Source organism: Chryseobacterium sp. LJ668, assembly GCF_019613955.1.
Taxonomy (GTDB): domain Bacteria; phylum Bacteroidota; class Bacteroidia; order Flavobacteriales; family Weeksellaceae; genus Chryseobacterium.
Map to the genome: position 1 here is coordinate 3193087 of NZ_CP080443.1, position 57671 is coordinate 3250757.

Below are 57671 nucleotides of genomic sequence, written 5' to 3' on the forward strand. Positions count from 1 at the left end.
TCCCTTTAAATGATTGATATGCGAATGTACACCTCCGTTGGAAACCAGCCCGATAAAATGTACGTTTTTTTTCTCAGTTTTAGCGTATGCAAAAGCTTCCTGAATAACCTCATCATGGCCTAAAGTGCCACTTTCTACCGCCATATTCAGTTTTACCAAATTTTGGTAAACAACTCTTCCCGCTCCCAAATTCATATGACCCACTTCAGAATTTCCCATCTGTCCCAATGGAAGACCTACCGCAAGACCACTTGCTTCTAAAGTAGTATTCGGAAACCTCTGAAAACAGCTGTCTATAAATGGTGTTTTTGCCTGATCAAGTGCGGAAACTTCAGGATTTTGACCCAAACCCCATCCGTCAAGTATTGCCAGTATTGCTTTTTTTGACATTCTTAATTTATTTTTACAAACAAATTTATTGATTTTAAAGTGAATTGAAGAATTTGACTGACCTAATTTTATTAAAGAACTTCGGCTCTGCCAAACAAATATTTTATTAATTTTGCCATATGGATTTACGTGATCAACTCAAAAACCTTTTTCCTGAGCATGAAGAGCAGGATTTTCAGATGCCTGAAGCAGAATTTAAGCAGAGAGAACCTTTGGTGTGTAAGTTTGAAAAGAAAGGCAGAAACGGAAAACCCGTAACTATTGTAGAAGGTTGGGAAGGCAGTGAGGAAGATTTGAAAAGAATCTCAAAAAAAATAAAAACCACATTGGGAATTGGTGGTTCTGAAAAAGATGGAACTATTATCATCCAAGGTGATAACCGTGATAAAATCATGGCGATTCTGAAAGATATGGGTTTTAAAACAAAAAGAGTCGGTGGATAATTTAAAAATAAATCTGCGTCTGAGGCATTAATGCTTTCAACTTTTGAATGGTGGATTTTTCCATCGGATTTCCAGTTAAAATTAATGTTTTAAGATTTTTAAGCTTTTCAAATTCTATTGGAAGATTCTTCAAACGGTTATTAGCCAAATTCAGGCTTACAATACTTTTTAATCCTTTTATTTTAGGCGAAATTTCTTTAAGATTATTATCACTTGCATTCAGAAATTCAAGATTTTTAGATTTAAAAAGAAATTCGGGAAGCTGTACAATTGAGTTTTGCTGAAGTTCAAGGTATTTTATCTCTCCAGGAAACTGTACATCGGCTAAGTCATTAATCTGATTGGCAGAAAGGTTTAAAAACTTTAGATTTTTAATTTTGTCGAGATCTTTTGATATAAAACTGATCTGGTTGTTCTGAAGATTGATTTCTTCCAAAGCAGGAATTTCTAATAAAGCTTCAGGAAAAACATTGAGATTATTGGCTTCAAAATGAACAATTTTTAGCTTCTGAAGCTTTGCTAAGTTAGAATTTATTTTTGTCAAACTGTTGAGACCTATCGAAAAAGTAGTCAGCTTTTCCAACTCGCCAATCTCATCCGGAATACATTTTATACCGTTTGAATTGATATTTAAATATTCGAGTTCTTTTAAACTGAAAATTTCTTTATCCATTTTTTCTAATTTATTTCCCATTATATTCAGGAAAAAAAGAGAATCCATTTTTACAATATCAGGCGGAATATTGAACATTCCCTTTTCTCTGAAACTTATGCTGTATATTGTTTTACCACTTTTCAGCGCCTCATCTATATCGGTATATGTAGGATATTTCAGAGGATCAATCTGGGCTTTTGTGTGAGTAAGAGCCAAAAATGCAAGAATAAAGATTAATTTTTTCATATAAAATAAAAAGCCGCCGGCAAAGAAACTGCCGGCAGCTGAGAAAGAAATTAAGTAATTACTTTTTGAGAATTTTCACGGTTTTTTGGAATCCTTCAGCTTCAATATTCAGCATCAAAACTCTTGAAACTTGAAGTTGAGCGGTGAAATCTAATTCTAAAACAGAATTATTTCCTGTAAATTTCTTGGTATAAACAATTTTACCATCCATGCTGTACGCAGTCACTTCCAGGTTTTTCAATGCTTTTGGAGAATTGATTTTTACCAGTCCTGAAGTTGGGTTAGGAGAAACTGTAACTTCTGTTTGTGCAATAGCTTCGGTAGTTCCTAAGGTGGTATTTGTTCCTAAAAATTGCTTTAAAGCAATCACCATGGTTGCAGATTTGCCTTTGTAATTGATTACATTACCAGTAGCATCAATGTCGGTATCTATCGACGCATCAGGATGCTGGACTGAGAAAAATCCGAATTTGTGATCTGGCGTAAACGTAAGACCGGTAGGCTCAGAACCAGCAGGCATTGATGCAAACAATCTTACTTTAGGATTTGCTTCTGTATGATCCGGAGCAATAACCCAGATGTAGTTTTTACCGCCATCCTGAAGTACCCAAAGATTTCCTAATTCGTCAAATGTAAGGTTATCATTACCATCGCCCCATGTTTCTGTTTTAGTTCCTTGTGCTGTATTGAAAGAATATTGAGTTGTCAGGCCCCCTGCGAAAACTTCTACCTGAGAAGCTGTTGTTCCGTTATCCTGCAGTCTGTATATTTTGTTTAACCCTTTTGCAGTAAAGTATACTTTCCCGTCAAGTGGACTGATTTCTACATCTTCAACACCGTTGAACGCCGTTCCGCCTAAAGACAATGCAAGAGCCTGCGTGTTATTTTGGTCTGCCTGTAATTTATTAGGAACCTGTACCCATGTTCCGGTAGTACCGGTAGGATTTCCGTTAGATAAAGGCTGGTCTAAATGCAATACATATAAATTCCCCGATGTAAGATTATTTGGGGTATCCATTACATATTTGTATACCAGATTGGTACCGCCATCTTCACCATAGTAAGCGATTGTTCCGGCATTATTTACTACCACATTTTCGTGGTTCATAATACCCATCTGCCAAAGCTTATCTTTTGTTCCGCCAGGATTGTGAGAAAGTACCTGAGCCGTTGCAGGATCAATTTCTACCAACCAGCCATAATCTTTGAAACCATCTGCATTGCTATCACCAAGAGCAACTTGCTCTTCTGCTGTAACAATTGTTCCCCAAGGTGTAACGCCGCCGGAACAGTTTCTGATGGTCTGAACCAAACTCGTTGCAGAAAAACTAACTCCTCTTGATTTCGTTAATGCCCAAAGTTTAGTAGTAGCGTTATAATTGATTTCTGCCATGGTCACTCCACCAGGATTGGTTTCATGATTTACAGACAGATAACCATTTGTGCTGCTTGCGCTTTTTGGTACATACCCTGTAAAATCATTTTGCCCGCCAACAAAACCACCACCTTCTGTATATGCATCACCTTCTTTTAGGATCATCTGAAATGCGTGCTCAGTAGGAATAATTAATTTTGCAGTCTGTGAGGTAGGAACGATAGAAGTAAAACAGCTGATGTGAGTTCCTGTACAAGTAGTTGGATTAATTACAGTAGTGTTTTTAAGATAGGCATCAATCGTTAAATCTGAGCTCGTTGCACTTCTATTGTGTAATTCGATAGAAATTCTGTTAACTCCCTGTACAAATTTGTTCTTAGGAATAGAGAAAATATTGATCGCTGTTTCTGCTGCTCCATCTATTATAGTTGTTGAGAAATCACCGTGATTAACTGTACCTGCAGGCATGTTGTCTCTTATCACTTCTTCCCCATTCAGATATACGATAATACCGTCATCTCTTCTTACACCAAATTCCATGGTATTGGTAAGATCAGCTAAGTTTACGGTAAAATCTTTTGTAAGGTAAGCAGTATCTACACCAGCAACAAAAGATGTAGTTACCGGATCGCCATATCCTAACGGTCCGTTTCCTGATGGCCATGCCGATGTATCATAATTGGCATTTTTCCATGTGCTGACAAGCGCTACGTCATTGTCATTATATCTCCAAGATGATCCCTGACCAAAAATTATAGTCTGGGCCTGAAATGCCTGGCTTGTAATAAGAGCAAGCGCTGCAACTGTAAGTAGTTTTCTTTTCACTTTTTTAATACTTTATTTTTTCAATGCAAAGCTACCTGATTGGCCGGGAGAGTCTATTAATAGGGTTTTAATTAAATCATCTCAAATATTAATTAATCTCAAACCTAATGTTACGGGGATTAAATTAGTGTTAAGTAAATTTTGTTAGGATGATAGATTTAAACTGAAATCTACTTGACTTTCGTTTTACTGATATCGGTTAAGGAGTTTAAGAACGCAATGATCTGTTTGATTTCATTTTCTGTAAGATTCAGCTTATCTGCAGGCAGCGTCTGGTTATTAATTTTCAATCCTAAACCTTCTGCCCCGCCTTCATTATAAAAATCTAAAACTTCTTCAAGAGTGTTGAAAGCTCCGTTGTGAAAGTAAGGTTTAGTTAAAGCAATATTTCTAACCGTCATGGTTTTAAAAGAATTCTCATATATCCATGAATCTTCCTTTTTTACATTGCTTTTTATTCTTCCCTGATCAGAATCTATTTCTACAGGAAGAGTTTTGATCGGTTTTTTAGTAACCCCCAAAACTTCAGATTCATTTTCATTAAAAAACGGCGGAACCAATCCTGAAAAATGGGGAGCAAAATGACAGGTCGCACAGTTGGCTTTTCCCATGAAAAGATTAAATCCTTTTTTTGCATCCTGAGAAATATCTTTTTCGTTTCTCATAAACTTGTCAAAATCACTATCAAAAGAATATAATGAGGCTACGTACGAACTTAATGCTTTAGAAAAATTTTGTTTATCAATATTCCCATTTTTAAAGGCTTTGCGGAATGCTTTTTTATATTCAGACTTTATTTTCAGTTTTTTAATAATACTTTCATAGCTTGTATTAAATTCCTGATCGTTGTAGATCACATGCTCTGCCTGCTGTTCCAGATAAAAAGCACGCATATCGTAGAAAAATCTCTTAGCAAAAACTGCATTATATAATGAAGGAGAATTTCTTAAAACGGTTTTTCCTTCTGCATTGCTTAAAGATTTAGTTTTAAGATCGGTAAAAGCATTTTCCGGGAGATGGCAAGATGCACAGCTCATTTTCCCATTGTCGCTGAGATTTTGGTCATAGAAAATTTCTTTTCCCAAAGCTTTCAGATCGTCACTATCTTCGGAACTTTTTAAAATTGTATAAAAATAGGGATCCAGAAAATCACTGCTGAAAAAGTTTTTGTTGGCAACATTCCAGCCTGAAAATTCTTTCAGATCCTCTGTATTCCCATCCCAATTTCCTAACTCTTCGTATAGTGGCTGAAGGCATTTTTTATAAAATTCAATTCTGTCAAAAGTTTCAAAATCCTTGTTTTTTGAGAGATAAGAAATACTTTCAGATAATAATTGAACTGCTTTTTGTGTACTGTAATTTTTAAAATATAAATCTTCCTGAATATATTTTTTCATTCCTGTCAAAGCAAAGGCAGCTTCTTGAGAGATATTTAAAGATCCGGGCGTATCAAAACCCGTCAATCCTAATGTATAGATCCTGATCAACTCGATTCTTAGAGGAAGCGTTTTATTATTTCCTTTACTCAAGCCGTTTTTTACTGAACTCAAATAAAAATTGTTGTAATTGTTGTACAGATAATCTGTGATCTCAATGATTTTCTTTTTTTGTTCAGCAATATTATCAGAAAAAATCAATTCATCCAAAACCTGTAAACCTTCCGGCGGAAGTGTGTAAGCAGCAGTTCCGGCAGCTTCGATCCTGAATAATGGTGCAGCATTGAGATGTGTTTTAGAAAACTCGGGATAGTGATAGGCAATGTAAAATTCTATTTCTTTATATGAATTTCTGGTATCTCTTAAAGATTTCTGAAGTTGTTCTGCATTTATTTTATCTTCATCAAAAAGATAAACATCTGATTTTAATTTTTCAAGATGCGTTTTAAAATTTAGCAAACCTTCAGTAATAAAGGTTTTTTCCGTCGCTGAACCCTTATCTGGCGAATTGAATGACACTGAAGCGATGCCTATAAATAAAACAAGTAAAAGTAATGGATAAGATTTCGCAAAATTTTTCATGTGCAAAACTATCATCTTGACATTACCGCAGTTTTAACGAAAAATTAAATAATGTTTATATTTTGCTTCATTTAATTTTCTTTAATTTTAAATCCTTGGAAAAAAATCAGATTTACAAATAACTAAACTATATAAAGATCTATGCTAAATAAACTTGCAGCGTCAGAGCTGGTACTGAATGAAGACGGAAGCGTCTATCACTTGAACCTGTTACCGGAAGATATTGCTGATAAAATAATCCTTGTCGGAGATCCTGACCGTGTACCAAAAGTTTCAAAATATTTTGATAAGGTAGAAATCAAGAAAAATAAAAGAGAATTTTATACCCACACAGGAATCTTGCGAGGCGAACGAATTTCTGTCATGTCTACCGGCATCGGAACCGAGAATATCGATATTGTAATGAATGAACTTGACGCTTTGGTGAATATAGATCTTAAGAAAAAAGAATTTATGACCGAACACAAATCTCTGCAACTTTACAGAATGGGAACCTGCGGAAGCGTAAATCCCGACGTGCAGGTTGATAACATGCTTGTAACGGAGAATGTGGTAGGGCTAGACGGTCTTATGAATTTTTATCAGGATTATGAGTTTGAAAATGATTTTTCCAAAAATTTTTTAGAAAAATTCCCGTACGAGAAAATAAAACCTATGCTCTACTTCTCTGAATGGTCAGAAGAATTAGGGGAAATATTTATAGATGCCAAATATAAAGGCAACACCGCTACTTTTCCGGGATTTTATGCGCCTCAGGGAAGAGAACTCCGTTTAAAAGCTTTAGATGATAAATTTCTTGAAACTTTAAATGATTTGGGAATCACCAATTTTGAAATGGAAACTTCTGCTATTTATGCTTTCTCTAAACTTTTAGGACACCAAGCAATAACCGTTAATAATGTAATTGCCAACAGAAGACGCGGTGAATTTTCTACTAATCATCATCAGTCGGAGAAGAATTTGATTGAATGGGTTTTGGAGAGAGTGATCAAGTAATCCTCTATTAAAACTTTAAGAAAAGTTTAACAATGCATTTTTTCTTTAGGAATAGTTCTTGTTTATTCAATCATATCTAACACTTAAATACTTAATATTATGGACAATCAAGATTATAACAAAGCAGAAAAAGCAGTTGACAATACTGAAAATTCATTAAGAAATACAGCAAATGATGCAAAATGGAAAGTGAGTGATTTAGCCGATAGAGCAAGAGATTATATCAATGAAAAACGAGATAATGATCAGGAAGCTACACAGGAAGACTGGCTAGACAGGGTGAAAGCAAATGCTTCCGATACTTGGGAAGACATTAAAGACGGAGCGAGCGATGCATGGGAAAAAACGAAAGATGCAGCCGAAGACGTAAAAGCAGAATGGAAGAAGAAAACGAACTAGAAAATTCAGTCTTTTATATATATTCAAAGAAAATGGAGCCTTTTTATAAAGGCTCCGTTTTTTATTATGTTCTAAACACAAATTATTGCTACATTTGTAAATATTAAACATTAAAAAATTATGTCATACGGTTTACTTAAAGGGAAGAAAGGAATTATTTTTGGAGCCCTTAATGAACAATCTATCGCATGGAAAGTTGCTGAAAGATGCCATGAAGAAGGCGCTGAATTTATATTATCAAACGCTCCTATTGCTTTGAGAATGGGAGAATTGAACGGATTAGCAGAAAAAACAGGTTCTGAGGTGATTGGTGCAGATGCAACTTCTACTGAAGATCTTAATAAACTTTTTGATGCTGCTGTAGCTAAGTTCGGGAAAATAGATTTTATTCTTCACTCTATAGGCATGTCCGTAAATGTAAGAAAAGGGAAACACTATACTGAAATGAATTATGACTGGGCAGAGAAAGGCTGGGATATTTCAGCAGTATCTTTCCATAAAGTAATGCGTACGGCCTGGGAAAAAAACTGTATGAATGAATGGGGAAGCATTTTGGCTTTAACCTACATTGCAGCACAAAGAACATTCCCAGATTACAACGACATGTCTGACAACAAGGCATATTTAGAAAGTATTGCAAGAACTTTCGGTTACTACTGGGGTGAGAGAAAGGTACGTGTAAACACGGTTTCTCAGTCTCCTACTGTAACTACTGCAGGAAGCGGAGTAAAAGGTTTTGGAGGTTTCTTAGGATATGCTGAAGATATGTCTCCACTAGGAAATGCATCAGCTCTTGAATGCGCAGATTACTGTGTAACATTATTCTCGGATCTTACGAAAAAAGTAACGATGCAGAATTTATTCCACGATGGAGGATTCAGCAATACTGGAGTTACTCAGAAAGTAATTGAAAAATATGATTTTTAAGAGGAACTCAACATCTCTGATCAAATAATAAAAAGCCAAGGTATTTACTTTGGCTTTTTTGTGTCTACATTTTCATACTTAAAAATCTATTTTTCGTAAGAAAAACAAATCGGCGGCACCTTCGGTGCCGCCGATTCTTAATAATAAAAATGTTAATATGAAGTCTATAAAATTACGGTCTGTATAGAATGTGCAGGCGCTGATAATTTCGCTGACATCCCTTCGATCCAAAGATTGGTATCGATATCGTTGTCTGAATCATTCATGATGACGGTTACCAGTTGTCCGTTCTCATTCATAAAAGTTGTTGAGGTTAAAGCCGCTCTGTTGGATGAGGTCCCTATTCTTCGCGCATTAGGTTTAATGTATTTTGAAACATGGCCTACATAATAATATTCGTAGGTATAATGCACCTCCCCGGTTTTTGTGTTGGCAATAATGGGTGCAAAACAGAAATTTCCAACATGGTTTGGTCCACCGGTTTCATCAAGAAGAACATTCCAATCTGTCCATAAAGCGGTTCCTTTGTTGAAATCGTTGATCATATTTCTTCCATACAATTCGCCTAAACTTACATCGTAAATTTTAGTAAGATCAAACTGTTCTTTACAACCTTCGGTAAAGGCCAAAAACTTTTCAGGAAAAGCTCTTTGCGTTTCCAATAAATTGTCGAACAACTGAGTTTTGTTATTCCATGTTTCATACCAGTGATAACCGATTCCTGAAGCATATTTTGAAGTTTCGGGATCGCTTAAAGTTGTTGTGGCTCTTTGATAAATCAAATCACGGTTGTGATCCCAAATCATTACTTTTTTATCTTTAAAACCGTTTTTCCAAAGAGTCGGCCCTAAATTCTTTTTAAGGAACTCCCCTTCTTCTTCAGCAGTATAGATGCAAGATTCCCAACTTTGTGTTGCCATAGGTTCATTTTGAATGGTCAAACCCCAAATATTAATTCCCCTTTTTTCGTATTCTTTGATAAATTTAATATAATAATCTGCCCAGGTTTGATAATACTGATTTTCCAATCTTCCACCTTTCAATAGATTTTTATTTGATTTCATCCAAGCCGGCGGACTCCAAGGTGAAAAGTAAAACGTAAAATCGTTTCCAATGGCTTTCTGAGCTTCTTTAATCATTGGAATTTTATACTTTTCATCATGTGCAATGTTGAAAGATTTCAGTGAGTTATCGTTTTCTGTTACGTAAGTATAAGAATCGCTTGAGAAATCACAAGAATTCATGTTGGTACGAACAACTGTATATCCCAAACCATTTTTCCCGTAGTAGGCTTCAATAATTTCTTTCTGCTTATTTTTTGGAAGTTTATAAAAAGTTTCAGCTGATGCATCTGTAATTGCGCCACCAATACCGATTAATTTTTGATATTTAAAATCGGGATCAACAAAAACACAGGCATCTGTTTCCTTCGGCTGATCCATTTTTTCGAATTTTACCGTGCCTTTTTCAACCATTTTCTCGTTGGTTTTTGCATGGGTAAAAATAATTTTTGCTGTTTTCCCTGCATTTTTTTTCCAGTAATTCTGTGCGTTTGCATTGAATGCAATTCCGATTACAAAACAACTTACAATTAGCTTTTTCATTTATTCTTCTTCTTTTTTCTATTTATATTTAAACCACCCCGTCTGAATTTTTCTCGAAAATTTATCCACCCCTCCAAAGGAGGGGAATTTTAGTTGTGGTTATTATTTATTTTCATACACCCTTACATAATCGATGTAGTATTTCTGAGGAAAGATGGTGTCATCAATCCCTTCTTTTCCGCCCCAGAATCCACCGACGGCGAGATTTAAAATGATGAAATACGGCTGATCAAAAGGCCACGCTTCATACGTTTTTTCTTTATTTTCATAAGTGAAAAACTTTTGATCATCGATGTAAACATCAATTTTTTCAGGTGTCCAATCTGCTTTATACACATGGAATTTTTCACTTGCATCTTTCACAATCAACGTATCCGTTTTCTGTGTTCCGATAATGTGATTATACTTTTTTGTGTGAACCGAAGCATGAACAAATCCCTGATTAAAACCAACATGCTCCATAATATCCAATTCTCCGTCTTCCGGCCATTCTTTCATATTTTCGCTCATCATCCAGATTGCAGGCCATGTTCCCCGGCCTTTCGGAAGCTTTGCTCTGACTTCAATCGTTCCATATTGAAAAGAAAATTTTCCTTTCGTTAAAAGTCTTGCAGACGTATATTTATTCTTTTCCCAGTTTTCTTTTTTGGCTTCAATAACAAGATTTCCATCTTCAACTCTTGCATTTTCTAAACGGTTTTTGGTGTAATATTGAGCTTCATTATTTCCGTAACCATCACCGCCGACATCGTAATTCCATTTTGTAGCATCGGGTAATCCTTTTCCGTTAAACTCATCATTCCAAATTAATTTTCTAATGGAATCGGGCTTTTTTGAAGCGCAATTTGAAGCAGAAAAAAGAAAAGTTCCGCTGATGATTATATTGAAAATATGTTGAAGTTTTATTCTCATGATTCCAGGATTAAAGTTTGATTTTGTCATTCTGACGAAGGAAGAATCTCTAGTATAATTTGAAATAGATTCTTCAATCCGCTTCGCTATGTTCAGAATGACAAACGCTAGTACTGAATGCTATATAATTATTTTCAAAGCTTGTCATTCTGAGGACGAAGAATCTCTTTAATAACAACTGTTTTAGATCCTTCATTACATTTCATTCAGAATGATAATTGTACAAATACCAGCCTTCACTGCCAAAAGCGGGTTTCATCCCGCTCTCAGTTTTTGTAAACTAATATTTATTTTGACCAGTTGATCCTTTTTGTCTGAACATTTTGAGAATCGGTTCCGACCATAATGTCGAATTCTCCGGCTTCCCAATCGTAATTCAATTCATCATCATAGAATTTTAAATTTTCGGGAGTCAATGTAAAGTTGACCGTTTTACTTTCTCCTTTTTTGATGAACACTTTTTGGAAGCCTTTCAATTCTTTCACAGGTCTTACCACTTTTCCGAATAGATCTCTGATGTATAACTGCACCACTTCTTCCCCATCATATTTTCCGGTGTTGGAAACATTTACACTGATATTCAACGTCTGATTTCCTTTAAGATTTGTCGAACTTAAATTCATATCAGAATATTTAAACTGAGTATAGCTTAAACCATATCCAAACGGAAATTTCGGATCATTATCGAGATCGATGTAAGCTGAAACGTAATTTCTATCTGTATTATTTTTCGCAGGTCTTCCTGTGTTGTAATGATTGTAATACACTGGAATCTGTCCTTCCGTTCTAGGAAAAGTCATTGGAAGTTTTCCACCCGGATTTACTGTTCCGAAAAGTACGTCTGCAATAGAATTTCCCGCTTCCGTTCCCAGCCACCAAGTGTAAACAATAGTAGGAATATTATCTGCCGCCCAGTCAAAAACTAAAGGTCTTCCTGCATTGATCATTAAAACGATCGGTTTTCCTGTTTTTGCGATTTCTTTTAATAAATCTTCCTGAACTCCAGTGAAATGTAGATTACTCCTGCTTTTTGCCTCACCGCTCATGGCCGAACCTTCACCTAAAGTCATGATCACCACATCTGCTTTTTTAGCCGTTTCTACCGCTTCTGCAAACATCGATTTGTCCTGATCATCAATATTGGCACCTTTTGCGTATAATAAAGTTGAATTTTTATCTAATTGATTTTTAATTCCGTCAAACTGCGTGATGATTCTTTCATTATCATCTTTAAAGGCAATCGACCAGAAACCATGATTCGCGGAAGTTTCTTTTCCGAACGGTCCGATCAATGCAATCGTTTTCGTCGATTTTGAAAGCGGAAGAATATTCTTTTGATTCTTCAATAAAACAATACTTTTTGAACCAAATTCTCTTCCGAATTTTCTATTTTCGAGATTGTTTAATTGTTCTTTCTGTCTTTTTTCATTGCTAAATCTGTAAGGATCATCGAATAATCCCATCTCGAATTTTTTAACCAAAATTCTTCTTGCAGCATCATCGATCAACTTTGGATCAACCTTTCCTTCCTGAACCAATTTTGGAAGTTCAATCATGTAAGCACGGCTTTCCATATCCATGTCGCTTCCTGCGATAATTGCTTTTTCAGCTGCTTCTTTATTGTCTTTTGCATACCCGTGAGGAACCATTTCGCCAATACTTCCCCAATCTGAAACCACAAAACCTTGATAGTTCCATTTACCTTTTAATAGATCTCTTAAAATATATTTGTTTGCTGTTGCCGGTATTCCGTTGATATCATTAAATGAATTCATAAAAGTGGCAACTCCTGCTTCTGCAGCAGCTTTGAAAGGTGGCAGATAGGTTTCATTCAATTGTCTTACGCTCATATCGACAGAATTGTAATCTCTTCCGCCAACTCCCGCTCCGTATGCTGCAAAATGTTTTGCACAAGCCATAATTGCATCAAGATTTCCCAAACCTTTTCCTTGAAAACCTTTGATTCTCGCCAAACCAATTAAAGTTCCCAAATAAGTATCTTCTCCGGAGCCTTCCATCACTCTGCCCCATCTCGGATCTCTTGCGACATCGACCATTGGTGCAAATGTCCAGTGAATTCCATAAGCTGATGCTTCCGTAGCCGCAATTCTTTCTGATTTTTCAATTAATTTTAAATCCCAGCTTGCCGCCTGACCCAAATTCACGGGAAATGTTGTTCTGTACCCGTGAATCACGTCCTGACCGAACAATAAAGGAATTTTTAACCTTGATTTTAAAGCTAATTCCTGAAATTTTCTGGTTTCCTCCGCACCGGCTACATTCAGCATTGAACCTACTTTTCCTTTTTTAATTTCATCTAAAACAGTGGCAGAATTTGAATTTTGCGGACCTGTTGAGTACTCAAAACCACTGTATTGCACAAGCTGTCCTACTTTTTCTTCTAGTGTCATTTTAGACAACAGTTCAGTAACTTTCTGATCAGTTGTCTTTTGACCGAATGCTGTAAATCCGAATGCTGTAAAAAGTAATAAGAGAAAAATTTTTTTCATGTAAAGTGTATATTTTTCCGATGTTGTATACAATATCATAATTGCTAATATTCTGTTGAATAGAAATATTAACGATTTGTGATTATTTAAAAAATATAGGTCGCTGTTGAGTTTCCTGAAATAGTGACCGGTGCTGTTTTTTGATTATACTTAATATTAAAAGCTTTATTCCCTGCATTACCATTCTGTACAATTAAAACAGTTTTGCCCGTCGGAGTTTTGAAGGCTACCGTTGAGAGATTATCTGCTTCTGTAGAAGCAATTCTTTGAGAATTGACAGGAACAAATTTGGAGGCATGCGCAATAATATAATATGCGACATTCTTTTCGTAGTTTGAAGCGCTATTAACTGTTACCGCCCCCTTACATTGCGTACAACCACCTGTTGTATGAGGCCCGAATGAGGCGTCATTGGCTACATTCCATTCTAATGCTGTTTTACTCCAGTTTCTCATGGATCCAATGATCACATTTTTCACATGCCAGTCTAAATCTCCGGAGAAAGTTCCTACAGAACTTGTCCATTGTTCTGTAAAATAGATATTTTTATTAGGAAATAAATTATGAACATTACCTAAAGCGGAAATATCTCCTGCGTAAAGGTGAAAAGCAGATCCGTCCACATAAGGATTTGCGGCTGTATCATTTAAAATACTTATAGGATAGACAATATTATCACAATTATGATCGTACGCAATAATTTTTGTACTCAGATTGGCAGCCTGAAAAGCTGGTCCCAAGTAAGTTTTGATAAAAGTTGCCTGATTCGCAGCAGTCATATACATACTGGGATTATTTCCCGGATGTAACGGCTCATTTTGCGGAGTGATCGCATCGATTCTAATACCCTGTAACTGCATTGCCTGAATATATTTTACAAAATACTGTGCGTAAGTACCGTAATATTCTGTTTTTAAACTTCCTCCGATGCTGTTTCCGTTGTCTTTCATCCAGACAGGGGCTGTCCACGGTGTGGCTAAAATCTTGATATTCGGATTAATAACCAGAATATCTTTTAACATCTGAACTAAAGCTTGATCTTTCATTAAACTGAATTGTGAAAGTGTAGGATCCGTTTGCCCGGAAAGTACATCATTATAGGTGAAAACCTCACTGTTCAGATCTGAAGCTCCAATGCTGATTCTAAGATAACTTATGCCAATGCCTGAACTGCTGAAAAGATCATTCAGTAATTCCTGTTTTTTGGAAGCAGAAAGCTGATTAATCACGGCAACACTTCCGCCCGTTAAAGTATATCCGAAACCGTCTACAGTCTGATAAACCTGTGATCCGTCAACATCAATAGTTGTTCCTGTTGCTGAAGAAGATGTGAAATAAGCTGCGCTTTGCTGTTGAAGTTTTATGGATTGGTCACCTTTGGTTAACCATACTTCAACCGGATCTCCGGAAATGTTTCCTCCGCCGGTAGCCGGATTTTCGTTAGCAGCAATATCAGAAGAAGCGCTGCTACATGCAAAAAAAGAAAGAAGTGCTACACCGCAAAGTGCAGCACCTCTAAAGAAACTATATGAATATTGTAATGTCATATTAATTGTTATATGGAAAAATTATTGCATTCTTCTGAATTCTACTTTGTCAATGCTTAAACTATTAACAGTTCCTCCTCCGCATTTAATTTCTAAATATACTGTCCCTGTTGTTGTTGCGGTGTAAACCCCTCCATTTTTAGAACCATTACATCCTATTGATGACACTTTTCCTTTAAATTTACTAGTTCCACAACCATCCCACGTATTAATATTTCTATAAACCGTTCCGCCGATATCCTGCCCATTTACAGGAGCTGTATTCAGAATATATACTTCAAACCAAGTATTTATCAGAGGAGTATCGGATGACGCTACTAAATCGATTGAATATTTTTGTCCTGCCACGACATTCACAGCCTGGTAAATTCCTTGCTGATTACTTCCGTTTGCTACAATAGTAGCTTTACCGTTGGCAATAACCCACTGTGCGCCAGACGTACTGATGTTGTGTATTGTCCATTTGGCAGCTTCAGCAGGAGTATCAAATCTTCCGCCCTGTATCATATTTCCAGAGATAGGATCAGATGTAGGAACAACAACCGTTTCGCTTGCAGTACCACCTACAACACCGCCAATACCAATTGCTTGATGCTGAATAATATAAGTACCAGCATCAGGAAGAAAAAGATTTTGTTCACCTTTTCCGTTATTGAAACCGTCATCATCAATATTCCAGCTTGAATTAAGATAATTACTATAGTTCCTTTTTAGTAGATAATGGTTTTCTGAAGTTTTGGTAATTTTAAATGAGGCATCTATTGGTCCTTGATCAATACCATTTCCTTCAACCGTATCTGGTGTACAGCTTGCCAACAGGAAAAGTGAAGAAGCCAGTACAAAACTTCTGTTGATATATTTATTTATCATAATTTTTGATGTTTAATTAGTAACCAGGATTTTGTTTAAGTATAGTTCCTGTAAGTTCCGCAAGAGGTATCGGCATAATTTCATTTTTCCCTGCTACAAAACCTTTAGAAGCCAATTTTGCAGAAGCTTCTCCCCATCTTACCAAATCAAAAAACCGATGTCCCTCACCAGCAAGCTCTCTTCTTCTTTCATCTTTTACCGCTTGAAGGGAAACGGGTACAGATGCCAATCCTACTCTTGCTCTCACGGCATCTAATAGAGCCTGAGCTCTAGCGCCAGATCCATTTAGAGCTTCTGCCTCCATTAAATAAGTATCTGCTAATCTTATCACCATATAATTCTGACGATAATTAAGTTCGGTAACTCCTAAAGTTGATTTTTTATCTGAAGTAGGCATGAATTTATTAAGAAAATAACCTGTATCCTTATAAGCCGGTGCATAACTTGCTTTATTCTGCGCTTTTAATGTATTCATATTCAAAACAGTAGAATTCACACGAGGATCATTTTGGATAAAATTGAACAGATCTGTGGTAATGGTATTAAAAGCCCAACCTGAAACAACATCAGGCGCGTTATTTGCAGGATTTGTTTGAATAACTCTTGTATAAGATCTTGGCGCCGTCATTACGCAAATAGAATTTCCTTCATCTTTGCCTTGTCCCCAAAAGCCCCAATCAGATTTCCCTTGATCACTGTGGGATGCTTCAATAATAGATTCTGATGTAAATTCATAAGGATCTGCAGTTCCACCCAGTGCTACTCCTGCTTTCCAAAGATCATCATAGCTTGCCAACAGTTTATATCCATATTGACTGGTTCCTCCTGGGGTTCCGTTTACATCTGCAAATTGTGCAGCAGCTTGGGCTTTTTTATTTTGATATAAATACACTTTGCCTAAAAGAGCTTTTGCCGCTCCTTGCGTTAATCTACCGTTTTGCTCTCCGCTTACCGTCATAGGAAGATTTGGCAAAGCTTCGTTCAGATCATTTTCTATTTGAGCATAAACTTGTGCAGGTGCAACTTGCGGAACATTATAAAAATCGTCTGTTGCTTCAAAAGGTTTTAAAATAAGAGGAATATTTCCGAAAACCCTCAGTAAATCAAAATAATACATTGCCCGAAGAGTTTTTGCTTCCGCAATGAAGCGTTGCTTTAAATTTTCATCCATTGATGCCTTCGGAGCATTTTGGATAAGATCATTTGCTCTTGCAATACCCTGATAATAATCTTTCCAGTAACTTACAGGCATTGTAGTTGAGTTAATCTGAAAACTTGATGCTCCTTGAATACCTGCTCCGTCTGTAGCACTACCACCTCCTGCATAGAAATCGTCTGAAGCCGCATTGAAAAAAGTTACCATATTTTCAAAACCACCTGCATATTTTCTCATCACGTCATACGTGCCCACAAGACCAAAAAAACATTCCTGCTCATTTCTGAAAAAGTTATCTCCGGCAAATGCACCTTTGTATTCTTTTTCTTCCAAAGTGTCGTTATTACAAGCTACATTAAGAGTAGACACGCTCACTAAAAATGAAGCTGCTATTGATATTTTTAAAAATTTATTTTTCATTGTACTAAAAATTAGAAAGTTATATTAGCTCCCAGTATAAAAGTTCTTGCCTGCGGATAAAATGCTCTGTCTATTCCAAAAGAGTCTCCAGCTGCAATTTCCGGATCGTACCCGGTATATTTTGTAAAAGTAACTAGGTTTTCGGCAGTTACATAAAAGCGTAGTTTGTTAACTCCAAAGTTTTGGGTAACATCCTGAGGAAGTGTATAGCCTAACTGAATTAATTTAATTCTGAAATAGTCTCCTTTTTGCAGATACCAGTCAGATAGTCTTGAGTAATTTTTGTTTGCATCTGCTCGTGTTAATCTAGGATTTTCATTAGTAGAGCCTTCTCCCGTCCACCTGTCTAAGATTTTTGTTTGATAATTAGCATCTAACATATCCAATCTTCTTAAACCCTGAAAGATTTTGTTTCCTCCTGCACCCTGTCCGAATACCATAAAATCCCAGTTTTTATAGCTTAGATTTAAAGTAGCTCCAAAATTATATTTAGGAATCGAACTTCCCAAATTCACTTTATCCAAATCACTAATTACACCATCGCCGTTAGAATCTGCCCAGATAAAATCTCCAGGTTTTGCGTCTGTTTGAAGCACTTGTCCATTAGAATTTACATAGGCATCAATCTGTGCCTGATTTTGAAAAACACCCAAAGTTTTAAAGCCATAGAAAGAATTATAGGCATCACCTACCACAATTCTCTGGATCGATCCCATAGATTGGAAACCTGCTCCATCCAGAAATTTTGTTCCCTGTTCAAGTGATAAAACTTCATTTTTATTGTAAGCGAAATTAGTATTTACAGAAACTGTAAAATCATTCCAATTCTTTTTGTAACCTAATTCTACTTCCAACCCTTTATTACTCATGTCTCCAATATTGGCTATATACGATCCGGTCACGCCTACATACCCTGGAATCTGAACAGGTCTTAGAATACCTGATGTTTTTTTGTCATAAACATCAACAGTTAAAGTAAAATTTTTGAAAAGGCGTAGATCTGCAGCAATATTGGTTTGGGTGGTAGTTTCCCATTTTAGATCCTTATTTTCCAGACCTCGTTGCAGATATCCAATTAGTACGCCTCCAGATCCGCTGGTATAATTAGCGTCGGAAACATAGAATTTTGAAAATTTATAAGCCTCAATACCATCATTTCCTAAAGTTCCGTAACCTCCACGAAATTTTAAACTATTGATAACATTATTTTCCGGCCAGAAGTTTTCTTTATCCACATTCCATCCTAAAGAGAATGAAGGGAATACACCCCAATGATGGTTTGCCCCAAACAATGATGAACCATCATATCTTAATGTACCGGTAAACAAATATTTATTTTTATAGTCGTAAATCAAACGTCCAAAGTAAGAAGCTTTGTTCCATTCCTGATTATCCCATGCTGAGGAAGTTTGGTTGACCAAAGGAACATCAAAGTTAAAGGATGCATCTTCATAACTGCTAATCGGGAGACCTTTATGGGTGACGCTTTGTCCATTTCCAATATTATAATCATAATAACCTGTTCCCAAAAGCACATTCAGACTGTGATCTCCAAATTTATTTTGGTAATTCAATGTGTTTTCAAAACTCCATTCAAATTTGGTTTGAGTAGTGCGGCTCAAACTGTTTAGAAGTAAATTGCTGTACGTAGCACTTAGATAGAAAAGTGGAGTGAAATTCTGGCTTCCCCAATATGCTTTTTTACCGTTTAATGAAGACTTAAAAGTAAAATGATTTAAAAATTTCACTTCTGCAAAAACATTAGCAATAAAATCGTCTGACCAGTTAGTGTTTCCTAATTGTGTATATCTAAAAGCTCTTGGGTTAGACATTTCCTGGTTTACATAAGGCGAAATTCCGTATGGATTTCCATTTTCATCTCTTACAATATGTTCATTGGTATATAAGGCAGAATTTACCTGTGACCAATCTGTTACGACAACAGGAGTAATGGGATCCAAATTCACTGCAGAACTTAGAGGACCGCCAAACTCACCATTAGCATTAATCCCCTGATTTTTTTGATTGGTATACGCAAAAGTTTGACCCAAAGTTAGCCAGTCTGTTACTTTATGAGTTGAGTTCAAACGTCCTGTTAATCTTTTATAATAAGAAATATCGCTCATTACGATACCGGTCTGGTCGTAATATCCAAATGACGCAAAATAAGTAGATTTTTCGTTTCCACCTTGTATACTGATCTCATGGTTCTGTCTTGCTCCAGTGCCGAAAATTTCATTCTGCCAATCAGTACCTTTTCCAAAAGACGCCGGATTTTGGAATCTCACAGGTTGTCCATCATTTGCAAAACCTTCATTGATTACTGTCGCATATTGTGTAGCATCTAGAAGATCTATTTTCCTTGCAGCGTTACTTACTCCGAAGAAACCATTGTATGATAAACTAAGTTTTCCTTTTTTACCTTTTTTAGTGGTTACCAAGATAACCCCTCTTGCAGCAGAAACTCCATAGATGGCAGAAGAAGCACCATCTTTCAGCACTTCAATACTTTCAATATCACTCTGACTTAGCCAACCGATACCGTCAACTACAATACCATCCACTACCCAAAGCGGATCGTTATTTGAAGAATAACTGGTAACACCTCTCACTCGAATAGTTGCAGATGCTCCAGGTTGTCCGGAATTTGAAATCACATTGACCCCTGCAGCCCTACCTTGTAACACCTGTTCCGGTTTACCAGCAGGAATATTTTCAATATCACTTGCCTTTATGCTTGATATTGCACCCGTCACATTACTCTTCTTCTGAGTACCATAACCAATCATCACTACTTCTTCAATTTTCTGTTCTTTTTGGATTGTGTCAGTAGTGGTGTTTTGGGCATTGAATTGTGCAGTAAAATACAGTACGGCAATTGCCCCTAAACTTCTTGATATTTTTACATTCATATACAGTTAGTTTTTTAATTCTCAAATTGAGACAATAAAAATAAATTTTTTTTTAAATAATTAACATCTAATTCACATTTATTTTAATTTTTCCACTATTTTTGGGGCTTCAAAGGCCTAAATTTTATGTTAAAAGTCTTAAAAAATCATTAAAATGCCCGAAATTCCTTCCCGAAAATGAGCCTCAAGCAACCGAATATCACTCTTCCTTTACGATTGACCTTTTTTATTTTTTCAATGGTTTTAAACTGTATGGGCATTGTCATTTTACAGCTTTCACAGGAAAATATCGGGTATGATAAGCTGGGGTTTTTAGAATCATTTAAAGATTTGCCCATTGCTTTTATTTCTTTATTCGCAGTAAATTTCATCAGTAAAATTGGGACTAAAAGATCCATCATTTTAGCACTAAGTATCGTTGGGATATGCTCATTACTTCTTCCTTTTGTTCAGGTATTCTGGTTTTATAAGCTTTGGTTTGCGATTATAGGAACCTGTTTTGCGATTGGGAAAATCTGCGTTTACGGGATCATAAGAAACAACATTACAGAAGAAAAATCTTTGGCAAAAACCATGAATACGGTAGAAGCTTCTTTCATGATTGGAATTTTTGTTGTGAATGTAGGTTTTGGATGGTTGATTGCAGGCGAATATTCAGAATACTGGAAATTTGGCTTTGTTTTCATCTCACTTGTTTCTCTGATAACCATTTATTTATTTTCAAAAATAAAAATCCTAGAGGCAGATAAAAATCTGAAAACCAATACCATATCCAACCTGATATCATTCAAGCAAACTTCAATTATCTTATTTTTTGCGGTTATATTTTTCATTGTTTTCACAGAACAGAGTTTTAATTCTTGGCTTCCGGCATTTTATAAAAATCATTTAAAAGTCAATTCCTTTTTCTCAATTCAGGCATCATCTACGCTTGCGTTATTTTCATATCTTGGTCGAATTATTACTGCAAACATTATTCAGCGTTTTTCTTTAATAAAATATTTTATCTTCTGTCTGATCTGTATTATTTCTCTGCTTAGTCTTATCTTTTGTATTCAGTATTTCGGTTCAGATAATTCAGGGATTCTACTTTATCTTTTCCCTATTATTGGTTTTTTTCTCTCACCACTCTATCCGCTTATCAATTCAAAAATGATTGCTCAGATCAATAATCAAAAAATAAATACATTTACATCAATGATTGTTATATTCTCGTCACTGGGAAGTTCGGTAAGTTCGATACTCATGTCTGTACTCTTTGAAAATAAGATGTTAACATTTTACTCTCTATATATTCTAGGCGCTGTTGTAATTCTATTTTGCCTGAGTTTATTTTATTTTAGACAAGATCACATCAAAAATTAAAAAATAATTTTATTTTTACTGCTATGAAAACGTATGGTTCAAAAAACATAGAAACACTGAAACAGCTTATTGAGGAAAAACATTTTATCCCCAATATCTCCGTTGACTGTACTATTTTTGGTTTTCATGATAACATTCTGAAGGTTTTGCTTTTAAAATACCATGATCTTGATCTTTGGTCACTTCCCGGAGGTTTCGTTTTTCTGGATGAAGATCTTCGTGAAGCTGCAGACAGGGTTTTGTATGAAAGAACCCACCTGAAAGGGCTTTTCCTGGAACAATTTCATACTTTTGGCAGATTAGACCGTACGGTAAATAATGTTCATAAAACGTTAATCAATAACAAAGGCCTTGACGTCCCGAAGGATCACTGGATTTTACAACGATTTATTACCGTTGGTTACTGCAGTCTCATTGATTTTTCTTTGGCAAATACTTTTCCGGATGCGTTTAATGAAACTTGTGCATGGTTTGAAGTTAGCAAGCTTCCGAAAATGGCTTTTGATCACGATAGGATCATATCAGACGGTCACGAATATTTACGCAAAAACATTGATACTCAAGTTGCAGCAAGCAATCTTCTGCCTGAAAAATTCACGATGAAAGATCTTCAGTCTTTATACGAAACAATTCTAGGTGAAAAATTCAGAAGAAATAATTTTCAGCGTAAAATACTGAGCATGAACTCATTGGAAAGGCTCGAAAAGCTATATGACGGATCTGCAAATAAGGCACCATATCTCTACAAATTCATAAAAGATTAGTTTAAATATTTTTCTTAAAAAGTTTTCTCAGACAGTGTGAAAAGTATTATTTTTAGGAAAATTTAAATTACATGTCATATTATCCTCTCACCAGCATCCCGGATTATTTTGGAATCGATGCTTTACTTACCGAAGAACATAAGCTTATCCGCCAATCAGTAAGAGACTGGGTTGAAAGTTTTGTGATGCCAAATATCGATCAGGCAGCTCAGGATCACACAGATTTGCCCGGTTTGATGAAAGAATTAGGGAAAATCGGGGCTTTGGGACCTTACATTCCTGAAGAATATGGCGGTTCTGGTCTTGATCAGATTTCTTACGGTCTGATTATGCTTGAATTGGAAAGAGGAGATTCGGCAGTGCGTTCAGCAGCTTCTGTACAAAGTTCATTAGTGATGTTTCCAATCAACGAATTCGGTTCTGAAGAACAGAAAAGAAAATATTTACCCAAATTAGCTTCCGGTGAAATGATTGGTTCTTTCGGATTGACCGAGCCTAATCATGGTTCAGATCCTAGTTCTATGGAATCTCAGTTTAAGGATATGGGAGACCATTATCTTTTGAATGGTGCCAAAATGTGGATCACTAACTCTCCTCTTTGTGATATAGCGGTTATTTGGGCTAAAAATGAAGAGGGTAAAGTGCAGGGATTGATCATAGAAAGAGGAATGGAAGGATTTACTACACCCGAAACCCACAATAAATGGAGCTTAAGAGCTTCAAAAACAGGTGAGCTTGTTTTTAACAATGTAAAAGTTCCCAAAGAAAATCTACTTCCGGGAGTTACAGGGTTAAAGGGACCTTTATCATGTTTAAATTCAGCAAGATACGGCATTTCTTGGGGCGTTATCGGAGCTGCGATTGATTGTTATTGTACGGCCGTTCAATATTCTAAAGAAAGAAAACAGTTTGGAAAACCTATCGGAGCATTCCAGCTTCAGCAAAAAAAATTAGCAGAGTTTCTTACTGAAATTACAAAGGCTCAATTGCTTTGCTACCAATTGGGAACATTGAAAAATGATCATAAAGCAACCCCTGCGCAAATTTCTATGGCAAAAAGAAATAATGTAAAAATGGCCATTGATATTGCAAGAGAATCGCGTCAGATTCTAGGCGGGATGGGAATCATGGGTGAATTCCCGATGATGAGACACGCTGCCAATCTAGAATCGGTGATTACTTATGAGGGAACACATGACGTTCACTTACTCATTACAGGTCTAGATATTACAGGTTTTAACGCTTTTTAAAAATATGAAAGTCCGGTTTTTACCGGACTTTTTTAATAATAATTGTACATTTTAATTTTTTCAGTAAAATCAATATCGGGATCTAGAATTTCCAGGATAAGACTTTTAACCGATTGCATGGCATCATCAAGGTTTCCTTCAGCAAATTCAAGCGATGCAACTCCTTTTTTAGCATCCGCAAAACTCCAGATTCCTGTCTCAACCGGGAAGCCCCAAAATTCCGGGAGACTTTGCACAACATACTGATAGATACAAAGCTGTAAAGCCTGTTTACGATCTTCCTTATGGAAATAATGATCTCTATTTTCAGCGTCAATTTTTACAGCTAAATTTTTGATTTTGGCTGTCTTATAATCAATAATTCTTATCGTTCCGTTTAAGCGATCAATCCTATCGATGAATCCAAAAAAGGAAACTTTATCTTTAGTGTTTTCGTTGAGATAAAAATCAATATTTTCAAATCTTCTTTCAATGTCTACTATTTCCAAAGAATTGCCCTTTTTGATCAATTCTAAATCGTAATTCAGAATGTTTATGATTACTTTTTTGGCGATAGCTTTATGAATGAAATTCATTCCCTTATTATAAAATTCAGGCTGATGTTTTAGCTTTTCAATAGCTATATTTATATATTCATCTATCCGTTGAATTGATTTTTCTAAATCATTTAATTTTAACATTTTACCTATTAAAACCTCATAAATTTCTTGAAGTGTGTAATGCACAAGATTTCCGTAGTTTCTTATCGAAAGTTCTTCTTCAATTTCATCCGTCTCTGAGGTATTTAAAATTTTGGATAAATAAAAATCTATAGGATTATAGAGGTAACTTGTCAAATGTGATGCAGAAACTTTTTCTTTCCACTTGTGCAACTGTTCGATCACAATTGGTGTCTTTTTAATTTCAATCGGTTGACTTGAAATAGGCTCAGAAGTATTTTCTACAATCAAATGTTCAATATCATGATTGCTCTCCATCTCAATTTGTGTAATGAAACGGCTTTTTTCGCCAGTATTTACTCCGGAACTTAATGCATTAAACAACAAATGAACATTTTCCGCATCCTGAATTAATCTATAGAAATGATAGGCATAAATACTGTCGTTTTCGAGAAATGTGTGCAGATCAAAATGTTTTCTGATATCAAAAGGAATGTAAGTATTCTGTGAATTTCCTAGAGGTAATTTTCCTTCATTAACGGAAAGCAGAATCACATTTTCAAAATTGAGAAGCCGCGTTTCCAAAAGCCCCATCACCTGTAGACCTTTAAGCGGCTCACCCTGAAAATCTATACTCTCGGAATTGATATGCTGGTTGATCAAAACCTCCAAAGTATCCATCTTTATTTCAAAGCCATAAGGAGAAATCTGGTTTTTTATAATCCTAAATGCATTCTCGAAGTGCGATACATTTTCGTACTGTATATCATCTAGTTCCATCCATTTAATTCGCTGGCAGAAATTAATCAGCAGATCTAAAAAATGATATCCGGAATCAGCTTTCTCAAGCAGATTAAAATAAGATAAATCACAAAGTAATTCTGAAAATAGGCGGAAAGAAATGTAGACAATATTTCGTTCCTCAATTTTAGATTTAAACTCATTGATTACTCTTTCATCATCATCACTTTTAGGCAATTCTTCTAAAATTGGAAAAACATCACGGTAATAATAGGAAGATTTATTTTTTTCTAATTGTTTCTGTAGATAAAAAAGCTGTTTTACTGCATTTGAAAATGAAAGATTTTTCAAAGGAAAACCCATGGTAATATTCAGGTTTTCAACGTGATGCATCACATCCAGGGTTGCAGGCAGTAGATTTTCATCAAGCAAGACTACAGCCGTATTTGTAAACGTCTTGTTATCAATATCTTTAAAGAGATCAGGAAGAACTTTTGTCTGCGTTACATTCCCTGAAACTTCATAGATTTTTATATTTTTTGACCGGCTAAAATCGTCTTCAATCCAGTTAAAAACCCTACTTTCATTGAATTCTTTCCACAATTTATGATTTCGGAGAAATTTTCCGGCTTCCTGCCTTTCATCATCAAAATAATACTGATCACCCTGGAAAAAACACTGCGCTTTGTCCCATTGCAAAAGATTTCTGACCAATTTTTCTTCTACAGGAGTAAAAGCATTAAAGCCACAAAAGACAAAATTTCCCTGAGTGGTTTTAGCAAAATCTACGATTTTAGCTTTTGCAGCTTCATGAATCATTCCTGGAGTTGCCCATTTTTTATCTTTCAACTTCTGTTTTAGAACCGGCAGAAAAACATTCATATTTTTCCAGAAATTCAAAAACTTTTTTCGCGGCACATCTCCGTCATCTCCTAAATCCTGCGCCCAGTCTTTGATACGCTCTTCATCAAACATATATTGCAAAACCGCAGTATCACTTTCAGAAAATTTCAGAATATCATCCCAATCTTTTTGCAGCGTTGGGAACCATTTTAAAAATTCGGCAAAATCATCTTTAGGGCTTAGGTTCAACGTTTTATAGACATCAAAAGCAAAAAGCCATAACGCAATCCCCTGAATTGTCTGCTGGTCGACAATATTAACAATCAGTTCTTCAATCGTAAAAAAATTCGGAAGAAATCCCGAGTAGTTGTTTTCTTCTAATATCTGTCTGATAAAAACAATTGGCCTTTTACCCGGTAAAACGATATTAAACTGTGACAAATCTGAATTTTGTAACAGCAGTTCATCTATAATTTTATTGAGAAACTTCAAAGTTTTTGGTAATTTTTTAGTTGTTCAAGCTCAGAGCTAATTAAGATGTCGTACTCGGCCTGTTTTTCTTTATTCATACCATGTTCTGTCACCCCATCATACAGTGCCTGAAAATTTTTGTAATCTTTGACAATACGATTATAAAGAGTTTGAAAAAATTTATCGTAATCGCTTGTGGTTTTTATTTTTTCTATAATCTCCTTTCGGATTTTTCTTGCATAAATTTCTGCAATATCAAAATGTTTCTGTTCGTGGTTCAAAACGTAATCATTGATTCGTTTATCATCTTTCCAGGATTTGTCTTCGTTGAAAACGGTTTCAATATTTACTTTTGCTGAGCCTTTTGGATTTGAAGATTTCACCACAGAATATACCCAGCCACAATGGGTGTAAGCCACAATATCTTTTCCGTATTGATTATTGATTTTGCTTTTAAAGTTGTTCCAAACCAATTTTTTTTCCGGTCTCCACTCTATTCGTTGACTCCATGCTGTGCCGTAAATCAAAAATAAAGCTAAAAATATACTTTTCATTATTCAACTACAATTGTTTTGGTAATCCAGGTATTGTCACCTGTCCAGAATTTAAAAGTATAAGTTCCTGTTTGCTGCGGACTAAAATTGATCTGATTGGCTGAAATGTGATTGGTCTGAGAACACGAACCGTCTGTCTGATATTTGTAAGCAGTCACATTTCTGGAAAAATTACCGGTATGTACATAATCATATCCGTAAAATCCCTGACATTGAGAAGCATACGTAGAATACGTCCTGATACCTTGCACAGTCATTACAGCCATGGTATCATTTACAATTCGAACGCTGTCAATTTTTATTTTTTCTGCAGACTCTATGGTCTCATAATCGTCATCTTCCTTACAAGAAACTAATGAAAACCCTATAAAGATTATTGATAAGGCTGCATTACACAATGTTTTCATCTTATATAAAATTATAATTATTAAACGAAAATTATCAAAAAATATTCTTTACAAGTTCTAATTTACGAATTAAAATTACCTTTTGATAAATAAACTACTTTTTTTGTGTCAAAGAATTCTTCGTCAAAATAATTTTTAAGATTAAAAAGTTCACATCTCAATCCAGCCAATTCTTCAGCTAAATCTCCTCCTTTTAAATACAAAACGCCATTGTGTTTTGGGTTAAACTGTTCTTTTTCAAACTTCCCTTTAAGCCATCGTAAAAATTCAGGCATCTGCGTTACCGCACGGCTTACTACAAAATGAAATTTCTCTTTTACTTTTTCAGCTCTTCCGTGAATTGCGGTAACGTTTGTTAAGCCCACACCTTCTGCCACAGCATTGACAACCGTAATTTTTTTTCCTATAGAATCAATTAATGTAAACTTTGTTTCAGGAAACAAGATTGCCAAGGGAATTCCTGGGAAACCACCACCAGTTCCGATGTCCAGAACTTTTGTTCCTGGAGCAAATTCCATGATTTTCGCAACACCTAGAGAATGCAGAATATGCTTTTCATAAAGCGATTCCATGTCTTTTCGGGAAATGACATTGATTTTCTCATTCCACTCACCATACAGACTTTCTAATTTTGAGAACTGCTCGATTTGCTTTTCGGAAAGTTCCGGGAAATATTTCTGAATTAACGTTACTGACATAAGATTGATATAAAAAGCAAAAATAAGTTTTATTTCATATTCAGATTATGTTTTTTAAACATATTACATATAATTTGCGGTATTCCAGAAGCTTAATTTTTCTAAAATATATTGATCACATTATATTAACATTAAGTTTTTATATATATTTGTTAAAACGACAAAAAGATACATGAATAAACTTTCAGATAGGGTAAACAGACTAGGTTACTCTCAGACTTTCGTAATGTCAAACAAGGCCAGAGAAATGAAAGCCAGCGGAATAGACGTCATTTCTTTAACATTAGGTGAACCGGATTTCGATGTTCCCGACAATATAAAACAGGCAGCTTTTGATGCCATTAATGAAAATTACAGCCATTATTCTCCTGTTCCGGGATTTTTGGAACTTCGTCAGGCTATTTCAGATAAATTAAAAAGAGACAATCAATTAGATTATAAACCAACACAGATTTGTGTGTCAAATGGTGCCAAACAGGCAATTATCAATGTTTTGGCGGCCATTATCAATGATGGAGATGAAGTGATTCTTCCGACACCTTTTTGGGTAAGCTATGATGAGATGGTAAAAATGATGGGCGGAAACTCTATCATGCTTTCTACTTCTTATGTAACTGATTTTAAAATCACTGCTGAGCAATTGGATGAAGCGATCAATGAAAAAACTAAAGCTATCCTTTTCAGTTCGCCATGCAATCCTTCCGGTGGGTACTACACTTTTGATGAGTTAAAATCTTTGGCAAAAGTGATTGCAAAATATCCTCATGTGACCGTAATTTCAGACGAAATTTACGAATACATTAATTATGAAACAAAAACTACGTCTATTGCTCAGTTTCCTGAAATTTATGAGCAGACTGCAGTAATCAACGGTATGTCAAAAGCGTTTGCAATGACGGGCTGGAGAATCGGTTATTCGGCATGTCCGGAATGGTTGGCTAAAGCATGCGAAAAAGTTCAGGGACAAATGACAAGCGGGGCCAATACGATGGCTCAAAGAGCTTCAATTGTTGCTTTACAGACCGACCCTTCAGAATATAAATACATGATTGATGCTTTTGAGCAGAGAAGAAACGTCATGTTTGATTTGATGAAAGAAATTCCTGGTTTTAAAGTTCTTTTACCAAAAGCGGCATTCTATTTCTTTCCGGATATCTCGTATTACATCGGGAAAACACTGAACGGAACTGAAATAAAAGACGCGGATGATTTTGCTATGTTTCTGTTAGAAGAAGCTCATGTTGGCTGCGTCGGAGGTGTATCTTTCGGAAGCCCGGAATGTATACGATTTTCTTATGCTGCTTCTGAAGAAGATTTGATAGAAGCGATGAGAAGAATAAAAGAATTACTGGCAAAAGTGTAAAATAAAAGTTCTTCCTCAGGAAGAACTTTTTTAATTTCGTTTAAAGAGAACCTCCTTCTACAGGTGTTTCTGGTACGATAATATAGCATTCTTCATTAATCGCGACACAAACATCAGCTTCAGGACAATAATACCTTCCAGGAGGACATTTTGAAGTAACTGCTGATCCTTTAATTGTTTTCAGTTCTTTTCTTGAAAGAGTTTTTAAATTTTTCATAATAACTATTGGATTGGTTATAAACTTTTTAGTTCTACATTTTCAAAGTTAACAATAATATTTTATTATTTGAAATCTAATTTTTTTTATCTCATTTTGGATAAATAATCAAAAACAATTATAGATTTTATTTATTGATAATCAATTTTTCAATAGACGAAATTATTATATATTTGCACCATTAAATTATAAATCAAAAATTAGAAAATTATGTCTTTAGTAGGTAAAAAATTTCCAAACGTAACGATTGATGCAATGTCTGAGATGGGTGATGATCTTAGAATCAACATCTTTGAAGAAACTACAAAAAACCAGCAGAAAGTAATCTTGTTCTGGTATCCAAAAGATTTTACTTTTGTTTGCCCGACTGAGCTTCACGCTTTCCAGGAAGCTTTAGGTGAGTTCGAAAAAAGAAACACGAAAGTAATCGGTGCTTCTTGCGATACCAACGAAGTACACTTTGCGTGGTTAAATGTTTCAAAAGACAATGGTGGTATTGAAGGAGTTACTTATCCGCTTTTAGCTGATACTCACAGACAATTGGCCAATTTATTAGATATCGTAGATCAGGATCTTGAATTTGACGAAGAAGGAAATGAGTATTTCACAGGTTCAAACGTTACTTACAGAGCAACTTATCTGATCGACGAAACCGGAAAAGTATTCCACGAGTCGGTAAATGATATGCCTTTGGGAAGAAACGTAAAAGAATATTTGAGATTGATCGATGCTTACACGCACGTTCAGAAGCACGGTGAGGTTTGTCCTGCAAACTGGGAAGAAGGAAAAGATGCAATGAAGGCTGACAGAACTTCTACTGCTGAGTATCTAGCAAAAAACTAATATAATGTGTTAATTTGAAAATGAGATAATTTGAAAATTAGTCGCATGATTATTTAAATATTATCTCATTTTCCATTATTACCATTTTCAAATTAATAAATTCTCAAATTTTCAAATTGAAATTATGTATACAGAATTAACAGAAGATATGCTTCAGAATATTGTAAGCGACAATGAAAAAGTAGTAGTGCAATACGGCGCAACATGGTGTGGAAACTGTAGAATTATGAAGCCAAAATTCAAAAAATTAGCTTCAGAGAACGATGACATTCCATTTTTATATGTAGATGCAGAAAAGCTTCCTGAAAGCAGAAAATTGGCAAAGGTTGATAATTTACCAACGTTTGCGATTTTTAAAAATGGTGAATTGGTGAATCAGGTTCAGTCTAATCAAGCAGAAAGTTTAATTAATTTATTTAATGAATTGTAACTATGAAGCTACCCGTAATCAGACAATTTTATCAAAATCAAACTCCTGAAAATCTTGAAAAAACTTTAGAAGTTTTGGAAAGTTTCAGCGAATTCAGAGGAACTAGCGAAGAAGATTTAAATGTTGCCGGAGAATTGATTACCAATATCTGCGGAGCATTAGAAGTTCATGCCAACATACAAAACGGAATGAGCGAAAAGGATGCTTTAAACTCATTTGCACAAAAGGTATTAGGATCAATTGATAAATAAAACCTTAAATTTTATAAAGATTTAAGACTTTGTTTTATAAACAAAAATCCCGATGAAATAACATCGGGATTTTTAATTTTATACAATGAATGAATGATAACTTGAAATCCGTCATTAATTTTAGCTTCTTCTGCTCATCAATATTCTTAAAATATACCAGAACAACAGCATAATTGAAGCAAAAAGCTGTAGAGAGGCACCGACATATTGATTGGTCGCAAAGGTATCTTTCAGTTTGCTGGTCTGATATAAAATAGTTGCAGAAGCCAGAATCACCATTCCTACTGAGAACCAAAGTCCGAGATTGAAACCGAAAATCATTCCGGCAACAATTAATCCAATAGCGATAAAACCTCCGATTGTAATGATATTTCTTAAAAATGAAAAATCTCTTTTAGAAGTAAAAGCGACTGCAGAAATTCCTGCAAACATGGCAATCGTAAGCGTTGCTGCTTGAAAAATCACATTGTAATCAGAATTAGCTATGGCAATGTAAATCAGAGGAAGAAAAATAACGGCTTCCAATAAAATATAAAACCCTAATCCAAAATACTGAGTCGATTTACTCTGAGACATAGACCATTTTGATGCTAAAAAAGAAGCTAACCAAAAAACACCTAATACTAACAACCAAGTGTATTTTTGAGCGAACATCAAACCGATTACTTCTGGCGGTACAACATTCAGTAAAACTGTTTCAACTCGTACAAAAGCCAGAATTGCCAACGCAACGTGTAAATAGGTTTTCTTGTAAAAATTTGCCTTTTCAACGTCTGTTGAATGCGCAACTAAAACATCTGTCATCATAATTTTTTCTAATATTTGAATTTTATTTAATCTGTTTGTATGGTTTTATGCCCATAATTTTTCCGTTTTCTTCAAAAACAGCGGTAATAATTTCTTTCGGATCAGGCTTTGCCTGATCGTCTGCATATTTATATTGAATCATAGGAAAATTTTCTCCGGTCATAAACGACTTATAGCCGGTTTTATAAATCACTATTTTTCTCGTAAAATTGATATCTTTTGAAAGGTTTTCATAAACTTTATCAGTTACCATCGATTTTGTTTTTTCAGACATCAGACTTTCCATTGTTTTTTTGTCAGATGCTTTCAATGCGGTCATAAACTGCTCAAACTTCCCGTTAAACAATTCCTTCTGTTTCTTATCAAGCTCAAATTTCTGCTCAGTCGTTCGGTTGTCTTTTATAACTTCTGCTTTTTTTATCTTCTGCGAAAACCCAAATTGAATCGCTAAAAAAGAAAAGATGATGGCTATTTTTTTCATTAAATATTTTTTCGTTTACAGGTAAATTTAGTAATAAAAATCAAGAGACTGGTTAAATTTTAAAATTCTCATGATTTGAAAGATGGCTCAAGTTTTTCTTTACTAAAATAAATCTATTAATCAGCCAAATCAGCGGGAGAAAATAAATTTAAATAACCTCCAAAAACTTCATTGTATCCACATTATCAGCATACGTGTCAAGTCCCGGATTTTGAGCTTCCCCAAAATGAATCGTATCAATCCCCAGATTATCTTTACCAACGACACATTGAATATTTTCATCATTTTCGTGAATGAAATTTTTCACATCATCCAAAGAAGCATATCTGCTGAAATGAATCACAGAAAGCGGACTGAAAAGCTTTTCGTCCTCTTTCAGCATGACAAAATTATTATCCCAGAATTGATCCTGATTCAAAAGATAAACCGCACGATTATAATCGTAATTATTGGCGTATTTATTATGATTTACAATTTCTTTAAAATCAATAAAACTTTCAAAAATTCTGTCAATCACAAAGTCTTCAGGAATAAAAAGTCTGGTAACATTTCTGCAACCCAAACCAAAATACTGGAAAATATCCTGAGCCAGAAGTTTTAATTCTTCTTCTGTTTCATCACCTTTAATAACAGCAACTGAAGTTCTGTTTTTTCGGATGATACTTAAATGATTTTTAAAATAATATTCAAGATATCTTGCGGTATTGTTGCTTCCGGTAGCGATTACAGCATCAAAATCTGTTAGTCTTTCAACAAACTCATATTCAATCTCGTTCTCAGAAAATTCTTTCCATTTTTTTAATAAAAAAGGAGTCATCTGTTTGTCTTTAGAAGATAATTTGATCAAAGGAATGTGATTGCTCAAAACCACCGAAATCACATCATGCCATCCTACCAAAGGTATGTTCCCGGCAAGAATCAATCCTACTCTTTTTGTAGTTTTTGAGGGTGAATAATTGCTGAGCCAGGATTTTAAATTTTCCTCTGTCAATAGTTCCGACCATTGCTTCAAAGCAAATTTTTGATTTTCTACAGTGAACCATGGGTTTTCGATTTCAGATTTTTTAATGACGGATCCCAATTCAGAATCATTTTCATTAAGATCCTCAGGATTTTCTGCTAAATAGCTCTTAATATAATCACTTAATTTAATAAGTCCTAAAACTTGTTTTTCGATATTCATAATTACTGTAAAAGTGGGGAATATTTTGTAATTTTGTGCAAATTTAAAAAAAATTAGCGATGGCTATTAAAATAACTGATGAATGCATTAATTGCGGCGCCTGTGAACCAGAATGTCCGAATAATGCAATATATGAAGGAGCAGTTGACTGGAAAGCTTCTGAAGGTACCGAGTTAAAAGGTACTGTAACATTACCATCGGGGTTAACGGTTGATGCAGATGCGCCGCAAGAACCTGTGAATGATGATGTTTATTTCATTGTTACAGACAAATGCACAGAATGTAAAGGCTTTCATGAAGAGCCACAGTGTGCAGCAGTTTGCCCCGTAGACTGCTGTGTTCCGGATGAAGATCATGTAGAGTCTGAAGAAACATTGCTAAATAAAAAAGCATTCTTACACGGTGAATAATATACGCCGTCTCATCTTTCTTGAGACGGTTTTTTTATCTTTATATTTTTATAATTGATCACAAATAGCAGATTTAGAAATCAGCAAAATCTCACAAAACAAAAAGTAAAATTATGAGCAAAAAGCACAATTTCAGCGCAGGACCATGTATCTTACCTCAAGAAGTGTTCGAAAAATCGGCAGCAGCGATTTTAGATTTTAACGGCATCGGTTTATCTCTTCTCGAAATTTCGCACAGAAGCAAAGATTTTGTTGCAGTAATGGACGAAGCTCGTGCCATCGTAAAAAGGTTGATGAATCTCGGAGATGATTATGAAGTTTTGTATTTGGGAGGCGGTGCCAGTCTTCAGTTTGCAATGGTTCCTTACAATCTGATGAAAGTCGGGGGTAAAGCGGCCTATACAGATACGGGCACTTGGGCTGCAGGAGCTATAAAAGAAGCAAAAAAGATAGGAACAGTAGATGTCGTGGGTTCTTCAAAAGAAAAAAACTATTCGTTTATTCCTAAAGATTATAAGGTGGGATCAGAATATGATTATTTCCACTGTACATCAAACAATACAATTTTTGGAACCCAGATGAAATCTTTCCCTGAAGTAGATACTTTGATGGTTTGTGACATGAGTTCTGATATTTTCTCAAGACAATTAGATTTTTCTAAATTTGATTTAATCTACGCCGGAGCCCAAAAAAATATGGGACCTGCAGGTGTAACATTAGTAGTAATCAAAAAAGAAATTTTAGGTAAAACAGGAAGAGAAAACATGTTCTCGATCTTAGACTATTCTCAGCATATTGATAAAGAATCTATGTACAATACTCCACCGGTTTTCCCTGTGTATGCATCTTTACTGACGCTGCAACATTTAGAAAACAATGGCGGAATTGCAGCTGCAGAAGCAAGAAATGAAGCAAAAGCAAAACTTTTGTATAACGAAATTGATACTAATCCATTATTTGAAACCTTCTGCGTTGAAGAAGACCGCTCTTTGATGAATGTTTCATTTAAATTAGTCGATGAAAGCAAAAAAGAAGAATTTGACGCTGCATGGAAAGCTGCCGGGATCAGCGGATTGAATGGCCACAGAAGTTTAGGGGGTTACAGAGCCAGCATGTACAACGCTTTACCTATTGAAAGCGTGCAGGTTTTAATAGACGTGATGAAGTCAATAAAATAACTTAAATTAGGCAACGCAAAAATTGAAAGATGACAAGATTAAATTTATTAAGCAAATCATCGATTTTTTAATAATTAAATCTTAGAATCCTTAAATTAAAAAATATATGAAAGTCTTAGCTAACGACGGAATTTCAAAAGCTGGTGAACTGGCTCTAAAAGAAGCTGGTATCGAAGTGCTCGACAACAGGGTCGCGCAGGAACACGTTATCAATTTTATCAATGATAATAACGTTGATGTTCTTTTGGTAAGAAGTGCCACAAAAGTAAGACAAGATTTAATTGATGCTTGCCCGAGTCTGAAAATTGTAGGACGTGGAGGCATCGGCATGGACAATATTGATGTAGAATACGCGATAGAAAAAGGTTTGTACGTCATCAATACACCCAATGCATCTTCTAGATCTGTCGCTGAATTGGTTTTTGCCCATTTCTTTTCGCTGGCAAGATTTCTTCATGAATCTAATAGGATGATGCCTCTGGAGGGAGATACCCATTTTAATGCGATGAAAAAGTCATTCAGCAATGCGTATGAACTTTCCGGGAAAACATTGGGCGTTATAGGATTTGGGGGCATTGGTCAGGAAGTCGTAAAAATCGGAATTTCTCTTGGAATGAATGTAAAAGTTCTTACAAGGAAACCGAAAACAAAAACACTTAGTTTGAGTTTTTTTGACGGACAAACTGTTGACTTTGAGATCACTTCTATGAATGATATGGAATCTTTTCTTAAAGATACAGATTTCATCAGCATTAATACACCGAAGACAAAAGAATATATCATCGATACAGAACAGTTTGACATGATGAAAGAAGGTGTATTTATTGTAAATACGGCTAGAGGCGGGGTCATTAATGAAGTAACCCTACTCGATTATATTGACTACGGCAGAGTGGCGGGTGCGGCATTAGACGTATTTGAAAGCGAGCCTGCTCCTGAACTTATTTTATTAATGAACCCAAATCTGTCTCTTACACCACATCTTGGCGGAAATACCATTGATGCTCAGGAAAAAATAGGGGTAGAGCTTGCCGAACAGATTATTGAGATTAAAAAGAAACTATAATTATATATGCCAGTTTTTAAACCTTTCCGTGGAATAAGACCTCATAAAGACTATGAGGCTACATTTCCTACTCATCCTTTAGATAATTTCACCCAGGCTGAAATCACTGAAAAAGCGCAAAAAGAAAAAACTTACATCAATATGATAAAACCATATGTGGTAAGTAAATCTAAAGATGTCGACCGGAATTTAAGGAAGATACGCACTACTTTTGAAGAACTGATAGAAGATAAAACACTTATCCAAGACAGCTCGTCATACTATCTTTATGAGCAGATCTATCCTAATAAACAGGTTTTCAGAGGGCTTTTGGGTTTGGCAAATATAGAAGATTTCTGGGCGGGAAAAATAAAAAGGCATGAAAGTACAATTCCTCATAGAAAAGAGAAATTGGCTCACTATCTTGATAAAGTGAATCTGCAGGCAGAACCCGTTTTGTTAACCTATCCATCAAATTCAAAAATTGAATTGTTGATGAATCATGAGGAAAAAAACGTTCCTATTTTCAATCATATAGACTCGGTTGGGATCAGACATAAAATCTGGAGAATAGACAATCGTTTAAAACTGCAGCAGTTCAAGGAAGTTATTGATCAGATTGATGCATTCTACATTGCAGATGGGCACCACAGAATTGGTTCTACGGCGCTCCATGCCCAACGTTTGAAAGAGAAAAACAAAAAGCACAATGGCACAGAACCTTATAATTTTGTTTACAGTTTTATCGTTTCCAACCAATCGATCAAAATTCACGATTACAACAGAATTGTAAGCAGTATCGGAGATCTTACCACAGAAGAATTTCTTAAAAGATTAGAAAAATACTTTTTAATTCATGAAAAAGAAGAGATCCCTTACTATCCTTCTCAGAAATTCCACATTTCTATGTACATCGATGGAAAGTTTTATTCTCTTCACGTGAAACACGATCTTCGTTCACAAGAGATGTCTTTAGATAATCTTGACCACCATCTTTTAGATAAATATATTATTAAAGATATTCTTAAAATTGAAGATTCAGACAGTTCGGATCAGATTTCTTATGTTAAAGGACGATCAAATATTGAAGGTATCAAGCTTTTAAAAGAAAAAATAGACAGTGGTGAAGGCAGAGTTGGCTTCGGAATTTACCCGGTAAGTTTTAATGATATGATTAAAATATCTGATTTAAAGCTACGAATGCCTCCGAAATGTACGTTTATCGAACCAAAACTGGTCACTGCATTGCTGATGTACGACATGAAATAATTGGCTTCCGGAGTTTGGCTTTTGGCTGATGATTATACAGTAAAAGCGAAAATCAAAATATAATATTTCCTCAGATTTATTTCTCTAAAAAATAAATCTGAGGATTTTTTTAAAATTAAAATCAATATTTAAAATAAATCTTCATGGTCTTTGCTAAGGGAAATCGAAGATTCGACGAAGTCAACGGCTTTGCGAACCTAAAAACGGTTAGTTGTCAAAAATCTTTGCACCCTTTGCGTTAAAAAGCATTAGTAAAAAGTATTATCTAACAGAATTACTGAATTTTTCTTTATTTTTATACACCAAAAGAAAAAGGTCAGTATAATGAAAAAATTCCTGCTCATCATATTTCCGCTCTTTTTGAGTGGATTTTTATTTGCTCAAAAGAAGCCTGTCAAAAAGCCGAAGCCAATTCCGAAATTCAATTATATTGATGAGTTTAAAAAGATTTCAGATGAAATATTGACCAATGGAACTGCTTATGATAATCTTGGTGAATTGACCAAAGGTGTCGGACCACGATTCAGCGCAACTCCCGGTTATGCAAAAGCAACCGAATGGGCTGAGAAAAACCTGAAAGAGGCCGGTGCTGGAAATATCTGGAAGCAGGAAGTGAGAGTTCCGGTCTGGATCAGAGGCAAAGAATCTTTACAGATCAAAGCAGGAAATGGCGAATGGAAAAGCATCCGCATGCTTTCTTTTGGAAATTCTGAAGGAACTGGCGGAAAAGATATGATTTATGATATTCTTTTAGTCAATGATATTCAGGAGCTAGTGAACCTTTCAGGCGCCCAGGTAAAAGATAAAATCATTTTCGTCAACTATCCTATTGATCAGAAAATCGTCAGCACCGTAGATTCTTATCTTATTGCTGCAAAATCAAAATTACTGTCTGCTTCTGTAATCGGTAAAAAAGGTGCACGAGGATTAATTATAAGATCATTGACAACGGCTTCAGACGACATCCCGCATGCCAAACAGATTTATTATGAGCCGGATGACAAAGTGAAAATTCCGGCAGTTACCATCGGAGTTAAATCTGCGGATGAACTGGAAAAACTTCTGAAAAAACAAACCGTAAAAGCAAAACTCAATATGACCGCCGAATCTAAAGGCGAGGCCATCAGTCATAATATCATCGGTGAAATTCCGGGTAAAAAGGATGCTAAAGTTATTGTTTTAGGAGCTCAGCTCGATTCTTGGGATTTTGCTGAAGGCGCTCATGACGATGGCTCCGGAGTTGTACAGTGCTTGGAGGTTTTAAGAACATTCAAAGCGCTGGGTTACGACAACAACCATACGATAAGAGTAGTATTATATGCCAACAGTGAGAATGGTGGGCAAGGCAGGGAAGCCTACGCTGCACAAGTTAAAAAGAAAGAAGAAAAACATATTATCGCTTTAGGCTCAGATTCCGGAGGGTATTCTCCGAGAGGGTTTTCTCTCGATATGTCGCCCCAGAGACGTCGTCTGATTTTCCCCTGGAAAGAGTATTTTTTACCTTATGGTGTATATGATTTCGATCAGACGTACGCAATTCAGGATATAGCACCCTTAAAAAAACTCGATATTCCTTTAATAGAAATGGTAGTCGACACCCAAAGATATTTCGACTATCATCATTCAGAAAAAGATACTTTTGATAAAGTGAACAAAAGAGAATTACTGCTAGGAGCGGTTGTGATGACGCAGATGGTTTTTATGATTGATAAAAATTGGTAGTATGGAAAAGATAACAGTAGCCATTGCAGTATTTTTAGGTTTAAATACATTTGCTCAATCCAAGGAAGATTCCACCCAGTTTAACAAAATTTCAACCGAGATTCTAAATAAAGGAAAGGCATACACCGAACTAAGAGATCTCACCAAAAACATCGGTCACCGTTTAAGCGGGTCTGAAGCATATGAAAAATCGGTTCAGTGGGCGGCGCAAAAATTGCGTGATGCCGGAGCAGATAAAGTGTGGCTTCAGGAAGTGATGATTCCGGTTTGGGAAAGAGGAAAAGAATCACTGCACATCCAGGCCGGCAACGGAAAATGGATGAAGCTTAAGATGCTTTCTCTCGGAAATTCTGAAGGTACAGGAGGCAAAGATCTTGCGGGAGAGATTATCATGGTAAAATCTTTCGCAGAATATGAAAAAATTCCTGCAGAAAAAATAAAAGATAAGATTGTTTTCTTCAACTATCCTTTCAGTCAGTCGTATATCGAAACTTTCAAAGGATATAGTGATGCATCTGCATACCGTTCAACTGCTGCTTCTCTGACTGCACAAAAAGGCGGAAGATTTGCCATCGTAAGATCGCTGTCATCAGCGTTTGATGACGTTCCGCATACCGGAGCGATGAGATACAAAGACAATGTGGCAAAAATTCCTGCGGTCGCCATCGGAACTATAACAGCTGACGAACTCGAGAACCTTTTAAAATCACAGAAAGTCACAGCAAAGCTTAATTCCAACTGTGGGATGAAGGGCGAAAAACTCTCTCACTCTGTCATCGGTGAAATCGCCGGAAAGAAAGATCAGAGTGTCATCGTTGTGGGTGGACATCTTGATTCATGGGACGTTGGCGAAGGCGCACATGACGACGGCGCAGGAATCGTTCAAAGCATTGAGGTTTTGAGGACATTTAAAAATTTAGGCATTAAAAATAACCATAACATTCGCGTGGTGTGCTTTGCCAACGAAGAAAACGGAGTAAAGGGTGGACAACAGTACGGGAAGAAAGTAAAGGAAAAAGGCGAAAAACATCTTTTTGCTTTAGAGTCTGATGCCGGGGGATTTTCACCGAGAGGTATTGCGCTGGAAATGGATGATGCTAAAAGAAATCAGATCAAAAGCTGGTCGACATTGTTTTTACAGTATGGAGCGTATGATTTTGAAGGCAGATATTCAGGGACAGATGTGTATCCGCTAAAAGATATGGGAATACCAACCGCTGAACTGGCACCTGATTCTCAACGGTATTTTGACATTCACCATACCGAAGAAGATACTTTCGAAAAGGTGAACCGCAGAGAATTGCTGTTGGGCGCAACAGTGATGACGCAGATGATTTATATGATTGATAAGAATTGGTAAGTACAATTTCAGCTGTATGAAAGTGTTATATTTTTTTATCTTTATTATGTCTGTGTTAAATTTTGATGCTCAGGAAAAGGTGTATGGAGATTATAAAAATGAGTTTGGTGAACGATTAATACTGAAAACCAATCATACTTTTGAGTATTACTGGAATTTTGATCTTGCATCAAGTTGGAATGTAGGAACTTGGGAAATTAAAAATAAAAGATATATTTACTTAACTATTAACGAAGTACAAGATACTTTAAAATCTGGAAATAAAGTTGAGATGGTTTTATCTCCGGACAAAATTTCTAATGAGATAGATATTAATCATTATGGATTGAGTTTAATTTCAGGTGGCGGACAAAATAGGAGTTTGCCTCCAAAAAAACTTTTAGTGAAAAATAAGAAATTATTTACTTTTTCTAAATCAGGCAAAATTCAAAACAAAAAAATAAAATCAGTTATCAACGCGAAAGTAAATTCAAAACCCTGGTTTAAGAAATAATCTTGAATACTAAAAAACTTTCTTCCTATTCTATTAAATTTACCGAATTGATGGGATTTTAATTATTCAAATATTCCTTCCTATCAACCGTAAAATCTAAAATCTTACCCTCACGTTTCACTTTTACTTTAATCTGATTTGCTCCCTTCTCTACCCTGTTTAACAAGTAATTACATGAAGATGCTTTATCTAAGTTTTCAAAGCTGGCGTTGTTGATACTTAAAATTTCATCGTCGATTTTGATAGGATTAGAAGTCCCCTGAAACACCAAAACAACTTTGGCTTTCAAATCAATAAAGCGGTATGCAAAACCAAATGACTCCAGCTTTGGAGGTATGTTTGCTAAACGGTGCAGATATACTTTGTTATTCTGCCAGTCTATGATAAACTTAAACTTTTTCAGGAACTCATTTCCCACAAGACCAGAGTTTCCTGTCATTATGATTTCGTTTTCAAATTTTTGTCCTGCAAGCATTACCTCATTTGCTCTAAAGTGATAAGATGATAATGGTTTTCCTGTTCCGTAAGCGCCAACAGAATTTACCCCGTAAGTCTCAACAGATTGTACTTTTCCATTTTGAGGATCGTAATTGTTTTCAGAAATCTTGATGCCGCCTGTAAAACCGGTGTCGAAGGTCAGATTCATTTTTTTATCTAAAATCTGAGATTCTATCATCGGTGTTTTCTGGGGCTTCGGCTTAAAATTGAAGACTGTTTCATATTCGTTTGTTGAAAATTCTTTGAGATCTTTTGCTGCTTCCAGAAGATTTTCAGAATAATTGATCCTCCAAAAAAGTTTCGCCATCTGATTAGCCCCGATGATGCCGTCAATCTTTAAACATCCGAATTCGGGACCTTCAAGATCGAGCACTACGGCACCGATGTTTTTGAAAACAATCTGGTCGACGATCATCTCAGGAAGTTCCGTAAAAATTTGTTGCTGTTTGTTTTTCTGTGAATCTCCTACTTTGCTTGTATGCTTTTTCTTAAGATTCAGTTCGTTGTAAACTGCAGAAGAAATCACCGTGGGTGCACCGGTATCAAACAGAAACTGATACGGTTTTCCATTGATGAATACATTGACTAATGGTAGTTCGTTAGCAAAAGTCAAATTGATCTTTTCAACAGGATTTATCAATACTACTTCCCCACTTTCAAAAAATCTTTTTCCCTGCGCAGAAACTGATGTGATGTAACATATCAAAAATATAAAAAGACTTTTCTTCATGTATTAATTTTGTACTAAAATAGGTATTTTTTCACCTTTAAAGCTAACAAATAATAAATTCAATTCATATTAATCGTATCCTCAAATCTATATTTTATCCAAAATCTTCTTCGGCAAAATTTTGGTAAGCTGAGATTTATTTTCCTTTTCTGCAAAAACAATCTTCCATGATTTTTTATCTTTTGAAATGGCGCAGACTTTCATCGGTGCATTGATGAGATAAGAACCTTCACTTGCATTATATTTTACATTGGCTTTGCCATATTTTGAAGTAAGCATTTCACCGATTTTCTTCTTCATGTTCTCATCCATGGAACCCACGCTTCCTTTCAACGTAAGGTAATAATTGGCAATCGAAAAGTATTCACCGCTGATCAGCTCCGGCTTTTCAATGTTCCCGAATTTCATGTTCTGAACTTCGATCTTCATAAACGGATTGTTGTACGTCATATTCAGCAACTGGGTCATCTGATCTTTTGGCATCACCGTAAAAAATTTGGGATAGATGCAGTTCACTGCCTGATCGATTTTTTTAGATTTAATGCTGTTGACAAAGTAACTGACAGATTTTTTAATCGCAAGACCTTCGGGAGTTGCATTTGCCTGTGCAAAAGAAAAAACAGAAAATACGATAACAAGAAGTGTGAAAAATTTTGTTTTCATAAGTTTAATTTTAATAAAAGATGATAAATATCGATGCTCAAATGACGGCTTCAAATATATGTAAATTTTGGAGTTTAATAATTGATAAAATCTTATCCTGCATTTTGATTTAATCCGCTATCTATCCGATTTATATCTGTAATTTTGCACCCAAGTATTTCTAACAGAATGAAAACATTATTACATTATCTTAAACCTCATAAATGGCTTCTGATCTTATCATTGGTCTTAGCAACAATCAATCAGGTATTTTCTTTATTCGGTCCTGCAATCACAGGAAATATACTCGATCAATTAGTAACGCACCCCAACTTTTTTGATAAAGAAAAAATGATGTCCAGGTCGCTGGATGAATATTTATACGGAACTGATCTGTACCACGGAGCATTTTATTTCCTTGGTTTATTGATAGGAACCGCAATGGTCAGCAGAATTGCCAAAGCTTTTCAGGATTATGTGGTGAATGTAATCACCCAAAAATTCGGGGCCAATATTTTTACCGACGGACTGCAACATTCAATGGCACTTCCTTATCAGGAATTTGAAGACCAAAGAAGTGGCGAAACGCTTTCTATTTTAACGAAAGTAAGAGAAGATTCTGTGAAATTCATTACCAATTTCATCAATATATTTTTCGGAATTCTGGTAAGTATTATTTTCGTGTCTGTGTATGCCATTCGTCTGCACTGGTCGATTATGCCGGTATATGTGGTGGGAATTTTCCTGATTGCATTCATCACCAATTTATTAAGCAAAAGAATTAAAAATATTCAAAAAACAATCGTTACAGAAACAACAGGTTTGGCAGGAAGCACCACAGAAAGTCTTCGCAATATCGAGATCGTAAAAAGTTTAGGTTTAACGAAGCAGGAGGTAAAACGCCTGAATAATAATACTTATAAAATTTTAGGGCTCGAACTTAAAAAGGTAAAAAGTATCCGTTCACTGAGTTTCATTCAGGGAACAATGGTGAATTTTCTTCAACAGATGATTACATTGACACTTTTATACCTGATTTTCAAGAACATTGTAACTCCTGGGCAATATCTTTCATTAATGTTTTACGGGTTCTTTATTTTTGGTCCCATGCAGGAAATCGGAAACATCATTATCTCGTATCGTGAAGCTGAAGCATCACTACATAATTTTGACACGTTGATGAAAAAGCCGGCCGAAGAAAAACCCAATAATCCAAAACAAATTGGTTCAGTTGAAAAATTAGGATTTAATCATGTTTCTTTTAAGCATCAAAGTGCTTCTTACAAAGCACTGAACGATATTTCTTTTGAAGTGAAAAACGGGGAGACAATTGCTTTTGTAGGACCGAGTGGTTCAGGGAAAAGTACACTAGTAAAATTACTTGTAGGATTGTATCGACCAAAAGAAGGTGATATTTTTTATAATAACATCAACGGAAATGAATTCGATTTTGACGAACTGAGAAATCAAATCGGCTTTGTGACCCAAGATACCCAGCTTTTTGCAGGAACCATCAAAGAAAATCTACTGTTTGTTAATCCAGATGCGACAGATGAAGACCTGCAATTGGCCTTAAAAAAATCCAGCGCCACAACATTGATCGAAAGAGCTGAAAAAGGAATTGACACCGTGATTGGTGAAGGTGGACTGAAACTAAGCGGCGGCGAAAAGCAAAGAATAGCCATTGCCCGAGCTTTATTAAGAAAACCTAATCTGTTGATTTTTGATGAAGCAACCTCTGCATTAGACAGCATCACCGAAGAGGAAATCACTTCTACCATTAAAGAAATTTCTGAAGAAAAAGAACAGATCACCGTACTGATTGCTCACCGGTTAAGTACGATCATGCATGCAGACCGAATTTATGTTCTGGAGCGCGGTAAAGTGATAGAAACCGGCTCGCATGAGAATCTCTTGGAACTGAAAGGGCTGTATTATGCAATGTGGAGACAACAGATTGGAGAGAGAAAGGTGATTACACCAAATATTTAAATTGATATTATAATGAAAAAACTGATTACAATTATAGTCGTTATTATTTCTACATCTCTTTTTAGTCAGAATAAACCATTTACCAATCTTGTTTTCGATCAAGTTATTATTTACGATTTTGAAGGAGGTAAGGGTTCGGAAAGCATGTATATCATTGGTGATAATGGAAAATTATCTAAAAATGTAAAAAAGCAGGTTGTTTTAGACCAAAAAACTATTAAAATTTTAAATACGAAACTTGAAAGTAAGCTATCATATGGCGCAGGAACTGCATCATGCTTCGAGCCTCATCTTGGAATTGTTTATTATTTTAAAAACAAACTTGTGGCGCATATCTCAGTTTGTTTAGATTGCAATAGACTGCAATCCAGCAAAAATATAATTGCTCAAAATCAGGGTAGAATAGGCACAGGAAAAGATTCTTATTATCTGTTGGATGGCATGAGTAAATCATTCAGAATTTTTCAAAAAAATAATTGTTTGATAATCGCAAATCTTTAATTAGTAAATCATAAAAAGCCGTCTCTCGCGAGACGGCTTTTTAATTTTATATCAATTTCGATTAAGGAACTTTTACCAATTCCACATCAAAGATCAACCATGCATTTGGCGGAATTACTCCTCCTGCACCTCTCTCTCCGTAACCCATTGCCGGCGGAATCAAAAGTGTAGCAGTTTCTCCTTCTTTCAACAATAAGATTCCTTCGTCCCATCCTTTGATTACTCTCCCGGTTCCAACAGGAAATTCAAGAGGCTCATTTCTTTTAAATGAAGAATCAAACTCAGTTCCGTTGGTTAACTTTCCTGCATAATGTACAGAAATATTGTCTCCAGCTTTTGGTGCTTTACCTTCGGTTTTCTTAGTGATTTTATAGTATAAGCCGGATGCTGTAACCTGCATTCCTGCTTTTAGATCTTCTAAAGCTTTTTTAGCCTCTGCTTCAGCTTTTTCAGCCATTGCTTTGTTGTTGGCAGCAATTTTAGATTTTCCTTCGGTGAAAGTTTTTGCAGCATCATAACCTTTGTACTCATCACCTTTACTGAAAATAGAAACTTTTTGAAGAACAATATCGGTCTTTGGTTTGTCCTGAGGACCTTTTTCTACGTTTGCAATTTTATCAATCACATCATCACCTTTCACAACTTCTCCGAAGATCGTGTGCTTTCCATCTAACCAAGGAGTTGCAATTTCAGTAATGAAAAACTGAGAGCCATTGGTATTTGGTCCCGAGTTAGCCATAGACAGAATACCTTTTCCTGTATGTTTCAGGTCATTTTTCTCGTCTTCAAATTTATATCCCGGATCTCCCATTCCTGTTCCCTGAGGATCTCCTCCCTGGATCATGAAATCTTTGATCACTCTGTGGAAAATTGTTCCGTCATAGAAAGGAACTCCTTTCGCTTTCGCTTTATTTTCAATTTTTCCTTCTGCAAGACCAACAAAGTTAGCCACAGTCACAGGTGATTTTTTGTCTTCGAATTTTACAATCAGGTTACCCTGAGTAGTCTGAAGATTGGCATAAAGTCCGTCTTTAAGGCCTTCGTAAGTTTCTTTGTCTACGTTCATTTTCTTATAAATTGGTGTACAACTTAGCAGCGAAGCACTTGCTGCTGCCAGAATTATATTTTTGTTAAACAATTTCATTTTATAGAACTTTTAATTTTATAATTAAAGGAATATCGTTATCTATTTTATTTTCGTCTCCGAATGTTCCGTAAGCCAGTGATGAGGGAACAAGAAGTGTAATTTCTTCACTGTCATTCATATATCTCAATGCGTTTTCCACTGCTTTTAATTCATCAAAATGTCCGAATCTGGCGTCATTCCTCTGAATCGATTTGTCATAAATTTTTGTCTGATCAAAATCATAAAGATCATAAGAATACGAAATCGGAGAATCATCCGGTCTTCTCTTTCTTTTATCAAAATTTTCTACCGTCGTCCAGTAATTAAGCTGAGTCGGATAAAATTTAATATCCTGGGCATTCACCCAATCCTGAATCTGCTGTCTTTCCAAAGTATTCAGATTTTTCATCCTGTTTCTAGAGACATCAAGGTCACTTTGGCTCAAAACACCACCTACCGGCGGATGCACTTGCGGAGCATTTCTTTTGCAGCTAAGAAGCCCTAAAGCGGATATGAGAAGTATTTTTTTCATAAAACTTTTGCGAAAATACGCATTTCAAAGGATATAAAAAACAAAAAAAGCCAAGAAAAAATCCTGGCCTTATATAATTGAATTCAGCTGAGAATTAAGCTGTTTCTAAAACATCTTTTTCAACCAATACTCTCCATCCAAATGAATCTTCAGTAACGTTGTTTTGTAAATGGACAAGATCATTTTTCAATAATGCTGCATAACTTTCATCATCAGAAAGTGTCGGAAGCTGTAATTTCTCTCCCTTATATCCTAAGGCTTTAAAAACAGTCGTCACAACAGCTGTACCTACACCCCAAACTTCTTTTAAAGTTCCGTTTTTGTGAGCTTCTACAACGGCTTTCACAGCAATTGGTTCTACTTTCACATCTAAACCTCTTTTGTTTGCTAGCTGAATAAAGCTATCTCTGGTTACCCCATCTAAAATTTTCTCAGAAGTTGGCGGCGTATAAATCGTATCATTTATTCTTACGAAAACATTCATTGTTCCGCTTTCCTCAAAATATTCGTGTGTAGCATCATCAGTCCAGATAATCTGGTCATAACCTTCTTCCATAGCCAATTGTGTAGGATAAAAAGATGCAGCATAATTTCCAGCAGCTTTTGCTGAACCTACTCCACCACTTGCCGCTCTGGAATAATGATCTGAAATTTTCACAGATACAGGATCTGCATAATAACTTTTAGCAGGTGTTGCAACGATCGCAAACATATATTTATTGGCAACTCTCGCTTTCAAAGCTTCCTCTGTTGCGAAAATCAAAGGTCTTATATATAACGACATACCTTCTCCCTGAGGAATCCAGTTTCTGTCTGTATCCACTAATGCTTTAAGGCCATCTAAAAACATTTCTTCTGTAACTTCGGGCATTGCCAGACGTTTTGCAGACTTATTGATACGTTCAAAATTCTTCTCGGGCCTGAAAAGGAAAACCTGTCCGTCATTGTCTTTGTAAGCCTTCATGCCTTCAAAACAAGCCTGTCCGTAGTTTACTCCCATCATCGCAGGCGTAAACAGTAAAGGACCGTAGGGAACCAATTTCACATCGCCCCATTTACCGTTTTCATATTCACAGATAATCATGTGATCACTGAAAGTATTTCCAAACGAAAAATTATTGGGATCGAAAGTAGAAATTCTAGAGTTTTCTGTTTTTTGAATTATCATTTCTTAAAATTTTTATGATGTTCTACAAATTTAACATAATTTTTCAAATATAAAAATTTTACATTAAATTTGAAAAAAAATACTTTGAAAAGAGAGATCAGAACAACAAATGACGGTAGTAAAACATTGTTTATCAGCGAATTAAATGAAAACTATCATTCACATCACGGTGCACTACAGGAGGCAGAACACGTGTTTATCAAAAACGGATTAAATCTTATCAATTATTGCGAAATTAACATTTTAGAACTCGGTTTTGGAACAGGTTTAAATGTTTTGGTGACAATTAATGAATATTTAAAAACTGACAAAAATCATACGATTAATTATTTTACGCTAGAAAAATACCCAATAAATGAATCTGAAATCGAAAATTTAGCCTATTCTGATCTTTTTGATAACCCAGAATTAAAAAATATTTATCAAAAAATTCATCAAAGTGAGTGGGGAAAATCGACAGAAATTGTTAAAGGTTTTGTCTTAAAAAAAATACAATGTGATTTTTTTGATCTTAAAAATATTGATTTACCGGAGATAAATCTTGTCTATTACGATTGTTTTGGTGCGAGAGTGCAACCTGACCTGTGGGAAAAGCCTTTATTTGAGATGGTTTCAGATAAAATGGGTATTAACGGACTGTTGACAACATATTCATCAAAAGGAAGCGTCAGAAGAATTCTAGGGGAGCTTAATTTTAATGTAGAAAAAAAACAAGGGCCACCCGGAAAGAGAGAAATGATCAACGCTGTAAAACTATAGTTCGGAAGCTGAGTAGCAAAGATACTTAACTAACAAAACAATTCCCAACCTCCAACATCGGAACTGCAGCTTCAAATAATTTTCACTATTTTAGCTCTACAAAATATTAAATATGATAGACAAGATTAACGTAAGGGTTTATGCTTGTGCAGTAAAAGACAATACGGTTCTTACGCTTTTTGAAGAATATGCAGGACAGCCGTTGTTGAAATTCCCAGGAGGCGGATTAGAATTTGGTGAAGGCTTGACAGACTGTCTTCATCGTGAGTTTGATGAGGAATTAAATGTCAAAATAGAAATTGTAGAACATCTTTATACTCAGGAAGATTTCTTGGTTTCCAGATTTCGAGAAAATGAGCAACTCCTTACTATATATTATACGGTTAAAATTGTCAATGAGGAAGATTTCCTGATTCTTGATCCGTGCATCGAAAGAACAGAATGGCTTCCGATTGATACAGAAGTAAATCCTTTCAGTTTACCAATTGATAGAATAGTTTTTGAAAAACTTAAGGAAAAGATTTAAATATCAATACTATATTTTCCGTAAGATAAATCGTTCGCTTTTTCGGCTTTCACATATTTTTTAACCCAAGAGATTATTGTAGAAACAGTACAATCATCATCAATACCATCATATCTTCTTGCGTAGATTACCCTTCCACTTTTGTCAACAATATAAAAAATAATAATTTTACCAATTTCAGTTGTACAATTCAAGGGTGGCCGATTTTTCAAATCTCTACCAAAAGTTCCTGGAATGTAAGAAATCATTTTTCTGTCAACTCCAACCTGACTTTTGATTTTTTGTTCATCAATAAATGTGATACACTGCAATTCTTCATTTTCGTTAGTTTTACCATTTCCTGTTCCAAGTTTTTGAGAAAGGAATAAGGTATTAAAAACTAGAAAAAAGCAGAATGCAAACGTATATTTTATTAAATTCATTAATTTGAAACTTTAAAATCTTTTGCTCCGGGATATGGTTGCAAGTAGCCTGAATTCCAATTAGATTGCAGAAGCGATTCTAAAAATTCATCGGTTCTGTTTTTATGCGGATTGTATTTATCCTTCAAATCAATATCTGCCATTTTACCTTTTACATTCCACCAGAAAGCGCTCCAGCCGCCACGCATCTCTTTAATGATTTCAAAGACATTTTTACCTGTAGCACGGTTCATTAATTTAGCGAAAACCTGGCCTTCTGTCGTGGTAAGATCTCTAAGTTGCTTTTCATACTGGTCTGCGAGCATATTCTGACGGTCCTTTATATATTTTCTTTTAGCAGCAGTATCCATAACCATCATCTCTTTCTGAATATCTCTATATTGTTGTAAAGCTGTTAAAAATAGCGGGTAAACTCTGTATAACTTTTTATTGAGAAAAAAATAGTAGTTTTTATCCAGCTGATTATTAAATCTGGGTTTATTCAGCAAGACCAATTCATCCATTACCACTACCGTTTCACCATTAATTTCATAAATCTTAGCCTTCTGTCTCTCGTCGTAATAATATTTATTTCCAAACTCATCGGTCTTTAGCTGATCTTGCGGATATTGGCTCAAAGGCTTTGCAATAATAACAGAATCTCTCTGTTGCCCAAATACAGCAACACCAAAAAAGAAAAGAAAAAGAAAGGTGACTTTGTGAAATTTCATTATTTTTACACGTATTATTAACAAAACTTAATTACAAAAATCATTCCTTAAACATGAAATTCGAAAAGAAATCTTTGAAATTTTTAGAGAAATATTTAAACACTTCATCACCAACCGGATATGAACACAAGGGCCAGGAAGTTTGGATGAATTACATCACACCGTATGTTGACAAAATTGAAATTGATCATTACGGAACCTGCTATGGAATTATCAATCCGGAAGCTGAATTCAAAGTGGTTATCGAAGCTCATGCTGATGAAATCTCATGGTACGTAAATTATATTACCGATGACGGATTAATCTATGTAATCAGAAATGGAGGTTCAGATCAAACGATTGCCCCTTCAAAAGTTGTACATATACATGGTGAAAAAGGAATTATAAAAGGAGTTTTCGGCTGGCCTGCCATTCATACAAGAGGAGCAAATCAAGACGAGCCTACTCCAAAGATTGAAAATATTTTTATCGACTGCGGAGCCACAACGAAGCAGGAAGTAGAAGATTTGGGAATTTTCGTTGGTTGTATGATTACTTATCCGGATGAATTTTTCGAAATGAATGACCGTTATTTTGTATGCAGAGCTTTAGATAACAGAATCGGTGGATTTATGATTGCCGAAGTAGCAAGACTGTTAAAAGAAAATAAAAAACAGCTTCCTTTCGGTCTTTACATCACAAATTCGGTTCAGGAGGAAGTGGGATTGTATGGCGCAGATATGATCGCCGATACTATAAAACCAAATATTGCGATCGTCACCGATGTAACGCATGACACCACAACCCCGATGATCGAAAAGAAAAAAGAAGGGGATCAAAAATGTGGAAATGGCCCCGTTGTTTTCTTTGCACCAAGCGTTCATCATATCATTAGAGAATTAATTATTGATACTGCAAAAAAGAAAGAAATTCCTTATCAGCGAGCAGCAGCAAGCAGAGCCACAGGAACAGATACTGATGCGTTTGCGCACTCAAACGGCGGTGTTCCAAGTGCATTAATCTCATTACCATTGCGTTATATGCACACAACAGTTGAAATGGTATCAAAAGAAGATGTAGGAAACGTGATTCAATTGATTTATGAAACACTTCTCAACATAAAACCTGAAATGAAACTGAAATATCACTAAAGTGAATGTTTTAATTGATTTAGTAAAACGGCCAACATTTGCATCGGTTTTCGGTCTGTTTGCATCGTCAATACTTATCCTTTTAATCATCTATCAATTATTATTTAGTGATCTTAATGGTGGTGGAAGTCTAGGAATAGTGATAGAATTTATGATATTACTTTCACTAATTTTTTTAGTTGCAGTAGACAGAATAATACTATCTGTATTTAAAAATCTATTTTGGCTTTCAGTTTTTGAAGGCATCTTTATTATATCTTACCTAATCAATTATTATATAACTCACGACAACAGCTTTTCTATAAGTTAATGAAAATATAAAAAGTAAAAATGAAAACTAAGCTAATCGCTCCTTCCCTTTTATCCGCAGACTTCGGGAATCTGCAAAGAGATATTGAGATGCTGAACAATTCACAAGCTGACTGGTTACACATTGATGTTATGGACGGAAGATTTGTTCCCAACATTTCTTTTGGTTTTCCGGTCATGAAAACGATTCAGCAACATGCAAGAAAATTCGTGGATGTACATTTAATGATTGTTGAACCAGAAAAATATGTAGAAGAATTTATCGAATACGGGGCAGATCTGGTTTCAATACATTACGAAGCTTGTACGCATCTCCACAGAACGATCAATTTAATTCAAAGCAAGGGAGCAAAAGCTGGGGTTGTTTTAAATCCTTCCACCCCTGTTTTAATGCTTGAAGATATTATTGCAGATGTTGATTTGGTTTTACTAATGAGTGTAAATCCCGGATTCGGCGGTCAGAAATTCATTGAAAACACCTATAAGAAAATTGCAGAAACAAAAGATTTGATTTTAAGTAACAATTCTACTGCACTGATCGAAATAGATGGCGGCGTCAACCTTGATAATGCTTCTAAACTTTTCGAAGCAGGAGCAGATGTATTGGTTGCCGGTAATGCAGTTTTTTCGACAGAAAATCCTGAAAGAACTATAGAACTTTTAAAAATGTAATTTCACAATTATTTTTTGTAAGATCCAATAAAGCAATCTTATAATATGATTGAAAAATAAAAAAAATCCGGAAATTTTCCGGATTTTTTTTATTTTGAAAGAGTTTTCTTAGAAAATCTCTCTTCCTGAAAAATGGAATTGTGCTTCAATAAGAGCGTTCTCATCAGAATCAGATCCGTGTACCGCATTTTCTCCAATGCTTCTGGCAAACATTTTTCTGATAGTTCCTTCAGCAGCATCTGCAGGATTTGTAGAACCGATTAAAGTTCTGAAATTTTCAACTGCATTATCCTTTTCTAAAACCGCAGCAACAATTGGTCCTGAACTCATGAAATCAACTAGTTCACCATAAAATGGTCTCTCAGCATGAACTTCATAGAATTTTTTAGCATCGGCAACTGTTATCTGAGTTAATTTTAATGCTTTAATTTTAAAACCTCCTTCTGAAATTTTACCTAAAATCGCTCCGACATGTCCATCAGCAACAGCGTCTGGCTTTATCATTGTAAATGTAATGTTAGACATAAAATGTATATTTTTTAATGGCACAAAACTACGAAAAAAAACCAAATATTATTTTAATTAAATTTTAACGTTATATAACACTTATTAAGAAATTGATTGCTTCTATTTGGCATATTAATTGCAACTATAATTTCGATTCTCATGTTTAATTTGAGTTTTCATGGTTATTAGTTTTTACCCAGCCTCGGCTGGGTTTTTTATTTATAATATAAGCCAAGTAAAATTTTGTTTTATAAATAGAAAATCTAATTAAACATGTTGATGTCTAATTTTGAATAAAAACAAAAAAAATAGATTTTAGTTTTCAGAATTTTCTTCAGCCTCTTCCATTAATTTAATGTAGGTTGAATATCGGGAATGTTGAATTTCACCGGTTTCTAAAGATTCAAGTACAGCACATTTGGGTTCGTTGATGTGCATACAATTATGAAATTTGCATTCTTTTCTTTTTCTGAAAATTTCCGGAAAATAATGCTGCACTTCTTCTTTTTCAATATCAATCATTGCAAATTCTCTTACACCAGGTGTATCAATCACATTTCCGCCAAAATGCCAAAAGTGCATTTGTGCAAAAGTTGTCGTATGTTTCCCTTTGAGATGTGTATCAGAAATTTCTGATGTACGGAGATTCAAATCAGGTTGTAAGGCATTAACCAAAGTAGATTTCCCACATCCTGAATGTCCGAAAAATACTGAAGTCTGGTCTTTAATCAGATTTTGTAAATCTTCTAAGTTTAATTTTGAATAAGACGAAATTTCAAGGCTGTCATAACCAATCTCTTGGTACAAAAACTGAATATCTTTAACGATCTCAATTTCTTCTTCATTTAAAACATCTATTTTATTGAAAAGAATGAGAGGCTGGATATTGTAGGCTTCACAACATGCCAGAAAACGATCCAGGAAACCGAAAGACGTTTCGGGATGTTTAAGCGTAAAGATAAAACATGCTAAATCAATATTTGAAGCTATAATGTGCGCTTCTTTTGAAAGGTTAACCGCTTTTCTGATAAGATAATTTCTGCGTGGCTCAATCTTGGTAATCCACGCGATATCATCCTGTTCAAGCTGAAATTCAACAAAATCACCCACAGCAAGAGGATTAGTCAATCTGGTTTTGATTAATTTGAATTTACCACGAATTCTCGCCTCGAAAATTCTATCGGTTTCCATTTCCAAAACCTGATACCAGCTTCCTGTAGATTTAATGATTTTTCCTTTCATATATATGAATGCAAATATAAGAAATTAGGATTAAGCTTATGTGATTTAGTTGAAGCTGTTGCAAAGCTTCTTACTTCATGATCTTATCCCAATTTCCTACTCTTTTACCTTCTGTCGATCATGATATTATTTTGTTTTTCAATAGATTCTTCGTGTATGGCTTTGAAAACTTTTTCAATAAAATCCTGTGACATTCCTGTTTCTCTGGCTTTCTGCACAGCATATTCGGTAATCACCTTCCAGCGTTCCGGCTGAAAGATGGCAATATCGTTTTCTTTCTTCAGTTTTCCGATCTGCTCAGATATTTTCATTCTTTGAGAAAGCAATTCGATCATCTGAAAATCCAGATCAGAAATCAAAGTTCTATGTCTTCCCATTTCATTATCAAAACCCGCCAATCCGGAGTTTCTCACTTTTAAGTTTGAAATTAATTCACCTAAAACTTCAGGAGTAATTTGCTGAGAAGCATCACTCCAGGCTTCATCAGGATTGGAATGTGATTCTATAATTGCACCTTGATAACCAACATTTAAAGCTTCCTGTGTGATATCTGCCAAACCGGTTCTATTGCCGCAAATGTGTGAAGGGTCGATCAGCATTGGGATATCCGGGAACTGACTTTTAAAATCTAAAGCAATCTGCCAATTCGGATTATTCCTGTATTTTGTTTTTTGGTACGTTGAAAACCCTCGGTGAATAGCGCCTAAATTTTGAATATCCTGTCCTAAAAGTCTTTCTAATGCACCGATCCACAGTGCTAAATCAGGATTTACAGGATTCTTTACCAGCACTATTTTTTGAGTTCCTTTCAAAGCTTCAGCAATTTCCTGCACTGTAAACGGGTTGACCGTAGAGCGCGCTCCAATCCACAAAATATCAACATCTGCTTCTAAAGCTGCCGAAACGTGATGTGCATTGGCAACTTCTGTGGCAGTTTTGAAACCGTATTCCTGTTTTACTTTTTTTAACCAGTTTAAACCGATAACTCCTACTCCTTCAAAACCATTAGGCTTGGTGCGGGGTTTCCAGATTCCTGCACGAAAAATAGGAACCTGAGCACCACTATTCTTTATCCTTTTTGCTGTCTCAAGCATCTGCGCTTCACTTTCTGCACTGCAAGGTCCGGCAATCATCATTGGTTGCGGAAATTCTTTGATCCAGTCGTTTTTTAAATCTATTAAATTCATGTTGTGTATATCTAAAGGTCGCATTAATGATAAAGCTTTATAAAATTAATTTATAATTCTTATCAAAAAATGCTTTTAAAAATGTAATTAATTTAGAGAAGAAAATTATAAATTTTCTGTATTTTTTGAGAAGAAATTCGGTTATCTATACCAATAAAACCGGCAATAATTTCTGAAATTTCTATTATAAGTAGCAGAAAAACTGATATAGCTGCTAAAATAATCAGCAGATAATAACGTAGACATATATAGGAATAGTGATTTTTCCAATCGATAATAAGTTGTCTATTTTAAATATTTAATTCCTGTAAATCATTTCCAGTAAATTAAAGGGTAAAGGTATAAAAATTATGTCAAATCAAACTTCATTAAATCATCAAGATCTTTCAACAAAGGATTAATTTCAACAAATTTTTCAAATTTTTTCTTAGTGGTTAATATTTCCTGTCTGAGATTTTGAGGCTCGTGTTTAAATTCAAATACAATTGAATGGTTATTTACCTTATGTTTAAAATGATTGAAAAACTCGGTACTGATTTTATCAAATTCTAATTTTGCAGAGCCAGACGGATATTGAATCTGTATAATTTTTTCGTCGATCTTTTTTAATTTAAAAGATTTTATAGCGCTGAAAATAACCGGATCTTTTGTCCGAAGATGTAAGAGAAGAAGATTCCATTCTGACTGAACATCTGTATCTGTAAAATGATGCTCGTGCAGATCTTCATTTTTTGCAATGACGGCATCTTCAACTTTTGGAGTATCTTCATTGTTCATTAAAGAACTGATGTTGATCCCGGACGAAACTTTCGATTTTGAAAGAGGTTTTGAGGATGTTTTTATAGTAATATCCGCAGGAGGTTCTTCTGTGATCTGAGGTTTTATAAGTACTTCTTCTTTCTTTCCTTCAATAATTTTTGAAGGCAATTTTATTTCCGGTTTCTCATGCAGAAATGGAGCTGATATTATAAACTTTTTTTTTTAGCCGTATCTCCAACGTTTGTAAGTGAAGCTAACTGCATCAAAGCAATTTCTACGGTAAGCCTCGGATTTTTAGAATTTTTATAATTGATATCCGCATGATTGCAAATCTCAATTCCGTCAATTAATTGCTGAGCATTCCAATTCTTTGCCTGTTCTACAAATTTAATTTTCGTTTGCTCACCGACTTCAATTAAATCAATCGTTGAAGCATTTTGCGCCATCATCAAATCTCTAAAATGATTTCCTAAACCGGCAATAAAAATATGCGGATCAAAACCCTTTTTTACAATTTCGTTAAATGCAAAAAGAACTTCAGGAATTTTGTTTTCTTTTGTAAAATCAACGATTTTAAGATACTGATCGTAGTCCAAGATATTGAGTACTTCAGCAGCTTTTGCAAGCGTAATATTTTTTTGTGAAAACGTTGACAGTCTGTCAAAAATTGAAAGTGCATCTCTCAATGCTCCATCAGCTTTTTGTGCGATTAAATATAAAGCATCATCTTCATATTTAATATTTTCTTTTTCGGCAATCTCTTTCAGATGCTCCTGAATATCAAGAATAGTAATTCTCTTAAAATCATAAATCTGACAACGAGATAAGATGGTAGGAATAATTTTATGCTTCTCTGTTGTAGCTAAAATAAAAATGGCATGAGCCGGCGGTTCTTCCAAAGTTTTAAGAAAAGCATTGAAAGCAGCAGAAGAAAGCATGTGCACCTCGTCAATGATATACACTTTATACTGACCAACCTGAGGCGCAAAACGCACCTGATCAATCAATTCCCGAATATCATCAACAGAGTTATTGGATGCAGCATCCAATTCATAAATATTATAGGCAAATCCGTCTTCAGAAACTGAACCGTCTTTTTCGTTAATCTTCCTTGCTAAAATTCTCGCACAAGTTGTCTTACCAACCCCACGTGGACCGCAGAAAAGAAGAGCCTGTGCCAACTGATTTTCTTCGATCGCATGCTCTAAAGTATCTGTAATATGAGATTGCCCAACTACAGCATTAAACTG

The 57671-nt window shown here is 35.3% G+C and carries 55 protein-coding genes (2 of these 55 only partly in view); 24 read left to right on the forward strand and 31 right to left on the reverse strand.

Annotated features, from left to right (window positions below):
* On the reverse strand, positions 1-390 hold the beginning of the coding sequence (gpmI, locus tag K0U91_RS14935; RefSeq protein ID WP_219968961.1) for a 2,3-bisphosphoglycerate-independent phosphoglycerate mutase. Its footprint begins 1152 nt before the window's first position; the window shows 390 of its 1542 coding nt (coding positions 1-390); it begins with the start codon at positions 388-390; the stop codon falls past the left edge of the window.
* Positions 391-509: 119 nt separating this feature from the next.
* Between gpmI and K0U91_RS14940 the strand changes: the two genes are divergently transcribed.
* Complete coding sequence (locus K0U91_RS14940) at positions 510-833, forward strand: translation initiation factor (RefSeq protein ID WP_219968960.1); 324 nt, start codon at positions 510-512, stop codon at positions 831-833.
* A gap of 1 nt (position 834) precedes the next feature.
* Here K0U91_RS14940 and K0U91_RS14945 read toward each other — a convergent pair whose 3' ends face one another.
* The 3 genes from K0U91_RS14945 to K0U91_RS14955 form a co-directional block, all read right to left on the reverse strand.
* The gene (locus tag K0U91_RS14945; RefSeq protein WP_220179306.1) at positions 835-1734 is read right to left on the reverse strand and encodes a leucine-rich repeat domain-containing protein; all 900 of its coding nucleotides are present in this window, start codon (positions 1732-1734) and stop codon (positions 835-837) included.
* A gap of 58 nt (positions 1735-1792) precedes the next feature.
* Entirely contained in the window at positions 1793-3934 is a 2142-nt protein-coding gene (locus K0U91_RS14950; RefSeq protein WP_219968958.1) for an alkaline phosphatase PhoX, read from the reverse strand.
* Positions 3935-4104: 170 nt separating this feature from the next.
* On the reverse strand, positions 4105-5952 hold the full coding sequence (locus K0U91_RS14955; RefSeq protein ID WP_220179307.1) for a cytochrome-c peroxidase: 1848 nt from the start codon (positions 5950-5952) through the stop codon (positions 4105-4107).
* A 141-nt stretch (positions 5953-6093) separates the two neighbouring features.
* Here K0U91_RS14955 and K0U91_RS14960 point away from each other — a divergent pair, with 141 nt between their 5' ends.
* From K0U91_RS14960 to K0U91_RS14970, 3 genes are all read left to right on the forward strand, one after another.
* Complete coding sequence (locus K0U91_RS14960; RefSeq protein ID WP_220179308.1) at positions 6094-6948, forward strand: nucleoside phosphorylase; 855 nt, start codon at positions 6094-6096, stop codon at positions 6946-6948.
* Positions 6949-7047: 99 nt separating this feature from the next.
* The gene (locus K0U91_RS14965) at positions 7048-7347 is read left to right on the forward strand and encodes a hypothetical protein (RefSeq protein WP_219968955.1); all 300 of its coding nucleotides are present in this window, start codon (positions 7048-7050) and stop codon (positions 7345-7347) included.
* 120 nt (positions 7348-7467) lie between these two features.
* Positions 7468-8274, forward strand: a complete 807-nt coding sequence (locus K0U91_RS14970; RefSeq protein ID WP_220179309.1) for an enoyl-ACP reductase FabI — start codon at positions 7468-7470, stop codon at positions 8272-8274.
* A gap of 164 nt (positions 8275-8438) precedes the next feature.
* Here K0U91_RS14970 and K0U91_RS14975 read toward each other — a convergent pair whose 3' ends face one another.
* From K0U91_RS14975 to K0U91_RS15005, 7 genes are all read right to left on the reverse strand, one after another.
* The gene (locus K0U91_RS14975; protein ID WP_220179310.1) at positions 8439-9878 is read right to left on the reverse strand and encodes a glycoside hydrolase family 30 protein; all 1440 of its coding nucleotides are present in this window, start codon (positions 9876-9878) and stop codon (positions 8439-8441) included.
* Between the two features lie 102 nt (positions 9879-9980).
* A complete protein-coding gene (locus tag K0U91_RS14980; protein WP_220179539.1) occupies positions 9981-10790 on the reverse strand; it encodes a glycoside hydrolase family 16 protein in 810 nt (269 codons plus the stop codon).
* Between the two features lie 287 nt (positions 10791-11077).
* Complete coding sequence (bglX, locus tag K0U91_RS14985) at positions 11078-13300, reverse strand: beta-glucosidase BglX (RefSeq protein WP_220179311.1); 2223 nt, start codon at positions 13298-13300, stop codon at positions 11078-11080.
* Between the two features lie 86 nt (positions 13301-13386).
* Positions 13387-14847, reverse strand: coding sequence for a glycoside hydrolase family 30 protein (locus K0U91_RS14990; protein ID WP_220179312.1), 1461 nt, complete (start codon positions 14845-14847; stop codon positions 13387-13389).
* A gap of 21 nt (positions 14848-14868) precedes the next feature.
* On the reverse strand, positions 14869-15717 hold the full coding sequence (locus tag K0U91_RS14995; protein WP_220179313.1) for a hypothetical protein: 849 nt from the start codon (positions 15715-15717) through the stop codon (positions 14869-14871).
* A gap of 16 nt (positions 15718-15733) precedes the next feature.
* On the reverse strand, positions 15734-17293 hold the full coding sequence (locus tag K0U91_RS15000) for a RagB/SusD family nutrient uptake outer membrane protein (protein ID WP_219968948.1): 1560 nt from the start codon (positions 17291-17293) through the stop codon (positions 15734-15736).
* Positions 17294-17304: 11 nt separating this feature from the next.
* Entirely contained in the window at positions 17305-20205 is a 2901-nt protein-coding gene (locus K0U91_RS15005; protein WP_220179314.1) for a SusC/RagA family TonB-linked outer membrane protein, read from the reverse strand.
* A gap of 177 nt (positions 20206-20382) precedes the next feature.
* Here K0U91_RS15005 and K0U91_RS15010 point away from each other — a divergent pair, with 177 nt between their 5' ends.
* The 3 genes from K0U91_RS15010 (at position 20383) to K0U91_RS15020 (ending at position 23584) form a co-directional block, all read left to right on the forward strand.
* Positions 20383-21570 (forward strand): MFS transporter, encoded by a 1188-nt coding sequence (locus K0U91_RS15010; protein ID WP_220179315.1) that lies wholly within the window; start codon positions 20383-20385, stop codon positions 21568-21570.
* 23 nt (positions 21571-21593) lie between these two features.
* Positions 21594-22334, forward strand: coding sequence for an NUDIX hydrolase (locus K0U91_RS15015; protein ID WP_219968945.1), 741 nt, complete (start codon positions 21594-21596; stop codon positions 22332-22334).
* A gap of 71 nt (positions 22335-22405) precedes the next feature.
* Complete coding sequence (locus K0U91_RS15020; protein WP_220179316.1) at positions 22406-23584, forward strand: acyl-CoA dehydrogenase family protein; 1179 nt, start codon at positions 22406-22408, stop codon at positions 23582-23584.
* Between the two features lie 32 nt (positions 23585-23616).
* On the opposite strand, the gene K0U91_RS15025 is transcribed toward K0U91_RS15020, so the two are convergent.
* The 4 genes from K0U91_RS15025 to rsmG all read right to left on the reverse strand — a co-directional run bounded on the left by K0U91_RS15025 (position 23617) and on the right by rsmG (position 27957).
* Positions 23617-26319, reverse strand: a complete 2703-nt coding sequence (locus K0U91_RS15025) for a PD-(D/E)XK nuclease family protein (RefSeq protein WP_220179317.1) — start codon at positions 26317-26319, stop codon at positions 23617-23619.
* Positions 26316-26852 (reverse strand): DUF922 domain-containing protein, encoded by a 537-nt coding sequence (locus K0U91_RS15030; protein ID WP_220179318.1) that lies wholly within the window; start codon positions 26850-26852, stop codon positions 26316-26318. The genes K0U91_RS15025 and K0U91_RS15030 overlap by 4 nt, the downstream gene beginning before the upstream one ends.
* A complete protein-coding gene (locus tag K0U91_RS15035; protein ID WP_220179319.1) occupies positions 26852-27259 on the reverse strand; it encodes a hypothetical protein in 408 nt (135 codons plus the stop codon). Before K0U91_RS15035 ends, K0U91_RS15030 begins: the two co-directional genes overlap by 1 nt.
* 62 nt (positions 27260-27321) lie before the next feature.
* Complete coding sequence (rsmG, locus tag K0U91_RS15040) at positions 27322-27957, reverse strand: 16S rRNA (guanine(527)-N(7))-methyltransferase RsmG (RefSeq protein ID WP_220179320.1); 636 nt, start codon at positions 27955-27957, stop codon at positions 27322-27324.
* Between the two features lie 172 nt (positions 27958-28129).
* On the opposite strand from rsmG, the gene K0U91_RS15045 reads away from it, so the two are divergent.
* Positions 28130-29320, forward strand: coding sequence for a pyridoxal phosphate-dependent aminotransferase (locus K0U91_RS15045; RefSeq protein ID WP_219968939.1), 1191 nt, complete (start codon positions 28130-28132; stop codon positions 29318-29320).
* Positions 29321-29360: 40 nt separating this feature from the next.
* Here K0U91_RS15045 and K0U91_RS15050 read toward each other — a convergent pair whose 3' ends face one another.
* Positions 29361-29537: a bacteriocin-like protein gene (locus tag K0U91_RS15050; RefSeq protein ID WP_220179321.1), complete on the reverse strand. Its 177-nt coding sequence runs from the start codon at positions 29535-29537 to the stop codon at positions 29361-29363.
* Between the two features lie 210 nt (positions 29538-29747).
* On the opposite strand from K0U91_RS15050, the gene K0U91_RS15055 reads away from it, so the two are divergent.
* From K0U91_RS15055 to K0U91_RS15065, 3 genes are all read left to right on the forward strand, one after another.
* Complete coding sequence (locus K0U91_RS15055; RefSeq protein WP_047443907.1) at positions 29748-30380, forward strand: peroxiredoxin; 633 nt, start codon at positions 29748-29750, stop codon at positions 30378-30380.
* Between the two features lie 124 nt (positions 30381-30504).
* On the forward strand, positions 30505-30810 hold the full coding sequence (locus K0U91_RS15060; protein ID WP_219968937.1) for a thioredoxin family protein: 306 nt from the start codon (positions 30505-30507) through the stop codon (positions 30808-30810).
* A gap of 2 nt (positions 30811-30812) precedes the next feature.
* On the forward strand, positions 30813-31061 hold the full coding sequence (locus K0U91_RS15065) for a DUF6952 family protein (protein WP_220179322.1): 249 nt from the start codon (positions 30813-30815) through the stop codon (positions 31059-31061).
* A gap of 120 nt (positions 31062-31181) precedes the next feature.
* Here the strand turns inward: K0U91_RS15065 and K0U91_RS15070 are convergent, their stop codons facing one another.
* The 3 genes from K0U91_RS15070 to K0U91_RS15080 all read right to left on the reverse strand — a co-directional run bounded on the left by K0U91_RS15070 (position 31182) and on the right by K0U91_RS15080 (position 33532).
* Entirely contained in the window at positions 31182-31868 is a 687-nt protein-coding gene (locus K0U91_RS15070) for a Bax inhibitor-1/YccA family protein (RefSeq protein WP_220179323.1), read from the reverse strand.
* Positions 31869-31890: 22 nt separating this feature from the next.
* Positions 31891-32349, reverse strand: coding sequence for a peptidylprolyl isomerase (locus tag K0U91_RS15075; protein ID WP_219968935.1), 459 nt, complete (start codon positions 32347-32349; stop codon positions 31891-31893).
* Positions 32350-32497: 148 nt separating this feature from the next.
* Positions 32498-33532, reverse strand: coding sequence for an acyl-CoA reductase (locus tag K0U91_RS15080; protein WP_220179324.1), 1035 nt, complete (start codon positions 33530-33532; stop codon positions 32498-32500).
* 59 nt (positions 33533-33591) lie between these two features.
* Here K0U91_RS15080 and K0U91_RS15085 point away from each other — a divergent pair, with 59 nt between their 5' ends.
* From K0U91_RS15085 to K0U91_RS15115, 7 genes are all read left to right on the forward strand, one after another.
* Positions 33592-33942, forward strand: a complete 351-nt coding sequence (locus K0U91_RS15085) for a 4Fe-4S binding protein (protein WP_220179325.1) — start codon at positions 33592-33594, stop codon at positions 33940-33942.
* A 113-nt stretch (positions 33943-34055) separates the two neighbouring features.
* Positions 34056-35120 (forward strand): 3-phosphoserine/phosphohydroxythreonine transaminase, encoded by a 1065-nt coding sequence (gene serC, locus K0U91_RS15090; RefSeq protein WP_220179326.1) that lies wholly within the window; start codon positions 34056-34058, stop codon positions 35118-35120.
* 106 nt (positions 35121-35226) lie between these two features.
* Positions 35227-36186 (forward strand): D-2-hydroxyacid dehydrogenase, encoded by a 960-nt coding sequence (locus tag K0U91_RS15095; protein ID WP_220179327.1) that lies wholly within the window; start codon positions 35227-35229, stop codon positions 36184-36186.
* A 6-nt stretch (positions 36187-36192) separates the two neighbouring features.
* Positions 36193-37434: a DUF1015 domain-containing protein gene (locus K0U91_RS15100; RefSeq protein ID WP_219968931.1), complete on the forward strand. Its 1242-nt coding sequence runs from the start codon at positions 36193-36195 to the stop codon at positions 37432-37434.
* A gap of 324 nt (positions 37435-37758) precedes the next feature.
* Positions 37759-39156, forward strand: coding sequence for a M28 family peptidase (locus K0U91_RS15105; RefSeq protein WP_220179328.1), 1398 nt, complete (start codon positions 37759-37761; stop codon positions 39154-39156).
* A gap of 1 nt (position 39157) precedes the next feature.
* Complete coding sequence (locus tag K0U91_RS15110) at positions 39158-40516, forward strand: M20/M25/M40 family metallo-hydrolase (protein WP_220179329.1); 1359 nt, start codon at positions 39158-39160, stop codon at positions 40514-40516.
* A 52-nt stretch (positions 40517-40568) separates the two neighbouring features.
* Positions 40569-41009: a hypothetical protein gene (locus tag K0U91_RS15115; RefSeq protein ID WP_220179330.1), complete on the forward strand. Its 441-nt coding sequence runs from the start codon at positions 40569-40571 to the stop codon at positions 41007-41009.
* 58 nt (positions 41010-41067) lie between these two features.
* Here K0U91_RS15115 and K0U91_RS15120 read toward each other — a convergent pair whose 3' ends face one another.
* Both K0U91_RS15120 and K0U91_RS15125 read right to left on the reverse strand, forming a co-directional pair.
* On the reverse strand, positions 41068-42237 hold the full coding sequence (locus tag K0U91_RS15120) for an aspartyl protease family protein (protein ID WP_220179331.1): 1170 nt from the start codon (positions 42235-42237) through the stop codon (positions 41068-41070).
* Positions 42238-42324: 87 nt separating this feature from the next.
* A complete protein-coding gene (locus K0U91_RS15125; RefSeq protein WP_220179332.1) occupies positions 42325-42900 on the reverse strand; it encodes a hypothetical protein in 576 nt (191 codons plus the stop codon).
* Positions 42901-43068: 168 nt separating this feature from the next.
* Here K0U91_RS15125 and K0U91_RS15130 point away from each other — a divergent pair, with 168 nt between their 5' ends.
* Together K0U91_RS15130 and K0U91_RS15135 are read left to right on the forward strand one after the other, a co-directional pair.
* Positions 43069-44871: an ABC transporter ATP-binding protein gene (locus tag K0U91_RS15130; RefSeq protein WP_220179333.1), complete on the forward strand. Its 1803-nt coding sequence runs from the start codon at positions 43069-43071 to the stop codon at positions 44869-44871.
* A 12-nt stretch (positions 44872-44883) separates the two neighbouring features.
* The gene (locus K0U91_RS15135) at positions 44884-45372 is read left to right on the forward strand and encodes a hypothetical protein (protein ID WP_220179334.1); all 489 of its coding nucleotides are present in this window, start codon (positions 44884-44886) and stop codon (positions 45370-45372) included.
* Between the two features lie 61 nt (positions 45373-45433).
* Here the strand turns inward: K0U91_RS15135 and K0U91_RS15140 are convergent, their stop codons facing one another.
* From K0U91_RS15140 to K0U91_RS15150, 3 genes are all read right to left on the reverse strand, one after another.
* Entirely contained in the window at positions 45434-46438 is a 1005-nt protein-coding gene (locus tag K0U91_RS15140; RefSeq protein WP_258561860.1) for a peptidylprolyl isomerase, read from the reverse strand.
* Between the two features lie 79 nt (positions 46439-46517).
* The gene (locus K0U91_RS15145) at positions 46518-47030 is read right to left on the reverse strand and encodes an FKBP-type peptidyl-prolyl cis-trans isomerase (protein ID WP_220179336.1); all 513 of its coding nucleotides are present in this window, start codon (positions 47028-47030) and stop codon (positions 46518-46520) included.
* A gap of 94 nt (positions 47031-47124) precedes the next feature.
* On the reverse strand, positions 47125-48198 hold the full coding sequence (locus K0U91_RS15150; RefSeq protein WP_220179337.1) for a branched-chain amino acid aminotransferase: 1074 nt from the start codon (positions 48196-48198) through the stop codon (positions 47125-47127).
* 84 nt (positions 48199-48282) lie between these two features.
* On the opposite strand from K0U91_RS15150, the gene mnmD reads away from it, so the two are divergent.
* Positions 48283-48957, forward strand: coding sequence for a tRNA (5-methylaminomethyl-2-thiouridine)(34)-methyltransferase MnmD (gene mnmD / locus K0U91_RS15155; protein ID WP_220179540.1), 675 nt, complete (start codon positions 48283-48285; stop codon positions 48955-48957).
* Positions 48958-49069: 112 nt separating this feature from the next.
* Positions 49070-49483: an NUDIX domain-containing protein gene (locus K0U91_RS15160; RefSeq protein ID WP_220179338.1), complete on the forward strand. Its 414-nt coding sequence runs from the start codon at positions 49070-49072 to the stop codon at positions 49481-49483.
* Here the strand turns inward: K0U91_RS15160 and K0U91_RS15165 are convergent.
* Both K0U91_RS15165 and K0U91_RS15170 read right to left on the reverse strand, forming a co-directional pair.
* Positions 49480-49905 carry a hypothetical protein gene (locus K0U91_RS15165; protein WP_219968919.1) on the reverse strand — a complete coding sequence of 142 codons (426 nt, stop codon included), beginning with the start codon at positions 49903-49905 and terminating at the stop codon, positions 49480-49482. The two genes, K0U91_RS15160 and K0U91_RS15165, sit on opposite strands and share 4 nt — an antisense overlap.
* The gene (locus K0U91_RS15170) at positions 49905-50615 is read right to left on the reverse strand and encodes a DUF4294 domain-containing protein (RefSeq protein WP_219968918.1); all 711 of its coding nucleotides are present in this window, start codon (positions 50613-50615) and stop codon (positions 49905-49907) included. The genes K0U91_RS15165 and K0U91_RS15170 overlap by 1 nt, the downstream gene beginning before the upstream one ends.
* Positions 50616-50668: 53 nt before the next feature.
* Here K0U91_RS15170 and chrP point away from each other — a divergent pair, with 53 nt between their 5' ends.
* The gene (gene chrP / locus K0U91_RS15175; protein WP_219968917.1) at positions 50669-51745 is read left to right on the forward strand and encodes a chryseobasin maturation metalloprotease ChrP; all 1077 of its coding nucleotides are present in this window, start codon (positions 50669-50671) and stop codon (positions 51743-51745) included.
* 330 nt (positions 51746-52075) lie between these two features.
* The gene (gene rpe / locus K0U91_RS15180) at positions 52076-52726 is read left to right on the forward strand and encodes a ribulose-phosphate 3-epimerase (protein WP_220179339.1); all 651 of its coding nucleotides are present in this window, start codon (positions 52076-52078) and stop codon (positions 52724-52726) included.
* A 108-nt stretch (positions 52727-52834) separates the two neighbouring features.
* Here the strand turns inward: rpe and K0U91_RS15185 are convergent, their stop codons facing one another.
* The 5 genes from K0U91_RS15185 to dnaX form a co-directional block, all read right to left on the reverse strand.
* Positions 52835-53251: a nucleoside-diphosphate kinase gene (locus K0U91_RS15185; protein WP_220179340.1), complete on the reverse strand. Its 417-nt coding sequence runs from the start codon at positions 53249-53251 to the stop codon at positions 52835-52837.
* Between the two features lie 297 nt (positions 53252-53548).
* A complete protein-coding gene (gene rsgA / locus K0U91_RS15190; RefSeq protein ID WP_219968914.1) occupies positions 53549-54475 on the reverse strand; it encodes a ribosome small subunit-dependent GTPase A in 927 nt (308 codons plus the stop codon).
* Between the two features lie 104 nt (positions 54476-54579).
* Positions 54580-55662: a chorismate mutase gene (locus tag K0U91_RS15195; protein ID WP_219968913.1), complete on the reverse strand. Its 1083-nt coding sequence runs from the start codon at positions 55660-55662 to the stop codon at positions 54580-54582.
* A 348-nt stretch (positions 55663-56010) separates the two neighbouring features.
* Positions 56011-56589, reverse strand: a complete 579-nt coding sequence (locus tag K0U91_RS16310; RefSeq protein WP_258561845.1) for a hypothetical protein — start codon at positions 56587-56589, stop codon at positions 56011-56013.
* A gap of 38 nt (positions 56590-56627) precedes the next feature.
* Positions 56628-57671, reverse strand: the 3' portion of a protein-coding gene (gene dnaX, locus K0U91_RS15205; RefSeq protein WP_220179341.1) for a DNA polymerase III subunit gamma/tau. It continues 42 nt past the right edge of the window; the window shows 1044 of its 1086 coding nt (coding positions 43-1086); its start codon lies off the right edge, out of view — the gene reads right to left on this strand; the stop codon is at positions 56628-56630.

What these genes read in the sequence shown, in the direction of transcription:
- K0U91_RS14960 (WP_220179308.1), top strand. Translation starts at nt 6,094, where the DNA reads ATGCTAAATAAACTTGCAGCGTCAGAGCTGGTACTGAATGAAGACGGA.
- serC (WP_220179326.1), top strand. Translation starts at nt 34,056, where the DNA reads ATGAGCAAAAAGCACAATTTCAGCGCAGGACCATGTATCTTACCTCAA.
- K0U91_RS15100 (WP_219968931.1), top strand. Translation starts at nt 36,193, where the DNA reads ATGCCAGTTTTTAAACCTTTCCGTGGAATAAGACCTCATAAAGACTAT.
- K0U91_RS14955 (WP_220179307.1), bottom strand. Translation starts at nt 5,952, where the DNA reads ATGAAAAATTTTGCGAAATCTTATCCATTACTTTTACTTGTTTTATTT.
- bglX (WP_220179311.1), bottom strand. Translation starts at nt 13,300, where the DNA reads ATGAAAAAAATTTTTCTCTTATTACTTTTTACAGCATTCGGATTTACA.
- K0U91_RS15125 (WP_220179332.1), bottom strand. Translation starts at nt 42,900, where the DNA reads ATGAAAACAAAATTTTTCACACTTCTTGTTATCGTATTTTCTGTTTTT.
- chrP (WP_219968917.1), top strand. Translation starts at nt 50,669, where the DNA reads ATGAAATTCGAAAAGAAATCTTTGAAATTTTTAGAGAAATATTTAAAC.
- K0U91_RS15075 (WP_219968935.1), bottom strand. Translation starts at nt 32,349, where the DNA reads ATGAAAAAAATAGCCATCATCTTTTCTTTTTTAGCGATTCAATTTGGG.
- K0U91_RS14995 (WP_220179313.1), bottom strand. Translation starts at nt 15,717, where the DNA reads ATGATAAATAAATATATCAACAGAAGTTTTGTACTGGCTTCTTCACTT.
- K0U91_RS15105 (WP_220179328.1), top strand. Translation starts at nt 37,759, where the DNA reads ATGAAAAAATTCCTGCTCATCATATTTCCGCTCTTTTTGAGTGGATTT.
- K0U91_RS15095 (WP_220179327.1), top strand. Translation starts at nt 35,227, where the DNA reads ATGAAAGTCTTAGCTAACGACGGAATTTCAAAAGCTGGTGAACTGGCT.
- K0U91_RS15070 (WP_220179323.1), bottom strand. Translation starts at nt 31,868, where the DNA reads ATGATGACAGATGTTTTAGTTGCGCATTCAACAGACGTTGAAAAGGCA.
- K0U91_RS15170 (WP_219968918.1), bottom strand. Translation starts at nt 50,615, where the DNA reads ATGAAATTTCACAAAGTCACCTTTCTTTTTCTTTTCTTTTTTGGTGTT.
- K0U91_RS15000 (WP_219968948.1), bottom strand. Translation starts at nt 17,293, where the DNA reads ATGAAAAATAAATTTTTAAAAATATCAATAGCAGCTTCATTTTTAGTG.
- K0U91_RS15145 (WP_220179336.1), bottom strand. Translation starts at nt 47,030, where the DNA reads ATGAAAAAAATACTTCTCATATCCGCTTTAGGGCTTCTTAGCTGCAAA.
- K0U91_RS15165 (WP_219968919.1), bottom strand. Translation starts at nt 49,905, where the DNA reads ATGAATTTAATAAAATATACGTTTGCATTCTGCTTTTTTCTAGTTTTT.
- K0U91_RS15195 (WP_219968913.1), bottom strand. Translation starts at nt 55,662, where the DNA reads ATGAATTTAATAGATTTAAAAAACGACTGGATCAAAGAATTTCCGCAA.
- K0U91_RS15160 (WP_220179338.1), top strand. Translation starts at nt 49,070, where the DNA reads ATGATAGACAAGATTAACGTAAGGGTTTATGCTTGTGCAGTAAAAGAC.
- K0U91_RS15085 (WP_220179325.1), top strand. Translation starts at nt 33,592, where the DNA reads ATGGCTATTAAAATAACTGATGAATGCATTAATTGCGGCGCCTGTGAA.
- K0U91_RS15135 (WP_220179334.1), top strand. Translation starts at nt 44,884, where the DNA reads ATGAAAAAACTGATTACAATTATAGTCGTTATTATTTCTACATCTCTT.
- K0U91_RS15055 (WP_047443907.1), top strand. Translation starts at nt 29,748, where the DNA reads ATGTCTTTAGTAGGTAAAAAATTTCCAAACGTAACGATTGATGCAATG.
- K0U91_RS15140 (WP_258561860.1), bottom strand. Translation starts at nt 46,438, where the DNA reads ATGAACGTAGACAAAGAAACTTACGAAGGCCTTAAAGACGGACTTTAT.
- K0U91_RS14965 (WP_219968955.1), top strand. Translation starts at nt 7,048, where the DNA reads ATGGACAATCAAGATTATAACAAAGCAGAAAAAGCAGTTGACAATACT.
- K0U91_RS14980 (WP_220179539.1), bottom strand. Translation starts at nt 10,790, where the DNA reads ATGAGAATAAAACTTCAACATATTTTCAATATAATCATCAGCGGAACT.
- K0U91_RS14970 (WP_220179309.1), top strand. Translation starts at nt 7,468, where the DNA reads ATGTCATACGGTTTACTTAAAGGGAAGAAAGGAATTATTTTTGGAGCC.
- K0U91_RS15015 (WP_219968945.1), top strand. Translation starts at nt 21,594, where the DNA reads ATGAAAACGTATGGTTCAAAAAACATAGAAACACTGAAACAGCTTATT.
- K0U91_RS15010 (WP_220179315.1), top strand. Translation starts at nt 20,383, where the DNA reads ATGAGCCTCAAGCAACCGAATATCACTCTTCCTTTACGATTGACCTTT.
- K0U91_RS15020 (WP_220179316.1), top strand. Translation starts at nt 22,406, where the DNA reads ATGTCATATTATCCTCTCACCAGCATCCCGGATTATTTTGGAATCGAT.
- K0U91_RS14990 (WP_220179312.1), bottom strand. Translation starts at nt 14,847, where the DNA reads ATGACATTACAATATTCATATAGTTTCTTTAGAGGTGCTGCACTTTGC.
- K0U91_RS15045 (WP_219968939.1), top strand. Translation starts at nt 28,130, where the DNA reads ATGAATAAACTTTCAGATAGGGTAAACAGACTAGGTTACTCTCAGACT.
- K0U91_RS15060 (WP_219968937.1), top strand. Translation starts at nt 30,505, where the DNA reads ATGTATACAGAATTAACAGAAGATATGCTTCAGAATATTGTAAGCGAC.
- K0U91_RS15150 (WP_220179337.1), bottom strand. Translation starts at nt 48,198, where the DNA reads ATGATAATTCAAAAAACAGAAAACTCTAGAATTTCTACTTTCGATCCC.
- K0U91_RS14975 (WP_220179310.1), bottom strand. Translation starts at nt 9,878, where the DNA reads ATGAAAAAGCTAATTGTAAGTTGTTTTGTAATCGGAATTGCATTCAAT.
- rpe (WP_220179339.1), top strand. Translation starts at nt 52,076, where the DNA reads ATGAAAACTAAGCTAATCGCTCCTTCCCTTTTATCCGCAGACTTCGGG.
- rsgA (WP_219968914.1), bottom strand. Translation starts at nt 54,475, where the DNA reads ATGAAAGGAAAAATCATTAAATCTACAGGAAGCTGGTATCAGGTTTTG.
- K0U91_RS14945 (WP_220179306.1), bottom strand. Translation starts at nt 1,734, where the DNA reads ATGAAAAAATTAATCTTTATTCTTGCATTTTTGGCTCTTACTCACACA.
- K0U91_RS15030 (WP_220179318.1), bottom strand. Translation starts at nt 26,852, where the DNA reads ATGAAAAGTATATTTTTAGCTTTATTTTTGATTTACGGCACAGCATGG.
- K0U91_RS15005 (WP_220179314.1), bottom strand. Translation starts at nt 20,205, where the DNA reads ATGAATGTAAAAATATCAAGAAGTTTAGGGGCAATTGCCGTACTGTAT.
- K0U91_RS15050 (WP_220179321.1), bottom strand. Translation starts at nt 29,537, where the DNA reads ATGAAAAATTTAAAAACTCTTTCAAGAAAAGAACTGAAAACAATTAAA.
- K0U91_RS14940 (WP_219968960.1), top strand. Translation starts at nt 510, where the DNA reads ATGGATTTACGTGATCAACTCAAAAACCTTTTTCCTGAGCATGAAGAG.
- K0U91_RS15120 (WP_220179331.1), bottom strand. Translation starts at nt 42,237, where the DNA reads ATGAAGAAAAGTCTTTTTATATTTTTGATATGTTACATCACATCAGTT.
- K0U91_RS15035 (WP_220179319.1), bottom strand. Translation starts at nt 27,259, where the DNA reads ATGAAAACATTGTGTAATGCAGCCTTATCAATAATCTTTATAGGGTTT.
- K0U91_RS15065 (WP_220179322.1), top strand. Translation starts at nt 30,813, where the DNA reads ATGAAGCTACCCGTAATCAGACAATTTTATCAAAATCAAACTCCTGAA.
- K0U91_RS15185 (WP_220179340.1), bottom strand. Translation starts at nt 53,251, where the DNA reads ATGTCTAACATTACATTTACAATGATAAAGCCAGACGCTGTTGCTGAT.
- rsmG (WP_220179320.1), bottom strand. Translation starts at nt 27,957, where the DNA reads ATGTCAGTAACGTTAATTCAGAAATATTTCCCGGAACTTTCCGAAAAG.
- K0U91_RS15110 (WP_220179329.1), top strand. Translation starts at nt 39,158, where the DNA reads ATGGAAAAGATAACAGTAGCCATTGCAGTATTTTTAGGTTTAAATACA.
- K0U91_RS15080 (WP_220179324.1), bottom strand. Translation starts at nt 33,532, where the DNA reads ATGAATATCGAAAAACAAGTTTTAGGACTTATTAAATTAAGTGATTAT.
- K0U91_RS15130 (WP_220179333.1), top strand. Translation starts at nt 43,069, where the DNA reads ATGAAAACATTATTACATTATCTTAAACCTCATAAATGGCTTCTGATC.